Genomic DNA, 57671 nt, shown 5'->3' with positions numbered 1-57671 from the left:
GCGCGCGCTGGGTGAGGAACACACCGAAGGTCGCCGCCCATGGAACGGCTCCGACGGACGCCATCCCTGCGGCCACGCCGACGAGATTCTGCTCGGCGATGCCCATCTGGAAGAACTGGTCCGGGTGGGTCGCGGCAAAGCCGTCGGCCTTGGTCGACGTGCCCAGGTCGCCGTCGAGAACCACGACACGGTCGTCCCGAGCGGCCAGCTCCGTCAGCTCGGCCGCCCATGCCTCACGTTGCGAGCTCATCGCGCCGTGGCCCCCTCCTCGATGCCCAGGTCCCGTGCCGCCCGGGCAAGCTGCTCGGCGGTCGGAACCCCGTTGTGCCACGTGAACCGTCCCTCGGTGAAAGACACGCCCCGCCCCTTGGTCGTCGTCGCGACGACCACCGTCGGGCGACCTGTGCGGCGGTCCCGGGCGTGTACGAACGTCTCCCGCAGGGCGGAGACGTCGTGCCCGTCCACCTCGATGACCTCCCAGCCGAAGCCTCGATAGACGGCGGGAAGGTCCACGCCGGCCCAGGGATCCAGCCGGTCGAAGCGGGAGTCCGGCCCGCCGTCGTGCGGCCACCCGTACTGCTGGAGGCCGTTGCGGTCGATGATCGCAACGAGGTTGTCCAGCCGGTAGCGGCTTGCGCATGCCACGGACTCCCAGACCATGCCCTCCTGGTGCTCACCGTCACCCAGCATCACGAACGTCGTGAAGCCGTTGCCGCGCCGGCGCGCCTCGAGTGCCATGCCGGCTCCGAGTGCCAGACCCTGACCGAGGGAACCGGTCGACGCGTCGAGGCCGGGCAGCTTGAGCATGTCTGGGTGGCCCTGCAGGCGTGAGTCGCCGGCGTCGAAGGTGTCGAGCTCCTCGACCGGCATGTACCCGCGCAGCGCCATGACGGCGTAGAGCGCGATGGCGTTGTGCCCCTTGGACAGGATGAACCGGTCACGGCCGGGGTCCGCGGGCCTGGCCGGGTCCCGTCGAAGGGTGTCGAAATAGAGCGTGACGAGCATGTCCATCGCGGACAGTGGACCTCCGACGTGCCCTGCCTTCCGACGCGCCACGGTGCTCAGGGCCAGCCACCGTGCGCGCTGTGCGAGCCGCACGAGCTCCTCGTCCGTGCGGGGGTCAGATGTCGTCATGGTGCTTCTCTCCGTGGGGGCCCTGGGGGCGCTACCGAATCGCCGGCACAGGTCGGGCCCGCGCACGGCCGTGCATCACTCTCGGCCGGCCCCGACCTCCTCGTGGCTCGCCCCAGCCATGGGCGAGCGCAGGGTCAGGAAACTCTCGGACAGCGACGTCGGCACCACCAGGACGTGCACCGCCGGCTCGGTGGTGGCGCGCTGGACCGCCCCCGCGATCTCCTCGCGGGTGTGTGCCACGGTGGTGGTGCAGCCGATCGACCCGGCGATCGCAGCCAGGTCGAACTTCTCGAACGTGGACATGTACGGCCGTTCGCCCTGCCCGTGCAGCACCCACCCGAGCGCCTGGTTGTCCATGACGACGACGAGCAGGTGACGGCGCTGCTCGACAGCGGTCATCAGGCCGTGGAGGGACATCGCGTACCCGCCGTCGCCGAGCACCGCCACGGCGAGCCGGCCGGGCAGCGCGTAGGTCGCGGCGATGGCAGCGGGCACGGCGTAGCCCATACCGCCACCCCCGTTGGGCTGGATCAGGGTGCCGCCGGGCCGGACCATGTAGTCGTGGAGCATGAAGAGCCGGTTCTCGCCCGCATCGCAGGTGACGACGGCGTCGTCGGGGAGCAGCTCGGAGAGGAGCGCGGCTAGGGCTCGCGGGTTGACGCGATCGTCCTCGGCGAGCTCGGGGACCTTGAGGACGCGGGCGCCGGCCCGAATCTCCTCGGCCCAGCCGGTACGGTCGGCGGGCCGTTGCGCCACGTGGGCGGCGAGCAGCGGAAGCACATCCTGAGCACGGCCGAGCAGCGGGTGCGCGACGCGCTGGGTCCAGCCGAGGTTGAGCGGCTCGACGTCGATCTGGACGATCGTCTGGCGCGTCCCGTCGATCAGATCGGGGTGCTCCTCCATGGTGTCAGTCGCACCGATCTTCGTGCCGACGGCCACGACGACGTCGGCGGCCCCGAGCACCCGGTTGGCAGCGTCGTGCCCGAAGGAGCCGATCACCCCGAGGGCGAGGGGGTGGTCCTCGGGAAACACCCCCTTGCCACCAGGAGTCGTCACCACCGGCGCCCGCAGGTGCTCGGCGAGCGCACGGAGCTCGGCGGCGGCCGGCCGTGCCCCGTTGCCCGCCAGGATGACGGGCCGGTGCGCACCGTTGAGGCGGGCCCCGGCGGCGACAACCGCGTCGCCGTCCGGATGCGGCGGGGGTGCGGGGACACGGGGCGCGAGGCAGATCCGCCGGGCGTCGTCGTCGCTCACGGCACCGAGGAGAGCGCGGGAGTGGAAGACGACGGCGACCGGCCCGGGCTCCCCGACAGTGGCCTGGGCGATGGCGAGCTGCGTCATCTCCACGGCCTGGACCGGGTCGGTGGCGACGAAGGTGCGCTTGGTGATGGCAGCCATCGCGGCGGGCAGGTCGAAGGCGCCGTAGCCACCGAAGCCGGACTGGTACGGGCCGTGGTGGGAGTAGGTGCCGCCCTCGGTGGCGTCGAGGAGAATGACCATCGGCGACGCACCCAGGTGCGCCTCCATGACGCCGATGCCCCCGGCGCCCAGGATCCACGCACCCTGCGCCATGACGACGGCGGGACGCGTGGTGAAGCGGCCGTACGCCTCCGCCATGACGGTGGCGAGGGACTCCTCGCGCACGAGCACCGCCTCGATGTCGTCCCCCAGGTCGCGCAGCGCGTCGAAGATCTCTACGGTGTGCCCGCCGGGAAGCCCGAAGACGATCGGGTCATCCATGGCGACGACCACGCGGGCCACGCCCTGCGCTCCGGTGCTGCCTCGGGTGAGGTGGTCGGTCATGGATCCTCCTGGTGGATCGTGCTGTTCGGTGCGGATGAAGCAGCGGGTGGTCAGATGCTGGTGCCGCCATCGACAGGGATGACGGTCCCGGTGACGTAGGAGCCGAGGTCGGTGACGAGGAACTCCAGGGCGCCGGCGCAGTCGTCCGGGGTCCCGAACCTACGTAGCGCGACGGTCTCTCGCAGGTCGTCGGCACCGAGGTTCTCGAACATCACCGACATGCGCCCGGTGGCGATGTAGCCGGGTGCGAGGCAGTTGACGGTGATGCCCTCGGGCCCGAGCTCCTGCGCGAGGGACTGGGTGTACATCGCGATGCCTGCCTTGGCGGCGCCGTAGACCGCGTAGCCACCGTTACGGAAGGCGCGGCGGCCGGCCAGGGACGAAACGGTGACGATGCGACCCCAGCCGTGTCCGCGCATGTGGTGGACGACCGCGCGGCAGGTGGTGATGGTGCCGACGAGGTTGCGCTGGACGACGGCCTCGACGTGTTCCGCGGTCGCCCGGGAGGCGAGGGAGTCGGTCATCGATCCGGACCCCCCGCCGGCGTTGCACACGAGGATGTCGAGCCGGCCGAGCGCAGCGACGGCGTCGTTCACGGCGGTCTCGACGCTGCCCGGATCGGTCACGTCCGCGGTGAGGCCAACCGCGCGCCGGCCGAGCGCCGTGACGGCCGCGTCGGTGGGCCGGCCGCCGGCGGTCTGCTCCTCGGTGAACGAACGAAGGTCCCGGTCGACGACGGCGACGTCTGCCCCGAGTTCGGCGAGACGCACGGCGTAGGCGCGCCCGATCCCGCGGGCGGCCCCGGTGACGAGGGCGACCTTACCGGTCAGGGGCAGCTGTTCACGCATCGGTGGTCCCTCGGGCGACGAAATGCTCGGGCGACAGCCCTTCCAGACCCTTCGGTAGTTCCGGCGACGCCGCCTGGGTGCCACCCATCGACTGCAGACGGGTGGCGACGAGCGTCATCTCCGGGATGTGGGCACGGGGCGGCAGGCTGACGGCAGCCAGCACGGCGGCACTGACGTCCTCGGGTTTGACGCACCATCGCCGTAGCTCCGGCGGCGGCGGCGACGGGCGCCGATCCACGAGCGGGGTGTCGACCAGGCCGGGAAGGACGGAGGTCACCCGGACACCGTGCACATGTTCGTCGCGGGAGATGCCACGCCCCAGGGCGATGACGCCCGCCTTGGTGGCGGCGTAGGCCGCGCCGGCGTGGTCTGGCCACTGCGCGGAGACGGAGGAGATCAGGACGATGTCACCACCTCGGCCACGCATGGCGGGCACGGTTCGGCGCAGCAGGTGGAAGATCGAGTCGAGGTTGAGGGAACGGACCGTCTCCCACGACTCCTTCGTCAGCTGCCCGAAGCGGCGGTCGGTGACGTTGGTTCCCGCCGCGCACACCACGATGTCCGGCGGGTCGTGGTCGAGCCGGTCGCACAGGGCGTCGAGCTGCGTCAGGTCGGCCAGGTCGGCGCCGTGTGCGATGGCCCGGGTGGACGCGATCGCCTCGGCACCCAGGACCTCGGCAACGAGCTCTCCTCGCCGCGCGACCGCGTGCACCCGGGCGCCCGCGTCAAGCAGGCCGCGGGCGATTGCGGCCCCGATGCCGCTGCTGGCTCCGGTGACCAGGGCGGTGCGGTGCTGCAGGACGTCGTGCTCCATGGTGCTCCGTTCGGGTTCGGGAAGTCTCGTGCCGGGTTGGTCAGGCGCCGAGGTCGAGCAGGACCTTGCCCTGCTTCGGGGCCGTCTCGACGTGGTCGAAGGCTGCGGCGACGTCGTCGACGGGGAAGACCTTGTCGATGACCGGGCGCAGGTCGCCACCGGCGAGGTGCGGGAGCACCTCCCGCTCGAAAGCGCGGACGGCGGCGGCCTTCTCCTCGGTGGGCCGCGCGCGCAGCACCGTGGCGAGCAGGCGACCGCGCCGGCCCATCAGGGCGCGCAGGTTGATGGTCGCCTCGGCTCCGGCACCCACCCCGACGACGACGACCCGCCCCAGCGTGGCGAGCAGGCTGAGGTCGGTCGCGAGGTTGGGCGCACCCACGAGCTCGAGGACGACGTCGGCGCCGCGGCCGGCAGAGACCTCGTCGACGACGTCGGCGACCGTCTCCGTCGTCGCGGGCACACCGCCGAGCTCAGCGATGAGTCGGCGGCCCCGCTCGGTGCGGCTGGTGCCGACCACCCGGGCGCCGCAGGCGCGGGCGATCTGCACGGCGGCACTCCCCACGCCGCCGGTGGCCCCGTTGACGAGGAGTACCTCGCCCGGGCGCAGGCCAGCCTGGCTCAGGATCGCGTCATGGGCGGTGATGAACCCTTCCGGAACCGAGGCTGCCTCCGGGCCATCAAGGAGGGCTGGGACGGCGGTGACGTGACGCTCGGACACGACGACGCGGTCGGCGAGCCCGCCGCCGGCCACCAGGCCCATGACGCGGTCGCCGACCTTGAGGTGGAGGACCCGTGGGCCGAGCGCGAGGACCTCGCCGGCGACCTCGAGGCCCGGCACGTCGGCGGGCGCACCGGGCGGGGGCGGGTAGTTGCCGTCGCGCTGCTGCAGGTCGGCGGGATTGATACCCGCGTACCGGACGACGACGAGGACCTCGTCGCCCTCGGGGACCGGGTCGGGACGCTCGGCCACCGTGACGATCTCGTTGCCTCCGGCGCCGGCATATGTCACCGCTCTCATCAGATCTCCTTCGATCGACCCCCGGCTCAGGTGTGCCGGGGTCAGTGCATGTGCAGGCCACCGTTGACCTGGACGACCTCTCCCGTGATGAACCCGGCGGCCGGTGAGCAGAGGAAGTCCACGACGCCGGACACCTCCTCCGCGGTTCCGTACCGGCCCAGGGGTGTGCCTCGGAGCAGCTGCTCGGACGAGCTGCCGCGCAGTGCGGCGGTCATCGACGTCGCGATGATGCCGGGGGCCACCGCGTTGACGCGGACGCGCGGGGCCAGCTCCCACGCCATGGAGCGCACGAGCGAGAGCAGCCCGCCCTTGGAGGCGGCATAGGCGGCGTGCGCTCGGCTGCCGCGCATCCCCGCGATGGAGGTCAGTCCGACGACCGCGCCACCGTCGGAGATGTGCGGTGCGGCGGCGCGCAGGAGGTAGAACGCCGAGTCGAGATTGATGCCGATGCAGCGGTGCCACTCCTCGTCGGTGACCTCGGTGAGCAGCTTCTCCGGGTATATGCCGGCGGCGAGCACCAAGTCGTCGATCCGCCCATCCCGCTCGAGCGCAGCGGCGACGAGCCGCTCGTCGTCCGCCGACTGCGAGACGTCGACGGGAACCGCGACGACAGGGGCACCGGCCGCTTCGAGTTCGTCGACCAGGGGCGCGAGCGCCTCGGCCGTGAGGTCGGCGAGCACCAGCCTGGCGCCGCGCCGAGCGAAGGCGCGCGCGATCGCGGAGCCGATTCCGCCTGCCGCCCCGGTCAGCACCAGGGTGCGGCCGGCCACCGTGTCCGTCGTGGTCGTCACGGCACCAGCACCGCCTTGACGACTTCGCCGGCGGCGGTCGCCTCCAACGCCTCGAGCCCGCGGACCAGCGGGAAGATGGTGGACACGACCTGTTCCAAGCCCTCGGCCCCGGCCAGCTCGCGAGCCGCGAGGTCGTAGTCCTCGCGCAGCGACGCATAGGAACCGATGACCTCGACCTCGCCGCGGACCACCGAGTTGATCGCCAGCTGTGGGTCGTGTGCGAAGAGGGCGACCACCACCACCCGGGCCCCGGGGGCCACCGACGCGACCGCCTGCTGGAAACCCGGCACGCTCCCAGAGGCCTCGATCCATGCACCGACCGGCTCGTCGAGCTGGGCCTGGTCGCCGCGCACTGCCACGATGCCGAGGCGGCGGGCGGCGGGCAGCCGGATGGCCTCGTCACGCTCGGTGCCCGTCAGCACCACGTCGACTCCGCGCCGCATGAGCAACCAGGCGGCGAAGAGCCCGATCGGTCCGGGTCCTGACACGACGACCCTGGTACCCGCCGGGAGGTCACCCATGCGACGCACCGCCCTGGCGGCGACCGACATCGGCTCGGTCAGCGTCATCCGGGCCGCCGGGGCGTCCGGGTCGACCTCGACGAGGCGGACGGCCGGGACGGTCACGGACGCGGCGCACCCGCCGTCGAAGGAGAGTCCGAGCACCTGGCGGCGCGGGCAAAGGTGGGGGCTGCCGGCCGCGCAGGTGACGCACTCGTGACATCCGTCGATCCCGAGCGGAACGACGCGGCGACCGACCCAGGAGGCCTCGACGCCAGGTCCGACGGCGACCACCTCGCCGACGAGTTCGTGGCCCAGGACGACGGGGGTATGGACCCACTCGTAGCCGTCGTCGCCGCGCCAGGCGTGCACGTCGCTCCCGCACAGTCCGCACGCCTCCACCCGCAGCCGGACCTCACCCGCCGCCGGCGGCCGGGGTGCCACGTCGACGACGGACGTCGACGCCTGGGCCGCGCCGGCCTTGACCAGTGCGGGACGCGCTGTCTCAGACACCGAGGTACGCCTCCCGCACCTTGGGGTCGTTGCGGATCTCTTCCGCGGAACCGTTGTGGGTGGTCACGCCCTTCTCGATGATCGTTGCCCGGTCCGCCGCCTGGAGAGCGTGCTGGACCTGCTGCTCGACCAGGAGCACGGAGACCCCGGCCTCGGCGATCTCCTTCACGAAGGAGAACATCTGTTTGACGATGACCGGTGCCAGGCCGAGCGACATCTCGTCGATCATGAGCACCGTCGGGTCGGCCATGAGGCCACGACCGACGGCGCACATCTGCTGCTCGCCGCCGGAGAGCGAGCCCGCCTGTTGGCTGCGCCGCTCCTGAAGCTTCGGCAGCATCGTGTAGATGCGGTCCAGCCGCTGCTTGTTCTTCTTGTCCTTGCGGCGCTGGAAGGCGCCCAGCAGCAGGTTGTCCTCGACGCTCAGCGTGCCGAAGAGGCAGCGTCCCTCGGGCACCTGCACGATCCCGCGACGCACGCGCTCCTCCGCGCTGACCTTCGTGATGTCCTCGCCGTTGAATGTCACGGTGCCCCGACGGGCCGGCAGCACGCCGCTGATGACCCGCAAGGAGGTGGTCTTGCCCGCGGCGTTCGCCCCTAGCAGTGCGGTCACGCCACTGTCGGGCAACTCGAAGGTCACGTTCTCCAGCGCCTGGAAGTCGCCGTAGTAGGCGACAAGGCCTTCAACTTCCAGCATGCTGCTCCTCCCCGAGGTATGCCGTGATCACGGCAGGATCGTTGAGCACGTCCTCGGACCTGCCCTGTGCGATGAGCGTCCCGCGGTCCAGCACGATGACGCGGTCGCTCACCGACGTCAGCGCCTTGACCACGTGCTCGATCATGATGATCGAGACCCCCCGGGACCGGACGTCGGTGACGAACGGCAGAACGTCGACCACCTCGCGGCTGTTCAGGCCGGCGAGCACCTCGTCCAGCAGCAGGACCTTGGGATCCGTGGCCAGTGCGCGGGCAACCTCGATACGCTTGCGCTGTACGAGCGTCAGCTGGCTCACATCGTGGTCGGCGAGGTGCCCGATGCCCAGCTCCTCCAGAAGGGCCAGCGCCTTGGCGCGGGCCTCTGCCACTCGGTGCGTGTGCACGAGCACAGGCACCATCACGTTCTCGGCCACCGTCATGCCGGTGAACGGGCGGACCACCTGGAACGTGCGACCGATCCCGGCGCGTGCCCGCTTGGTGGGGCTCATGGTGGTGATGTCCTGACCCTCGAGGACGATCCTGCCGGTGTCGCTGCGGATCGTTCCGGTGATGAGGTTGAACAGTGACGTCTTACCGGCCCCGTTCGGTCCGATGATGCCGAGGATCTCCCCCTCGTCCAGGTGCAGCGAGGCGTGGTTGACGGCCTGGACGCCGCCGAAACGCTTCGAGACGTTCTCGATCTCGAGCAGACTCATCGCTCGACCTCCTCTCGCGTGTCTTCGGCCACCGGGTTCTCCTCCAGAGGCTTGGCGTCCGTCCGGCGGAAGCGTGCGCGGAGCTTGTTGATCCCTGAGACCAGACCACCGGGCATGACCATGACCACCACCACGAGCACGACGCCGTAGATCATGAAGTTCAGACCCTGCTGGCCTGCGAACGTGCTGCGCAGGTACTCCCCGATGGGTGTCATGAGCACGGCGCCCAGAATCGGCCCGAGCACCGTCCCAGCACCGCCGATGATGCCGTTGAGCGCCGGCTGGATGGAGTACTGGGTGAGCGAGAAGCTGGTCTGGGGGTCGACGATGAAGAAGTACTGGGCCGCGAAGGCGCCGAAGGCCCCCGTGATCGCGGCCGACACGACCAGGGCGGACACCTTCAGGGCGGCGGTGTTGACGCCCAGGGCGCGCGTGGCCTCGTCGTCGGAGCCGGAGGCGCGCAGCTGGTAGCCCATCCGCGAGTAGAAGATCCACACCGAGACCGCCACGGTCATGACGGCCATGCCGAGCACGATGTAGTAGTAGGGCTCCTGGCTCGAGAACGACATGTTCGACCAGCCCGGTGCGTAGGGGATCGTCAACCCCTCTGAGCCACCGGCGAAGTCACGGGCGTAGACCGAGAGCAGCCTGAGCACCTCGACGAACGCGAGCGACGCGAGGGTGAAGAACGGACCACGAAGCCTGAGCAGCGGGATCGACAGGAGGATGCCTCCAGCTCCGGCCACGACCATGGCGGCCAGCATGCCGACCCACGGGTTGACGCCGTGGTCGAGGAGCAGGATGGCCGCGGTGTAGGACCCCAGGCCGAAGAAGGCGGCGTGCCCGAGGGACAGCGCACCCCCGAACGCGGCGATGTTCCAGGCGACCGTCAGACCGATGAACATGACGACGAGGACGGCGTTGGTGAGCAGGTACTGGTCCTCGCTGACCAGGGGGAAGATCGCCAGGAGCGCGACGACCACCGCTCCGACGATCAGATACGAGCGCTTCACTTCAGGCCCACCTCCTCGGTGCCGGCACCCTTGCCGAACAGCCCCTGGGGCCGGACGAGGACGACGACGATAAACAGGGCGAACAACACGACCTGCTGCAGCGCCGGGGCAACATAGGTACCGGCAAGGGTCTCGATCGCGCCGAGCAGCACGCCTCCTACGAAGGACCCGACCATGCTCCCCATGCCACCGATGACCACGACGATGAACGCAATGAGCGTCATGCGAGCACCGAACAAGGGGAAGGCCGAGGTGAAGGGGACGAGCATGACGCCAGCGATGCCGGCAAGCATGACGCTGATGCCCGTGGCAATGAGGTAGAACTTCTTGACCGGGAGGCCCACCAGGCGGGCGGTCTCGCTGTCCTCGGCGATGGCGCGCAGGGCGTTGCCCGTCATGGTGCGGTTCATCACGTAGAAGAGCGCGGCGACCATGATGAGCGCCCCGACGAAGGCGATGAGCCGGCCCACCGAGATGTTGATGTCGCCGACGTTGAGCACCGCTGTCGAGTAGGCGGTACGGACGGAGCGGTGCTGGCCACCCCACAGGTACAGGGCCAGGTTCTGCAGAATGATCGAGATACCGACCGTCGCGAAGATCTTCATGTTCGCCGACGTGCCCTGCAACGGCTGGATGATGCCGCGCTGGAAGATCACGCCGATGAGGAACATCGTCGGGGCGACGATGAGCAACGAGACGTAGGGGTCCATGCCCAGCCCGGCCCACAACCAGAACGTCATGTACATGCCGATCATGACGAACTCACCGTGGGCGAAGTTGATGATGCGCTCCACCCCGAAGAGCAGGTTGAGCCCTACCGAGACCAGGGCGTACACCCCGCCCAGGAGGACCCCCGCTACGAGGGTTTGAATCAGCAGCTCCATTGATATTCCTTGTCGCCTCCGGCGACTCCGGCCGGGTGCCCGGCCGGAGTCGCGTGGTCGGTATGGTCAGCCGGCCTGGGTGGCGAGCTCGGGCTCCACGGTGGCCACCCTCTCGGGCCAGACTGTCTCGAGCGTGCCGTCGCGCCACTGCATGACGTACGGTGCAGCCTCGGTGTTCTGCCCGGTCTCGTCGAACTTGACGCCCCAGCCGGTCGCCGTGGTGCCCGCCTCGATGGTGTAGGCGGTGGCTGCCTCACCGAACGCCCCGGCGGAGGTGTCCCCGCCCGTCTCCGCCAGGATGTCGAAGACGACACGGGCTCCCATGTAGTTGGCCAGCGAGTGACCGGAGGCGGGGTCCTCGCCGTACTCCTTCTGATACCGGGCCAGGAAGTCCTCCAGGCCGGGGGTGGCCTCGGGGTTGACCGCGTACTGGGTGAAGTCGACGTCGAAAATGTGGTCCGCTGCCGCGCCGACCGTCTCACCGAAGCCGCTGAGCGTGTGCCCACCGCCGGTGCCGATGAAGGCCGGGACGACGACGCCGTTCTCCTGCATCTGCCGGGCGAGCAGGATGGCGTCGGACGCGTAGGAGACCGCGATGACGACATCGGGGTCTGCCTGCTGGATGCCGAGCACGGTGGACGAGAGATCGCTCGACTCGGCGCTGTACGGCGCGTAGGAGATGTTCGTGATTCCGGCTTCCGCGGCTGAAGTCTCCGCCGCCCGGGCGACCGAGGACCCGTAGGAGGAGTCCTCGTGGACCAGCAGGACCTTGATCTCGTCGAGGCCGATACCGAGCTCGGGGGCGACGAACTCCGAGATGAAGTCCACCTGCACCTGCGCGAAGCTGTCGGCCCGGGGGTTGGTGCGCCAGACGTTCTCGTACCCGCGCTCGTTGTACTCCACCGAGATGGCACCGAGCTCTACGTAGGTGCCCCCGCCGCGGGCGTAGACCTCCGAGGCGGCCAGCGCCAGCGACGAGGAGTAGGTGCCGATGGCCAGGTCCAGCCCCTCGCTGTCCAGCATCCGGCGAGCCTCCGAGCTCGCCGCGTTGACGTCGGGGACGTCCCCCTGGACGAGCTTGACCTCACGCCCGTCGATGCCCCCGTTCTCGTTGAGCTCCTTCGCGGCGAGGAATGCGCCGCGCCAGGACTCCTCACCGAGCTGGGCCAATGACCCGCTGATCGGGTAGAGGGCCGCGATCTCGATCGGGCCGGCTCCCTCCCCCTCCCCTGCCCCGCCGCCGCCGCCGCACGCGGCGACGACCATCATGGCGGCCAGTGCCGTAGCAACACCGACGACGCGGCGCCGGGCTGGGGAAACGCGATTCCTGCTGGTGTCCATCTCTGACTCCTTCGTCCCTGAGGTGGGAGATTGTTAGGCGGCGGTCCAGCCGCCGTCGATCATCAACAACTGTCCGGTGACGTACGCCGAAGCGTTCGACGCCAGGTAGATGAGCGCGCCGGACAGGTCGTCCGGGTTGCCGAAACGCTTCTGGGGGATGCGCTTCATCAGCCCTTCACGGGCCTCGTCGTTCTTGAAGAGCTCCTCGGTCAGCGCTGTCCGGAAGTAGCCCGGACCGATGGCGTTGACCCTGATGCCCTGCGGGGCCCACTCCACGGCCAACGAGCGGACCACACCCATGACGCCCGATTTCGTGGCGGCATAGGCGGCGATGTTGGGCAGGCCCAGCACCGAGGTGAGGGAGGCGATGAAGACGTGACTGCCCGGGATGCCCTTCGTGATCTGACGGCGTGCGACCTCCTGGCTGAGTAGGAACGGCGCGGTCAGGTTGACCTTGACGAGGCGCTCCCACTCCTCGGCCGGGAAGTCGAGCGCCGAGGCGCGATACTGCACGCCCGCCGCGTGCACCACGCTGTCCACCGTGCCGCCGAGGACCTCCTCGGCGCGGTCGACGGTGGTGGTGAGGCTCGCACTGTCGGCGACGTCGCCGGTGAGGTGGCGCACCGGGTCGCCGGGCTCGTCCACCACTGCGGTGCGTGCCACGGACACCACCTGTGCGCCAGCCTCGCTCAGGCCGCGGGCCATGGCCTGGCCGAGTCCGCGGCTGGCGCCGGTGACCAGTACGCGCCGTCCGTCGAGCGAGAACCTCTCGATGATGCCCGTCACAGGCTCCGCACCGCCACGGTCTTGGTGCGCGTGTAGAACTGCAGCGCGTCGAGCCCCTGCTCCTTGAACGGCGAGCCCGAGTAGCCGAATCCACCGAACGGGTGGTGCACGTCCCAGCCGGAGGTGGGGTGGTTGACCGAGACCTGGCCGGTGTTCACCTGCGCGATGAAGCGCTCGGCGGCTCCCAGGTCGTTGGTGAACACGCCGGCGGACAGCCCGTACGTCGAGTCGTTGACCGCCTCGATCGCCTGGGCCTCGTCCTCCACCTCGAGGACACCGAGCACCGGACCGAAGACCTCCTCGCGCCAGATCGCCTGGTCGCGGGTCACCTTCAACAGGGTGGGGCTGACGAACGCCCCGTGCTCCGGCGACCCCTCGGGGGCTTCAGCGCCACCCTCGAGGAGCTCGGCGGACTCGCCGATGGCCCTCCTGATGTGGTCGAAGATGTCGTCGCGCGCGGACGCGGAGACCACGGGACCGAGGTTGACTCCTTCGGTGTCGCCGGCACCGACCTTGAGTGCGCGCACCTGTTCACGGATGGCCTCGACGAGCTGGTCGGCGACCTCGCGCACGACGACGAGACGGGAGGTGGCGGTGCAGCGTTGACCGGCCTGAGCGAAAGCTCCTGCGGAGATCTCCTTGGCGGCGACCGCGATGTCGGCGTCCGCGAGCACGGCGATTGCGTTCTTGCCGCCCATCTCGGTCTGCACGCGGATCTGCCGGCCGGCCAACTGCTTCTGCAGGTCCAGGCCGACCGCCGTCGATCCGGTGAAGCTGACGGCCCTGATCGCGCCGTGCCCGAGCAGTGCTTCGCTGATGTCGCGGACGTGGCCTGTCACGGTGCCGAGCACCCCGGCCGGCAGGCCGACCTCGTTGAAGATGCGGGCGAGCTCAAGCACGATGAGCGGCGTGGCCGAGGCGGGCTTGATGACGACGGCGTTGCCGGCGAGCAGTGCCGGGCCCATCTTGCGGGCCGGGGTCAGCAGCGGGTCGTTCCACGGCGTGATGAGAAGCACCACGCCAAGGGGCTCGTGCATGACGCGCGCGTAGGTACTGGGCCGCCCATCGGCAAGGAGCTCGCCGTAGGGCAGCCGGGCGAGGCCCGCGTAGTAGTCGAAGAAGTCGGCCGACTTGGTGACCTCGACGCGAGCCTCGGCGAGCGTCTTGCCCATCTCACGCACGATCAGCGCCGCCAAGACTTCGGACTCGGCGCGGAGCCGGGCAGCGGCTGCACGCAGGACCTCGCCCCGGGCCAGCACGCCGGTCTCGCGCCACGTCCGCGCGCCGGCTACGGCGGCGGCGTAGACGCCGTGGACATCCCCGGCACTCATGGCCGGCACCCGGCCGACAACTTCCCGCAGGTCGGCGGGGTTGGTGACGTCGATGTTGGCGTCGCCGGTCTGGCCGACGATCTTGCCGTCGACAAGGTTTCCGGTGATCTGCATGGTCAGGCATCCTTTCTGGCGGTGACGGCGAAAGCACGCTCGAGATCGCCGTCGCGCATGGCTGACAGGAGGGTCCGGACGCGCTCGGTGTCCATCTCCTCGGGGTTCGTCGGGCGGGGGTACAGCTCGACCGTGCGTCGTGCCATGGCGTCCTCCACGTCCGCCGGCACACCGGCCTCGTCGAGGGTGGCGGGCTGACCCACCTGACGGACGAGCGCCAGGACGTGCTCGGCGGCCACGCGCAGGTCGTCGGACTCCCCGAGCGTGAGCGCCCGGGCGAGCTTTCGGCCCTTCACCGGGTCGACGTGCTGGTCGTAGGCGATCGTGTAGGCGAGCGCGAGCCCGGTGGTCGTGCCGTGGGCCAGCGGCTTCTCGTGGTTGATCGCATAACCGAGGCTGTGCCCCAGAACCACGCCGGAGTTGAGCGCGAGCCCGGCGAGGTACGCCGCGACGAGCATCCGCCCGGTCGCGTCGGCATCGCCGTCGTAGGCTGCGGCGAGGTCTGCCATCACGATCTGGATGGCCTCGATCGCACTGTGCTCGGTCAACGCCGTACTGTTGTGCGACAGGATCGATTCGACGGCGTGCGCGAGCGCGTCCAGGCCTGTCGACGCCCTGACATGCGGCGGCAGGCTGGCGACGAGGTCCTGGTCGAGAATGACGAGCTCGGGGACGAACGACCGGCTCGAGGCGATGCGCTTCTCGCCGCCCGCGGTGATCATCGAGATGCGGGTGACCTCGGCGCCGGTGCCGATGGTGGTGGGTACGAGGACGAGGACGGGGCGTGCGACCGTCGGCTCGACAAGACCGAACCAGTCCGCGCTCGTCCCCTCGTTCGTGGCCAGCAGGGCGATCATCTTGGCGGCATCGAGCACGGAGCCGCCCCCGATGCCGACGACGGCGACAGCACCGATCTCGCGAGCGGTCCTGGCCGCACCGTCGACCTGTTCTGCGGTCAGCTCGGGGCCGAAGGCCGAGAGCACGGTGGGCTCGAAGCCGGCGCCGCGCAGGGCGTCGAGCGAGCCGGTGAGCGCATCGCTCGCGGCGAGGGCCACATCGGCCGCAACAAGCACCGGGCCGCCGTCGGGACTGCCGGCGGCAACGAGACCGTTCGGCAGGTAGGTGAGCACTCCTCTACCGGTCCAGGTACATGCAGGAGCGAGAAAGGATACGGGTGCCGCGGGGGCACCACCAGAGTTCATCATTGAGTCCGGTCCTTCAGTCGGGTGCCACGTTGGATCCAACAGAGCCCCACTGTGCCATCCGCCACACTCCGACGTCAAGCATGTCGTGCTGCGCAAAACGAGGGACGTAGGCCCCTCATTCTCGCACTGGCAAGCCGGAGAAGGGCGGCCGAACTAGCCACTCCACCGGTTGCAGGCATCGATCCCGCCACCACAGTGGGTCGCTACTATGGATCCAAAGTATGGAAATCTAGGATCCACTTGCGACCCAGCTCGTCGCGGCGCCCCGATGAAGGAGCGCTGCTGCAAACGATCAACACCCGGAGGTAAGTCATGGAGGACCTTGTCGTCATCGGAGCCGGCATCGTCGGCCTCGCGACCGCCCGGGAGGTGCTTCGGCGCCGGCCCGGCTCATCGGTGCTCGTGCTCGAGAAGGGGGACGACGTCGCGACCGCCCAGACCGGCCACAACTCCGGTGTCATCCATGCGGGCCTGTACTACGCTCCAGGATCGCTGAAGGCACGCCTCTGCCGGGCAGGCGAACGCGCGACCAAGGACTTCTGCGACGAGCACGGCATCCGCTACGAGACGATCGGCAAGCTGGTCGTCGCCACCGACGACATTGAGGTCGAGCGGATGGGACACCTGGCCGAGCGCGCCGCACAGAACGGGATCAAGCTCGAACCAATCGACGCGGTCCGCTTGGGCGAGATCGAGCCGAACGTGCGTGGCCGCGCGGCGTTGCTCTCCCCAGCCACCGGGGTGGTCAACTTTCGTGAGGTCGCTGCGGCGATGGCGGATGAGGTCGTCAGGCTCGGCGGACGCGTGGTCACGCGCTCGGAGGTGCACTCGATCCGAGAGATCGAGGGCCCCGCGGACGAGGTCGTCGTGGGCAGCGACACCGGCGAGTACCGGTCGCGCCGCGTCGTCGCCTGCGCCGGCCTTCAGGCTGACCGGGTGGCCGCGATGGGCGGACTCGTCGTCGACTTCCGGATCATCCCGTTCCGCGGGGAGTACTACCAACTGCCTCACGAGCGCTCCGACATCGTCCGGCGGCTCATCTACCCCGTCCCCGACCCAGACCTTCCGTTCCTCGGCGTCCACCTGAGCCCGACCATCGACGGCCGGGTGACGGTGGGCCCGAACGCAGTTCTCGGACTCTCCCGCGAACGCTACCCCCGCGGATCGATCAGCCCACACGACGTCGCCAACTTCCTCGCCTTCCCCGGGCTGTGGCGCTTCGCCCGGCAAAACATCCGCACCGGCATAGACGAGATGCGCAGCTCGGCCTTCCCCCGCGGCTACCTCCAACTCGTCCGCAAGTACTGCCCGTCGCTCACGCTCGAGGACCTGCGCCCGTACCCCGCGGGGATCCGTGCACAGGCGATCATGCGTGACGGCACCTCGGTGGAGGACTTCCTCCTGCGGTCGACCGAGCGGCAGCTGCACGTGTGCAACGCGCCCTCACCCGCCGCCACCTCGGCGATCCCCATCGCCGAACTCATCGCCGACAAGATCGCGCCCACCGCCTGAGCACGATCGGAAGTGAAGTCACGACCTGCCCCCCGCGAGACCGCTCGCTGGCGAACGCCGGCCACAGCCGGCGGAACCGGGGGCGCGTTCCGCAGGCCCTACGGCAGGTACCGGCCGTGCTGCTCGCCCAGGCTGAACACCCGGGGCGAGCGTCGCAGCGACACCATGGTGCGCGTGATGTGGGATGCGACGAGGGCCGAGGCGACTTCCGGATTGCGATCGGCAACAGCGCCGAGCAGCAGCCTGTGCTCGGCGTTGGTCGACTCCCCCCAGTCGGGCCCGGTCTGGGTGACGAACGCCCGGCGGTAGTGCTGGGTGGAGTTCCAGAGCCGCTCGACGATGGACGTGAGGTGACTGCTTCGGCACCCCTCATAGGTGAGCAGATGGAACTCGCGGTCGAGCACGAGGAACTCCACCATACTGACCCCGGCCTCGATCTGCGCAAGGATCTGGCCGGCTCGCACGATCCGTGCGTCCGAGAGCCTGGGCACACTGTCGATGATGACGAAGGGTTCGATTCGCAGGCGCGTGCCGTACAGCAGATCGAGCTCTGCCGGGTCGAGGGCCGTGACGCGGGCACCCTTGTTCGGCTCGAGGGTGACGAGACCTTCACCCTCCAGGGTTCGTAGCGCCTCGCGTACCGGCAGACGGCTCGCACCCAGACGCTTGGCGAGGGTCTCCTGACGGATACGCTCCCCCGCGGCGAACTCCTCGTTGAGGATGGCACGCCTGAGGTAGTCCGCGATCCGGCGGCTCGCCCCGCCGTTGAAGGACCGGCCGTTCTCCTCGAGGGACTCCTCGGCAAGACCCCCTGGCCTCATCATTGGATCCAATCTGTCGGCCCGACCCCATGGAGTCTGGACGAACTCCGCGTCACAGGGCAGCACCACTTCTGCACAATGTATCAGTTGGGATCCTCCCGATACGGCGGGACGCCTTGCGGGCCACGGCGCCGGCGCGGCCGGACGTCGTCTGAGGTTGACGGTCCGACAAGCCCTCACGCACCGAGCTCAGGAGCCACTGCGCCCCGTGGGAACGGAACCCCCGCATCAACGGCACTCACTCTGCGGGCCGACGAGGGTGCCACAGCCGCGTGCCACCACCAGCCTCGTACGCCTTGCCGTTGGGGAAACTGACGAGCTCGAGCTGCATGCCCCAGGGGCTGAGGAAGTACACCCAGCGCTGCCCAGCAGACGGGCCCGAGCTGGCCGTCGGCTCCCCGAGCACCGTCACACCCACCTGCTGGCGCAGGTACGCCGTGGCGACATCGACGTCGTCGACGTAGAACGCCAGGTGATGGCCACCGATGTCGCTGTTGCGCGGTTGGAGCGCCGGCGGCTCGGGGGGCTCGTAGCTGAAGATCTCGAAGTTCGGCCCGAAACCACACCGGAAGAAGCGAAGCTCCCGCATGACGGTACGCGGATCGACGTTCAGGTGCCGCGCCATCCAATCGTCGCCGGAGGCGAATGGGCCGAGGGTGTAGGTCCGCTCGCACCCGATCACGTCAACGAAGAACCGCTCCGCCTGATCGAGATCAGGCACCGTGAAGCCGATGTGCTCCGTTCCTGCGAGGCCTGGCAGCGCCATCGTTCTCCTCCTCATTATTGGATCCATATTGTCCACGAATCGTACAACTCAGCACGTCGCCCAGCGGAACCCTTGCGAAACTGTATCCAATAGCGGCATAGTATGCGGCATCTGACGACGGCGTCCTGAGGAGCGACGATGCCACGTACGACCAAGCTGGCCCCCCAGGCACCGTGGGTGCGACTGAGCACCACCCGGTCCGACTGGGACAAGGCTGACCCGGTGCTGCTGACCGGCATGCTCGGCCAACTGCACCTCATCCGGGCCTTCGAGGAGTCGGTGCTCGAACTTGCCGCCGAGGGCCTCGTCAACGGCCCGGCACACTCGAGCATCGGTCAGGAGGGCGGCGCGGTGGGGTCGATCATCGCGCTGCGCTCGACCGACGCCGTCAACGGCTCGCACCGCGGGCACCATCACTTCCTGGCCAAGGCGCTCGCTCACGTCGCCCCGGACCTGAACCTGGGCAACCTGGTCGACGAGCGGGTGGCCGGACTGCTGCGCCGGACGCTGGCCGAGATTCTCGGCCTCGCCGAGGGATTCTGCCACGGCCGTGGCGGCTCCATGCATCTGCAGTGGCCGGAGGCCGGGGTGCTGGGCACCAACGCCATCGTCGGCGGCGGCGTCCCGTCCGCCGTCGGCAACGCCTACGCCCAGCAGCGGGCCGGCACGGACGACGTCACGGTGACCTACTTCGGCGACGGTGCGATGAATATCGGCTCCACCCTCGAGTCGCTGAACCTCAGCACGGTCTGGGACGCCCCGGTATGCTTCTTCGTCGAGAACAACGGATACGCCGTCTCCACGCGCGTGGACGAGGCGACTCGGGAGACCCGCCTGTCCGCCCGGGGCGGCGCGTTCGCCATCCCCGCCTGGCAGGTCGACGGGATGGACCCACTCGCCGTCCACCTGGCCGTGGAGCAGGCAACGGCGCACATGCGGGCCGGCAAGGGCCCGACCTTCGTCGAGGCCGAGGTCTATCGCTATTTCCACCAGAACGGCCCCTACCCGGGCAGTGCCTTCGGCTATCGCACCAAGGACGAGGAGCAGGCCTGGAGGGCCCGTGACCCCCTCGAGCTCGTCGCCTCTCATCTGGTGCGGCGGGGCCTGCTCGATGCGCAGGGCGTGGCAGACGTCCGCTCGCAGGCCCAGGCGGCGATGAAGGCAGCCGTCTCGGCCCTGGTCGAGTCGGATCCAGACACTGACCGCGGCGCCCGCCGCATCCGGCCCGATCTGTGGCCGGACACCACTTTCGTCGACGTCGGGCTACGCGGGGACGCATCCGAGCTCCGCGGTGCACGCACCACGGAACAGGGGACGTTCGAGGGCGAGCTCGCCGACGCCAAGTTCGTCGACACCATCGCCGCCACCCTTGGACGCCGTATGGAGACCGACCAGCGAGTCGTGGTCCTCGGCGAGGACGTCCATCGCCTCGGTGGCGGGACGAACGGCGCCACGAAGGGGCTGTCCGAGCGCTTCCCCGACCGTGTGCTCGGCACGCCGATCAGCGAAAACAGTTTCGCCGGGGCGGCCCTGGGGATGGCCGTGGACGGCCGAGTGCGGCCGGTGGTCGAGTTCATGTACTCCGACTTCATGTGGGTGGCCGCCGACCAGGTCTTCAACCAGATCGGCAAGGCTCGTCATATGTTCGGCGGGGACCACGGCGTTCCCCTGGTACTGCGCTCGAAGGTCGCCATGGGCACCGGGTACGGCTCCCAGCATTCGATGGACCCTGCCGGCATCTTCGCCACCGCACCAGGCTGGCGCATCGTCGCCCCCTCCACGCCGTTCGACTACGTCGGGCTGATGAATGCCGCGCTCGCGCTGGAGGACCCGGTCGTCGTGCTCGAGCACGTCGACCTGTACGGCAGTACCGGCCTGGCACCGACCACGGACCTGGACTTCCAGCTGCCGTTCGGCAAGGCCGCCGTACGACGCGAGGGCGAGGACCTGACCATCCTCACCTACCTGTCGATGGTGTCCGAGTCGCTCGCCGCCGTCGAGCGGGTGGGAGTCGACGCCGAGGTGGTGGACCTGCGCTGGCTGGACCGTGCGAGCCTCGACTGGCCGACCATCGAAGAGTCGGTGCGCAAGACCAACGCCGTCCTGATCGTCGAGCAGGGCGCCCGCGGCACGTCCTACGGCGCGTGGCTCGCGGACGAGATCCAGCGGCGCCTGTTCGACTGGTTGGACCAGCCCGTGCAGCGTGTCACCGGGGCCGAGGCCTCGCCGAGCATCTCCAAGGTGCTCGAACGTGCGGCGATCGCCAAGACCGACGAGGTCGCGTCCGGCATCCGCAGGGTCGTCGAGGGAATGGGACGCTGATGGCGCACGTCATGACCATGCCCGAGGTGCTCGCGGGCACCGAGGAGGCGACGATTTCCAGCTGGAGCGTCGTCGAGGGAGACACTGTCGCGGTCGGCGACACGATCGCAGAGATCGAGACCGAGAAAGCGGTCATCGACCTGCCGGCACCGGTCGCCGGGACCGTCGGCCGTCTCCTGGTCGACAGTGGCCAGACGGTCCCCGTCGGGACACCGCTCATCGTGCTGCTGGCCGCCGATGAGGACATCGACGCGGTCGACGTCACGTCGACCATCGGCACACCGGCACCGGCGACGCCGGCCACGCCGGAGGCGGCTCCGGCTCCGGCGCCCGCCAGCCGGCCGCAACCGGCGCTGACGACGGCCGAGACGGACGCTGCAGCGTCATCCGAGACGGCAGCGCACCCATCCGCTCTCCCCGACGAAACGTCGGCTGCCCCGCCGTCGGGGTCGCGTCACTTCGCGAGCCCACTGGCGCGCCGGCTCGCCCGAGAGCGCGGCGTGGACGTCACCGACATCACGGGCAGCGGCCCGGGCGGCCGCGTCACCCGACGCGACGTCGAGCGGCACGGAGAGCCGGCCCCGGCCGCTCCCGTCGCCAGGACCGAGGCAACCGCCTTCGAGACCGTCGTACCGCACACCCGCATGCGCCGGACGATCGCCCGCCGGCTGACCGAGTCCAAGGCCACCGTGCCGCACTTCTACCTGCGGGCGGACTGCCGCATGGAGGCGCTGCTCGAGCTGCGCCGACAGATCAACGAGGTCGCGGACGAGCGCGTCTCGGTCAACGATCTCGTGGTCAAGGCGGTCGCTCGCGCCTTCATACGGGTCCCCGAGGCGAATGTCCGCTGGAGCGAGGAGGGCACCGTGCACCTCAGCGGTATCGACGTCGCAGTGGCGGTCGCCACCGGCGACGGCCTGCTCACCCCGGTGGTGCGAGCGGTCGGCGCGCGGTCCGTGACAGCGGTCTCGGCCGATATCAAGGACCTCGCGCGGCGCGCGCGCTCGTTGTCCCTGCGACAGCACGAGCTCGAGGGAGGGACGATGACCGTGTCGAATCTCGGCATGCACGGGGTGCGCGACTTCGGGGCCATCATCAACCCGCCGCATTGCGGGATCCTGGCGGTAGGTGCCGCCGAGCAGCGCGCGGTCGTCGTCGACGGCTCGGTCGAGGTGGCCACCGTCATGACCGTGACACTGTCCGCCGACCACCGGGTGCTGGACGGCGAGCTTGCCGCCCGTTGGCTCGCGGCCTTCGTCGAGGCGGTCGAGTCACCGGTCGCCTTGCTCCTCTGACACCGAACCGTCGTTGCGCTGCAGCACCCGGAGACGATCCGACGCAGAGACGCCCCATCCTTCGAAGGAGAACCAGTGAGCGAGACCCCCACGAGCGACCGTATCCGCGCGCTCGTCGACTCCGTCCCGACCGACCTGTATATCGACGGCCGGTGGTGCCCCGCCTCGACGGGCGAGCGCTTCGAGGTCCACGACCCCGCCACCGGCGAGGTGCTGGCGACCGTGGCCGACGCGAGCGCCGAGGACGGCCTCGCTGCCCTGGACGCGGCCGACCGCGCGCAGGGCGCCTGGGCCGCCACCGCGCCGAGGCGACGGAGCGACCTCCTGCGCGCGGCGTTCGAGACCGTGACCGCCCGGGCGGAGGACTTTGCACTGCTGATGACCCTGGAGATGGGCAAGTCGCTGGCCGAGGCCCGCGGGGAGGCCGCCTACGGGGCGGAGTTCCTGCGCTGGTTCTCCGAGGAGGCGGTCCGGATCGACGGCGGCTTCCGCAGCGCGCCGGACGGCGTCAATCGCATCCTCGTCACCCGCCGCCCGGTCGGGCCGTGCCTGCTCATCACGCCCTGGAACTTCCCCCTCGCCATGGCCACCCGAAAGGTAGGCCCAGCCATGGCGGCCGGCTGCACCTCGGTGGTCAAGCCGGCGGCCCTGACCCCGCTGACGACCCTGCTTCTCACCCAGATCCTCCACGAGGTCGGGGTGCCGGCCGGCGTCGTCAACGTCACGCCCACCCGCAGTGCGAGCCGGCTGAGTGCTCCCCTGCTCAGCGACCGACGCCTGCGCAAGCTGTCCTTCACCGGCTCCACCGAGGTCGGTCGCAAGCTCCTCGCCCAGGCGGGCGAGAACGTGCTGCGCACCTCCATGGAGCTCGGCGGCAACGCGCCCTTCATCGTCTTCGACGACGCCGACCTCGACGCCGCCGTCGACGGCGCCATGGCGGCCAAGTTCCGCAACGTCGGGGAGGCGTGCACGGCGGCTAACCGCTTCTACGTCCACGAGTCCGTGGCCGAGGAGTTCACCGCCAGCCTGACCGAGCGCGCCGCCGCGCTGCGCCCCGGCCCGGGGACCGAGGCGGACACCGACCTCGGCCCCCTCGTCGACTCCCCCTCCCGCGAGAAGGTCCACGCCCTGGTGGCCGACGCCGTCGCCCACGGTGCCCAGGTCCGTACCGGAGGCAGCCTGCCCGACGGCGCCGGCTACTTCTACCCCGCGACCGTGGTGACCGCCGCGGGGTCCGAGGCGAAGATCCACCACGAGGAGATCTTCGGGCCGGTCGTCTCGATTGTCACCTTCACCGCCGAGGACGACGTGGTCCGCCGCGCCAACGACTCCGAGTTCGGGCTCGCCGCCTACGTCTACACCCGCGACATCTCCCGCGGCCTGCGGTTGGTCGAGCGGCTCCAGTACGGCATGGTCGGTCTCAACGCCGGGGTCATCTCCACCCCGGCCGCCCCGTTCGGCGGGGTCAAGCACTCCGGGCTCGGCCGGGAGGGCTCGCACGAGGGCATCGAGGAGTACCTCGACACCGTCTACGTGGGCATCGGCGACCCCTACCGCTGAACCTCGATCCACGAGTTTCGAGGTGGCCCCGGAGGGCGGGTGCGGCTGAGCCTCGATTGCCTCTTGATGCATCCGATGGATTGGCGGCCCGGTCCCTCTGGACCCGTTGGCGATCTCTGAGACCTTCGCCGCGATCTGCGCATCCCGCCCCTGAGCGACGTGCTGGTAGCGGATCGCCGTGGCCGGGGTCGAGTGACCGAGCCGCCTCATCGGTTCCTTCAGCGTCGCGCCCGTCTGTGTACTGCCAGGACCGCCCCGGGGTGCCGCAGATCATGGAGGTGCAGGCCGGATCGACCGGCGGCGTCAGGGGCCTTGTGAAAGTGCCAAGACAAGCCCGAGTGGGTCAGCTGCTCACCGTCCTTGTGTGGGAACAGCAGCCCGTCGCGACCCCATCGCGCATACTTGTCGATGTCGTCGCGCAGCTGTTGCCGGCGATCGCCGCAAGCTCGTGGTTCCAGTCTGCGATGTCGGTGGGCGTGCTGGCGACGGCGGGCCGGTCACCGAAGAGGGGCAGGATGAACTTGTCGAGGATGCCGCGGTAGTGGACCGCGGTCGTCGCCTTGAGGTCGCGGCGCATGAGCCACGACTCGGCGTAGGCGCCGAACGTGATCGGTGACCTTCGCCGTGCGTGCGGTTTCCGCCCGAGCGTGGGGTGCCAGGCGATTCGGTGGTGATCGCCGTCTGCCTCTGTTCCTCGTGTCGTGCCACCATTTGCCAGAACACCAGGGGATCCGGTCCCCTGGTGTCCGGTCCTGTCTCCCGTCATCGTCCAGAAAACCGCAGGTCGGCGCACCGCACACCCCCGGCCGGTCGTCCACCACGAAGGACGGGACGCAGGTCGGTGCCCGCCGTGCCCGGCCTCACTCCGGGTCGAGCGAGCGCTTACGCGCCTCCAGGGCCAACAGGTCGGTGTTGATCTGGGCGTAGCCGGGGTCGTTGGGGTCGGTGCGCTGGAGCCGCCCCTTCACGTCACCGATCTGGCGCGTCAGCCCCATCCGGATCAGCGTCACGAGGACGCCGCGTGCGTAGCCGACCAGGGTGTCGGGGCGGTCCGCGGGCAGCGGCGCCACGGCGAGCTCGGTGATGACGCCGGCCACCGGCCCGGCGGCGTTCTCCCGCACCTGCTCCGCCCACCGGGCGGCGGCGTGCCCTGCCGCGTCTCCGCCGCGCTCGGCGGCGAGGCGCTCCACCATCTGCCCGTAGGCCGTCGCACCCCCGGCGGCGCGGATCGCGTCGTGCACGCCGCGGTAGGACGGCACGGTGAACGTGTCGGGGGCCAGGGTGTCGAACCCGGCGCCCAGCGCGTGCTGCGGGAGCTGGAGCACCACCTCGAGGACCTCCCGCTCGAGGCGGGCCACCGGATCCTCCCGCCCGCCACGGGACCCGCCGAAACGGGCCCGGGCGTTCCCGGGCGAGCCCCTCTCCCCGACGGCGCCGCGTCCGTACCCGCCGGCCGGTCCCCCGGGAGCGCCCGGCTCGCCCGCACCCGCGGATGCGCCACCGGGCCCCTGCCGGCCGGCGGCCCGCTCGGCAGCCTGCACGGCCCGGCGCACGGCCGTCTCGTCCATGCCCAGCCACCCGGCGAGCTCGCGGGCGTACTCCCAGCGCAGCGCGCGGTCCCGGATGCCGGCCACCACCGGGGCGCCGGCGCGCAGGGCAGCGACCCGGCCCTCCGCCGTCGCGAGGTCGACCTGGGCGAGCACGGAGCGGATGGCGAAGGCGAAGAGCGGCTGGCGCGCGGCCACCAGCTCGCGCACGGCGGCGTCGCCGCGCTGCAGGCGCAGGTCGCAGGGGTCCAGCCCGTCCGGGCCGACCGCCACGAACGTCTGGGACGCGAACCGCTGGTCCTCGTCGAAGGCACGCAGCGCCGCCTTCTGCCCGGCGGCGTCGCCGTCGAACGTGAAGATCACCTCGCCGCCGCGGGTGGCGCCCGAGGAGAACATGATCCCGGTGGCGGCGTCGGCGGAGTCGCCCAGCAGCCGGCGCACGATCCGGATGTGGTCGGTACCGAACGCGGTGCCGCAGGTCGCCACCGCGGTGCCGACCCCGGCGAGGTGGGCAGCCATGACATCGGTGTACCCCTCGACGACGACGACCTTGCGCTCCTTCGCGATGGTCTTCTTCGCGAGGTCCAGGCCGTAGAGCACCTGGGACTTCTTGTAGATCGCGGTCTCGGGCGTGTTCAGGTACTTGGGACCCTGGTCCTCCTCGTACAGGCGCCGCGCCCCGAACCCGATCGTCTCCCCCGTGATGTCCCGGATGGGCCACACGAGACGGCCGCGGAACCGGTCGTACACGCCCCGGTTGCCCTGCGAGACCAGCCCCGACGCCGAGAGCTCGGCCTCGGTGAAGCCGCGCCCGCGCAGGTGGCGCATGAGGTGGTCCCATCCCTTGGGGGCGTACCCGACGCCGAACGTCGCGGTCGCCTGGCGGTCGAAGCCGCGCTCGGCGAGGAACCGGCGCGGCGCCTCGGCCTCGGGGCCGTCGAGCTGCGCGGCGTAGAACTCCTCCGCCACCCGGTGGGCCTCGACGAGGCGCTGGCGCCGCCCGGGCTCCTCCCGGGGCCGGGTGGTCCCGCCGTCCTCGTAGCGGAGCTGGATGCCGACCTTGTCGGCCAACCGCTCGACCGCCTCCGTGAAGGGCAGGTGGTCGATCTTCTGCACGAAGGAGATGACGTCGCCGCCCTCGTCACACCCGAAGCAGTGCCACAGTCCGAGCTGGGGGCGGACGTGGAAGGACGCCGTCCGCTCGTCGTGGAACGGGCACAGGCCCTTCATCGACCCGACACCGGCGGGCTTGAGGGTGACGTAGGTACCGACGACCTCCTCGATGCGGGCCCGTTCGCGGACGGTGGCGATGTCCTCGCGTCGGATCAGGCCTGCCATGGCGCCAGTCTAGGTCGGCGCACCGGTACGCGGTGCCGCCGTCCCCACCCGTGCCGAGGCCCGTCCCCCCGGCCCGACGACGGGCGCGCACCAGGAGCTCAGTACACCTCGGAGAGCATCCCGCACAGCCGGGCGTGCCACTGCTGCGCGGACGTGTCCGTCAGCGAGGCAACCTGGTCGATGATCGTGCGCAGGCGCCCGGCGTCGTCCTCGGCCGCGCGGTAGTCGTCCGCGAACGGGGGTTCGAGCTGCTTGGCGCCGGACTCCACGAGCGCGTCGACGAGGTCGAAGAGGATGGTGCGCTGGGCCAGGTACAGGGGCTCGTGCTCGCGCGGGGCCATCACGTAGAGCGCTGCCACCCCCTTGAGCACGAGGATCTCGGCCGCGGTACCGGCCGGCACCACCAGGTCCGCCGCGTACCGGGTCAGGCGTCCGGCACCCGACGTCGCCCGGGTCGCCTCCTCGGCCGCCCCGCAGAAGTGCCCGATGAGCTGGCTGGTCATGTCCTTCAGTGCGGCCAGGTCACGGCGGGAACCGTCGTGGCTGCGCACCCAGATCGGCATGGCCACGAGCCGCTCGAGGGCCGCGCCGAGCTCGTCGTCGGAGACCGCAGGCTCGTACCACTGCCGCACCTGGGCGACGACGCGCTCCTGCTCGGCACCGGTGCGCAGCCGCTCCAGGTCGACCTTGCCGCCCACGATCGCGTCCTCGACGTCGTGCACCGAGTAGGCGACGTCGTCGGCGAGGTCCATCACCTGCGCCTCGAGGCAGCGCCGCGCGACCGGGGCACCGTCGCGCAGCCACGCGAAGACCTCGAGGTCCTCGCGGTAGACCCCGAACTTCCTGGTCGGAGCGCCGTCGGGGCGCCGCGGCCCATCGCCGGACAGCCACGGGTACTTCGTCGCGGCGTCGAGTGTCGACCGTGTCAGGTTCAGCCCGGCCGAGGTGCCGTCGTCCGCGAAGGTCTTGGCCTCGAGCCGGGACAGCAGGCGCAGCGTCTGGGCGTTGCCCTCGAAGCCACCGATCTCGGCGGCGACCACCTGGAGCGCCCGCTCGCCGTTGTGCCCGAACGGCGGGTGTCCGAGATCGTGGGCGAGGCACGCGGTGTCGACGACGTCGGGGTCGCAGCCCAGCGCCTTGCCCAGCTCGCGGCCCACCTGCGCGACCTCGAGCGAGTGGGTCAGGCGGGTGCGGGAGAAGTCGTCGCTGGCGGGACCGAGCACCTGGGTCTTCGCGCCGAGGCGCCGCAGTGCGGAGGAGTGCACCACGCGCGCCCGGTCGCGCTCGAAGGACGTGCGGCGCGGGTTCTTGCCCTCCTCGGGCACCCAGCGTTCGCGGTCGCGCCCGGTGTACGCCCCGTCCCGCACGGGCGGTGGGGACGGCGCCGGGGCGTGGCGATCCGGCGTCATGAAGTCCTGGGGCACGCTCGGAGCCTACGCCGTGTGCCCCCCGCCCAGCATGGGCCACAATGGCGGGGTGACCGACCACAGCGCGACACCGCCCGCGGCTGCGCCCCCGGCCACCTCCCTCCCCGCCGTCACGACCACGACCGTGGTGCACCGGCGCACCAAGAACCCGGCGTGGTGGCACGAGGCCGTCGTGTACCAGGTGCCCGGCGTCGTCGACGTCGATGCGCTGGACGTGCTCTCCGACGAGATCTCCAACGTGGCCCGGCTCGGCGCGGACGCGCTCCTTCTCCACGCTCCCGAGGTGGGCGCGGACCGCGCCGCCGAACCGGTGGACCGCCTCGTCCACCGCGCACACCGGCGCGGCATCCGGGTCCTCGCCGCGGTCGGCGGCACGGACGCCCCCGCGGCGACGGCGGACCCCACGGCCTGGCACCGGGAGCGGTGCGCCTGGTGGCTCGCCCGCGGCGTCGACGGCATCGACCTCCGCACCGCCACGGCGGTCGCGAGCGGCCCGCACCAGCACGCCGGCGTCGACCTCGGCGCCGTGCACGCCCTCGTCGCCGACCGTCCTGAGGAGGCCGTCCTGACGGCGGCCGCCTCCGCTGCCGACCCCGACAGCCTCGCCGCGCACATCGAGGAGGACTGGCTGCACGTCCTGCGGGACGACCGGCTCGTCTCGACGCCGTGGCACGCCCGGTCGCTGCGGGACGCCATCACCCGGGCCTACCCGCACCGGGACGCCGTCGGGGCGGCGGCCGGCTGGACGCTCGCGGTGGCCGAGGGCGGCACGGCGGCCGGCCCGCTCGCCCCCGCCTGGGCGGACCTCGCGCCGGACACCCGCCGCGCACGCCAGGCCGCCGTCACCCTCCTCATGCTCGCGCTGCCGGGCGTGGCGCACATCCACCTGGGCGACACCGTGGGCCTCGACACCGGGGGGACGACCGTGCAGCGCCTCCGTGCCGTCAGCCGCGCCGCGGCGGAGCAGCGCGGCACGCCCGGCTCGACGTTCGAGCGGTACCGGCAGGCGCTGCGCCTGCGCCGCGAGCTGCGCCTGGGGTCCGGCCCGCTGGCGTGGATGGACGACGCACCCGCCGCGGAGGCGCTGGTGCTGGTGAACCGCGAGGTGCTGGTGCTGGTCAACCTCGGGGCCGCGCCGGTGCGCATCCCGGCGCACCGGGAGATCCTGCACGCCAGCCGCGATCTCCCGGCCCCCCAGGACGACGCCGTGCTCGTCCCGCAGGACACCACGGTCTGGCTCTCGCTCGCCTGACGCGCGGTCTGACTCTCGCTCGCCTGACGCGTGGTGCGCCGTCGGCCCGTCTGCCGCGCGGTGCGCCGTCGGCCCGTCTGCTAGCCCTTCACCGACCCGGCGGTCGCACCGCCCACGATGTACCGCTGCAGGAACTGGAACAGCACGAGCACCGGCAGCGCCGAGATCACCGCACCGGCCGCGAACAGGCCCCAGTTGGCCTCGAGCAGCTCGGAGACCCAGCCGTACAGGCCGACCGCGAGGGTCCAGTTCTCCTCGGACTGGAGCACGATGCGGGCGATGATGAACTCGTTGAACGTGGAGATGAAGGAGAGCAGGCCGACCACGGCCAGCATCGGGGCCACCAGCCGCAGGATGATCGTCCAGTAGGTCTGCGCGTGCGAGGCGCCGTCGATCTTCGCCGCCTCGTCGAGCTCCTTGGGGATGGTGTTGAAGAAGCCGTAGAGCAGGAAGGTGTTCACCCCGAGCGCGCCACCGAGGTAGACGCAGATCAGGGCGATCTTGCTGTTGAGTCCGAGGACCGGCACCACGTTCCCCAGCGCGATGAGGAGCAGGAAGATCGCCACGAAGGCGAGCATCTGCGGGAACATCTGGATGATCAGCAGCGCGGTGAGGCCGACGCGACGGCCGGTGAAACGGAAGCGGGAGAAGGCGTACGCGGCGGCCGCGCCCATCAGCACGGTGCCGATGGCGGTGATGCCGCCGATGATGAGCGTGTTGCCCATCCACGTCCAGAACTTCGTGCTGGTGAGGTCGGCGTAGTTGGTGGTGGCGACGTCGGCGAACAGCTCGTTGGAGCCGGTCAGCGTCCCGCCCTGGCTCAGTGAGGACGAGACGACGAAGACGATCGGGAAGGCCGCATAGACGACGGCGATGAAGCCCACGAGGTGGCGCCAGCCGACCTCGGAGAGCCAGCGGCGCCGGCTCATCCGGTTCTGCTGGACCGGGGCCGGCTGCCCGGCGGTGCGCGTGGTGGCCATGTCAGTTGTACTCCTCGAGCTTGCGCGTCTGCCGGAACGCGAGGGCCGAGATCGTGCCCACGATCAGGAAGATGACGATCGAGAGGGCGCTCGCCAGGCCGTAGTTCTTCGGTGCCAGCCCGCTCACGCCGGATACCGCGTACACCATCGAGATGAGGATGTCGGTGTGCCCCAGCGGCACCGAGGCGTCGGCGAATCGTGGACCACCACCGGTGAGCATGTAGACGAGGTTGAAGTTGTTGAAGTTGAAGGCGAAGGAGGAGATCAGCAGCGGGGCCGTCGAGACGAGGAGGAGGGGCAGGGTGATGCGCCGCCACAGCTGCATGCGGCCGGCACCGTCGATGGACGCCGCCTCCATCACGTCCTTCGGGATCGACTGCAGCGCGCCCGTGCAGATGAGGAACATGTACGGGAAGCCGACCCACAGGTTGACCGCGATCACCGCGACCTTGGCCAGCCACGGGTCGGTGAGCCAGGGGACGTCGGCGCCGCCGAGCAGCACGTCGTTCACGAACCCGAACCGCTCGTTGAGCATGCCCCGGAAGACGAGGAACGACAGGAACGCGGGGAAGGCGTAGGGCAGGAGCAGCAGCGTCCGGTACAGGCGCCGGCCGTGGACCCGTTCGTCGTTGAACACGATCGCCAGGAAGAGGCCGAGGACGAACGTCGTGAGCACGGACAGCACCGCGAGGGCGATGTTCCACACCAGGATCTTGACGAACGGCTCGGAGTAGCGGGAGTCACCGAACGCGGTGACGAAGTTGTCGAAACCGACGGTCACCCGCCAGCCCACCGGCAGCAAGGAGTCGTCTGCGGCCTGGAACTGGCCTTCGCCGTTGGGTGTGTAGACGGTCCCGGTGAGGGTGTCCGTCATGGTGTCCGCGGCCTCGTCGTACCGCAGGGTGGAGATCGAGACGTAGCCGGTACGGGCGTCCTGCGTGCGGACGGAGCCGTCCTCGGGTGCGTCGGAGACGGGAACCCGCAGGCTCGTCACCTCCGCCTGTCGCTGGAGGATCTCCTGGCGTGACAGGAGCTCGTAGCCGGGCACCTGGGTGACGGCGCCGTCGGTGACGGTCGCGCCCTCGACGGTCTCCAGGGGCTGCTCGGCCCGGCCGACGCGCACGACGTCGTCGTCGACGAGGATGCCGAAGGCGAGATCGCCGCCGTCGGACAGGACCGTCAGCGGGTAGCTGGCCGAGCCCTCGACGCGCCGCTCGTTCTGGATCAACAGGGCGGCGACCGCGTCGGCCTTCGTGGAGTTGTGGCCGTCGCCGTAGTTCGTGAAGGCGACGTACGCCGTGTAGAAGACCACGAAGATCTGGAACACCAGCAGGAAGACCAGACCCGGGAGCAGGTACTTCGACGGTAGGGTCCGGCGGCTGAAGTAGACGTAGTTGGTCACGAGCAGCAGGGCGACCATCGCCCACAGGATGACCGTGGCGCCCTGCTGCCAGGCGGCGAGGACCACGTAGACCCCGAGGGCGTTCACGAGACCCATCAGGATCAGCTTGACGATGAAGCCGGGCGCGAAGTTCCGGGCGTGAGACATCTTCGGCTCGTCAGGGGGGCGCACCTTCGTGGTGGGCTGCGCGCTCATGGGGTCCTCCCGGGCACCGGGGTGCTGCGGTCGTGCGGCTGGGGTGTGGGGCCCGGCCGGGGCCGGCCGCACACCGGGGTCAGACGGCGCGGCCACGGCCGGCCGCGAGAGGTCAGGCCGCGCCGAGCGCACCCTGGATGTCGGAGGTCATCTTCTCCCAGGCGGCCACGGGCTCCTGGGCGCCGCTGACGATCGCGGCCTCGGTCACGCCCCAGAACGCCCAGACGGAGCCCATCTCCGGGATCGAGGGCATCGGCACGGCGTCCGTGCCGACCTCGCGGAACCCGGCCGTGATCTCGTCCGCGGACGCGACATCGGCGGCGGCGGTCAGTGCCGGCGGGCGGTCACCGGCCTCGTACAGTGCGAGCTGGGCCTCCTCGGTGGCCATGTAGTTCACCAGGAAGTCGTTGGCGAGGAGCGTGTTCTTGCTCTGCGCGCTCACGTAGAAGCCCTGCACGCCGGCGAAGGGCTGTGCGGGCTGTCCGCCGGCCGAGGGGATCGGGTCGATCGCGAGGTCGAGGCCCTCGAAGGAGGCCAGCATCCAGGGGCCGCCGACGATGAACGGGGACTCGCCGTTCTTGAACGCCTCGACGGCGATGTCGTAGGTGATCGCGGTGTCGAGCACGCCCGCGGCGCCCTGGGCGGCGAGCCACTCGGCGAAGGCGTTCCCGGGCTCCCCGCCGAGCGCGAGCTCGGCGGTGTAGGAGCCGTCCGCGTTCTGCGCGAAGACCGGCGCCCCGAAGGACGTCTGCAGCGGGTACATCGTGTAGGGGTCACCCTCCTCGCCCATCTGGATGAGGATCGGGTACGTCGTCCCGGCGGCCTGCCCGGCGGCGACGGCGTCGTCCCACGTGGCGGGGGCCTGTGCGGCGAGCGCGGTGTTGCGGATGAGGCCGATGTTCTCCACCGCGTAGGGCAGGCCGTAGACCTGGCCGTCCTGGGTGAAGGCCTCGACGGCCACGCTCTCGAACTCGGCGGCCTTGTCACCGAGCTCGATCGGGGCGACGACACCGTTGGCGGTGAGCTCGCCGAGCCAGTCGTGGCCACCGACGGTGATGTCGGGACCCTCCCCCGTGGGGACCTGGGCGTTGAAGTCCGGCCGGATGTCGTCGTAGTTCTTCAGGACGGTCTCGACGGTGGCGCCGGTCTCCGCCTCGAAGGCCGCGGCGGCCGCCTCGACGGCGGGCTGGCGGGTCTCGTCGACCCAGATGGTGAGCGTGCCGCCGTCCCCGGTGGGGCTCTCCCCCCCCGCCGACGTCTGTTCGGCGGGGGTTGTCCCGCCGTCGGTGCTGCCGCTGGAGCAGGCAGCCAGGGTGAGCGCCAGGCCGGTCGCAACCAGCGCGGTGATGCTCCGTCGCATCTTGATCTCCTGAGATGAGTGGCCGATGTGTCTGCCGACCGAGGCCCGGCACCCGTGCCCAGCCCTGCTCGGATGTGTCGACGATAGACAGGAAAGTGGCGCCCTGCAACTTCTTGCAGTAACTTTCAGGGAGCAGTTTTCACCGTCGGGCACGGCGACGTCGCCCGCACTGCCACCATGGCGACAACATCGCGGCACCATGGCCGCACGAGGACGAAGAGGGTCAGGTTTTCCGCGATGCAAGGGCGCACCAGGCTGACCGACGTTGCCGAGCAGGCCGGCGTCAGCACCGCAACCGTCTCCCGCGTGCTCAACGGCAAGGTGGGGGTCGCCGACGAGACGCGGCGCGCGGTGCTCGCCGCCTTGGACCTGCTCGGGTACGAGCGGCCCTCGACCCTGCGCCTCCGCTCCGCCGGCCTGGTCGGCCTCATCGTGCCGGAGCTGTCGAACCCCGTGTTCCCGGCCTTCGCCCAGGCCATCGAGTCGATGCTCGCCACGGCGGGCTTCACCCCGCTGCTGTGCACGCAGTCCCCCGGTGGCACCACCGAGGACGCGTACGTCGAGATGCTCCTGGAGCACGGCGTGGACGGCATCGTCTTCGTCTCCGGGCTGCACGCCGACACCCAGGCGGACGTCTCGCGCTACCAGCGGCTGCGCGAGCGTGGCCTGCCCTTCGTACTGATCAACGGTCACAACGACCGGATCGACGCGCCGTCGTTCTCCACCGACGACCGGGTCAGCATGGACCTCGCGGTGCGGCACCTCGCCTCGCAGGGCCACCAGCGGATCGGTCTGGCGCTCGGCCCGGACCGGTTCGTCCCCGCGCGGGTCAAGCGCGCCGGGTTCGAGCAGGCGATGGCCACCTATCTCGGCGACGCCGAGCCGCTCGTGGTCGCCACGCTGTTCACGGTCGAGGGCGGGGTGAGCGCCGGGACGACCCTGATCGAGCAGGGTCGCACCGCCATCGTCTGCGGCTCGGACCTCATGGCGCTCGGCGTCGTGCGCGCCGCGCGCTCGCGGGGCCTGCGCATCCCCGAGGACGTCTCGGTGCTCGGCTACGACGACTCCGCCCTGATCGCCTTCACCGACCCACCGTTGAGCACCGTGCGCCAGCCCGTCGCCGCGATCTCCCAGGCGGCCGTCACCACCCTGATCGGGGATATCTCCGGTGCCCCCGTGCCGCGCGGGGAGCTGCTCTTCGTGCCAGAGCTCATCGTGCGTGGTTCCACCGGGGCGGCGGTGGGCTCCGCCGGTGCGGCGGTGCTCTCCGGCTTCTGACCGGGCGGCCCCGAGGCGCCGACCGGACCGCCGCACGACCTCGCCCCCGGCTGTCCGGAACCGCTGTGCCTCTTACGCTTGCCGTACGAATCTTGCGCTTGCCATACGACCGGAACGACCCAGGAGCACCGTGACCGCAGATCTCACCTACCCCGCAACGAGCGAGACCACGATCGGCACCGAATGGTGGCGCCACGCGGTGATCTACCAGATCTACCCGCGCTCGTTCGCGGACAGCGACGGCGACGGCACGGGTGACCTGCCCGGCATCACGGCGCGCCTCGATCACCTGGCCGACCTGGGCGTGGACGCCGTCTGGATCTCCCCGTTCTACCTCTCCCCCCAGGCGGACGGCGGCTACGACGTGGCCGACTACCGGGCGGTGGATCCGCGCTTCGGGACCCTGGCGGACGCGGACGCGCTGCTGGCGCGGGCGCACACGCTCGGTCTGCGGGTCATCGTCGACCTGGTGCCCAACCACACCTCGGACCAGCACGAGTGGTTCACCCGGGCGCTGCGGGCCGGCCCCGGCAGCCCGGCCCGAGCGCGGTACCTCTTCCGCGAGGGCGATGGCGAGACCGGCGAGGAGGCGCCGAACAACTGGGAGTCGATGTTCGGCGGGCCGGCCTGGACGCGGGTGCGCGACCGCGCCGACGCCCCGGGCAGCCCGTGGGAGCACGACGGTCAGTGGTACCTGCATCTCTTCGACACCGCCCAGCCGGACCTGAACTGGGAGAACCCCGAGGTCCGCGCCGAGTTCGAGGACATCCTGCGCTTCTGGCTCGACCGCGGCGTGGACGGCTTCCGGGTGGACGTCGCGCACGGCCTGGTCAAGGCGGCCGGCCTGCCCGACTGGACCGGCCACGTGACGATGGTCGAGGGGGCCTCGGGCATCCCCGCCGTCGACGACCCGGCGGCGGGTGCCCAGCCGGCGCCGCAGCGCCCGCCGATGTTCGACCAGGACGGCGTGCACGAGATCTACCGGGACTGGCGACGCGTGCTGGACGGGTACGCGGGCGAGCGGGTGCTCGTGGCCGAGGCGTGGGTGGACCCGCTGGAGCGGCTGGCCCGCTACGTCCGCTCGGACGAGATGCATCAGGCGTTCAACTTCGCCTTCCTCGTCACCACCTGGGACGCCTCCGCCCTGCGCGACGTCGTCCTCGCCTCCTACGCGGCGAACGACACCCACGGCGCACCGACCACCTGGGTGCTGTCCAACCACGATGTCGTCCGGCACGCCTCCCGCCTCGGCCTGACCGAGACCGGCAAGGGCCCGAACGGCATCGGTGCGCAGGACCCCCAGCCCGACGCCGCTCTCGGGTTGCGCCGCGCCCGCGCCGCCACGCTCCTCATGCTGGGCCTGCCCGGCTCGGCCTACCTGTACCAGGGCGAGGAGCTCGGGCTGCCCGAGCACACCGGCCTGCCCGACGAGTACCGGCAGGATCCGGCCTTCTTCCGCACCGAGGGGGCCGAGAAGGGCCGCGACGGCTGCCGCGTGCCGCTCCCGTGGGAGCGGGATGCCCCCGCCGCGGGCTTCTCCCCCACCGGGGCGACATGGCTCCCGCAGCCGGCCGGCTGGGCCGCCCACGCCGCCGACGCCCAGCGCGGCGTGCCCGGCTCCACGCTCGAGCTCTACCGGGCGGCGCTCGCCACCCGGGCCGCGCTGGGCCTCGGGCTCGGCACGCTGACGTGGCAGGACGCGCACGCCGGCAGCGCCGACGTCGTCGCGTTCGTCAGCTCCGCACCCGGGCGCGACGACCTGCTCGTCCTCACCAACCTCGGCGCTGCCCCGGTCGAGGTGCCGGCGTCATGGGAGGTGCTCGTCGCGTCGGAGCCGCTCGAGGCACGCCTCGTCCCCCGTGACGTCACGGTCTGGGCGCGGCGCACCTCGAACTGAACCCGCCCCGACCGGGCGCGACGTGCGGCGCGCTCAGCCCCCGGAGACGGAGAGCTCGGCCTCGTTGATCATGGCGCGCAGCGCCTCGTCCATGTCACGGCTGCTCAGCCAACCGTCGGGCAGGTGGGGTCGCTTCGGGGAGCCGGCCCGGCCGCGCGGCCCCTCGGCGCCCGCACCGGGGTAGGGCTGGCCCAGGTCGAGGGCGGCGAGCCGCTCGTCGAGGTCGGCGAACGTGGCGACGAGGCCGAGGTCGTGGCGGGCCGCACCGCCGACGACGTAGCCCTTGAGGTACCAGGACAGGTGCTTGCGCATCTCCCGCAGTCCCCGCAGCTCCGAGCCGAAGTGTTCGACCATGAGCTCGGCATGCCGGCGGATCACGGCAGCGACGTCGCTCAGCCCGGGGGTGACCCGGTGGCCCGATCCGCTGGTGGCGGCGACGAGGTCGGTGAACAGCCACGGCCGGCCCTGGCAGCCGCGGCCGACGACGACGCCGTCGCACCCGGTGCGCGCCATCATGTCCAGGGCGTCCTCCGCGGCCCAGATGTCCCCGTTGCCCAGCACCGGTACGGACGTCATCGCCTCCTTGAGACGGGTGATCGCCTCCCACTGCGCCTGGCCGGAGTAGTGCTGCGCGGCCGTGCGGGCGTGCAGCGCGACGGCGGCGATACCGGCCCGTTCGGCGAGGCGGCCCGCGTCCAGGTAGGTGAGGTGGTCGGCGTCGATGCCCATCCGCATCTTCACGGTGACCGGGACCTCGTGGTCGCGCCCGGCGGAGGCGTCCCGGGCGGCGGCGACGGCGTCGGTCACGATGGTGTCGAAGAGGTCGCGCTTCCACGGCAGGGCGGCGCCGCCGCCCTTGCGGGTGACCTTGGGCACCGGGCAGCCGAAGTTGAGGTCGATATGGTCGGCCCGGTCCTCGGCGACGAGGATCCGCACCGCGGCAGCGATGGTGGCGGGGTCGACGCCGTAGAGCTGGACCGAGCGGACGGGCTCCTCCGGGTCCGGAGTGATCATGCGCATCGTCTCCGGTGTGCGCTCGACGAGGGCGCGGGAGGTGATCATCTCGGTGACGTAGAGGCCGGCTGGCGCGTACGTGCCACGCGGCCCCGCCCCCGGGGCCGCCGCCGCCGTGGACGAGACCGCCGCCGCCGAGGCCGCCGACGCGGACGCACCCCCCGGCGGGGCGTCCTCGCCCGGCGTGAGGCCGGCCAGCCCCGCCTCCCGGCACAGGCGCCGGAACGGCGAGTTCGTCACCCCGGCCATGGGAGCCAGGACGACGGGGCTGCCCAGGGTCACGGATCCGATCCGCAGCGCGTTCACCGGGTCATTGTCCCCGACGCCGCGCGCGGGTGCGTGCGATCAGCTGTGCGATGCGCCGGCCTCCGCCGGGCCCGTGCGCGCTGCGGTACCGCGCGCCGCCGCGATCACGTAAGCGGTGTCGGTGCGCTCCGCGGTTCCGGCGCGCTGCGCGGTGCCGCCCCGTACGGCCGCCCGCCGCACGAGCAGCGCGGCGATACCGGTGGTCGCCGGGATCGCGAGCACCAGCCCGATGGAGGAGACGAGCGTGCGCACGATCTCCTCCGCGATCTCCCCCGCCATCAGCGTGTCGAGCACGGGCCGGTCCATCATCGAGGCCACGAGCAGTACCGGCAGCGCCGTGCCGACATAGGCGAACGCGAGCGTGTACACGGTGGAGGCGATGTGGTCCCGGCCGATACGCATGCCCTGCGCGAAGAGCCGCGTCCGGGACAGCGACGCGTTGGCGCCGTGGAGCTCCCAGACGGCGGACGCCTGGGTGATCGTCACGTCGTTGAGGGCGCCGAGCCCGGCGATGACGATCCCGCACAGCAGCAGGTCCGAGAGCGAGAGGCCGGGGAACATCGTCGAGAGCACGAGCGCCTGGTCCGAGCTCGTGCCGGTGAGGTTGGCGGCGCGGGTGCCCCACGTCGCGAGCGCCACGGTGATCCCCAGCCCGATGAACGTGCCCAGCAGCGCCGTCGTCGTCCGGATCGAGATGCCGTGCGCGAGGTAGAGGGAGAGGAAGAGCATCGCCCCGGAACCGACCAGCGCCACCGCGAGGGGCGGCGAACCGAGCATGAGCGCGGGCAGGACGAAGACGACGATGACGGCGAGGGAGGTGCCGAGGCCGAGCATCGCCGTCAGGCCGCGCCACCGGGCGACGGCGAGGACGACGACGGCGTAGACCAGCGCGAGGGCCCCCACCGGCGTCGAGCGCTCGAAGTCCCAGAACACGTACGGGCTGCCCGTGCCCATGGCCTGCGGCGTGAACATCAGCCGCAGCTCGTCACCCACGCCCATGCCGTTCGCCATGATCTCCGGCGGGACCTGGACCGGTATGACCTGCCCCGCCCCCGCGCCGGAGGCGAGCTCGACACGGATCTGGCCGTCGGGGGCGTCGGCCGCGAGGACCTCGACGACGGTGCCCGTCTCGACCGTCATGCCGGTGCCGGCCAGCGGCATCGAACCGACGGGCGACTCGCCACGCGGCCACAGCGCCACCAGCCCCACGACCGTGGCGACCAGCAGCGGCACGACGAGCGCGGTGAGGATCCACCGCACCTGGCGGGACTCCGCGGGGGCGAGGGCCTCGCCGCTGTGGGCGTGTGAGTGGGCCATCCGGTCAGGCCCCGAGGAGCCGCTCGGCGAGGTAGCCGCGGACCTTGTCCAGACCGATGCGCTCCTGGGCCATCGTGTCCCGCTCGCGCACGGTGACGGCCTGGTCCTCGAGGGAGTCGAAGTCCACCGTGATGCAGAACGGTGTGCCGATCTCGTCCTGGCGGCGGTAGCGGCGGCCGACGGCGCCTGCGTCGTCGAACTCCACGTTCCAGTGCCGGCGCAGCTCGGCGGCGAGGTCCTTCGCCACGGGCGAGAGCTGCTCGTTGCGGGAGAGCGGCAGCACCGCGGCCTTGACCGGGGACAGGCGCGGGTCGAGCTTGAGCACGGTGCGCTTGTCGACGCCGCCCTTGGTGTTGGGGGCCTCGTCCTCCGTGTAGGCCTCGACGAGGAACGCCATGAGCGAACGGGTCAGACCGGCGGCCGGCTCGATCACGTACGGCACCCACCGCTCGTTCTTGGCCTGGTCGAAGTAGCTGAGGTCCTGGCCCGAGTGCTCGGCGTGGGTCGTGAGGTCGAAGTCCGTGCGGTTCGCGACGCCCTCGAGCTCGCCCCACTCGCTGCCCTGGAAACCGAACCGGTACTCGATGTCCACCGTGCGCGTGGAGTAGTGGGAGAGCTTCTCCTGCGGGTGCTCGTAGTGGCGCAGGTTGGCGGCGTCGATGCCCAGGTCGGTGTACCACTGCGTCCGGGCGTCGATCCAGTACTGGTGCCACCGCTCGTCCGTGCCGGGCTCGACGAAGAACTCCATCTCCATCTGCTCGAACTCGCGCGTGCGGAAGATGAAGTTGCCGGGGGTGATCTCGTTGCGGAAGGACTTGCCGATCTGGCCGATGCCGAACGGCGGCTTCTTCCGCGCCGAGGTCATGACGTTGGCGAAGTTGACGAAGATGCCCTGCGCCGTCTCGGGCCGGAGGTAGTGCAGGCCGGACTCGTCCTCGACCGGGCCGAGGTACGTCTTGAGCATCATGTTGAAGTCGCGCGGCTCGGTCCACTGCCCGCGGGTGCCGCAGTTGGGGCAGGCGATGTCCGCGAGCCCGTTCTCGGGGGCGCGGCCCTTCTTCTCCTCGTACTCCTCGGCCATCGTGTCGGCGCGGAAACGCCGGTGACAGCTCAGGCACTCGGTGAGCGGGTCGGTGAAGACGCCGACGTGGCCCGAGGCCACCCAGACCTGCCGCGGGAGGATCACGGAGGAGTCGAGGCCGACGACGTCGTCGCGGGAGGTGACCATGTTCCGCCACCACTGGCGCTTGATGTTCTCCTTCAGCTCGACACCCAGGGGCCCGTAGTCCCACGCGGAGCGGGTGCCGCCGTAGATCTCTCCCGAGGGGAAGACGAAGCCGCGCCGCTTGGCGAGGTTGATGACGTTGTCCAGGCGCGAGGGTGCGGCCACGGTAGATCACTCCGGTTGCTGGTGCGGACCCGCACCTGGCTGGCACGGGAGTTCACGTGGGCCGACGTGCGCCGGTCCGTTCCACTGGCCCAACCTACCGACGCCGGGCACGATCACCATGCGCCGGACCGCCCGCCGGACGGTGGTGCGGCGCACGTCACACCCACGAGTTTGACACCCATTCTCGGTTCAGTTGAGAATGATCATCATGAAGCATCGAGCTGCGGCGACCGTCGCGACCCTCCTGGCCACGACCGTGACCCTCGCCGCGTGCGGCGGCGGGCAGACGGGCTCCTCGGACGACGACGGCGGCGTCACGGCGCTGGCGTCGTTCTACCCGTTGCAGTACGTCACGGAGCAGGTCGGCGGTGACCGGGTCGACGTCACCTCGCTCACCCCCCCGGGCGCCGAGCCGCACGACCTCGAGCTCTCCCCCCGTGCCGTCGCGCAGCTCGGGGCCGCGGACCTCGTCGTCTATCTCTCCGGGTTCCAGCCCGCCGTCGACGACGGTGTCGAGCAGACCTCGCCCCAGCACGTGGTCGACGCCGCCACGCGTGCCGACCTCGAGACGGCTGAACCGCACCTGTGGCTCGACCCCGTACGCCTGGGGGCGGTCGCCGGGGACGTCGCCGACGCCCTCTCCGTCGTCGACCCCGACGGAGCCGCCGGGTACGCCGCGAACGCCGCGCGGCTGCGCGACGAGCTCGCCGCGCTCGACACCGAGTTCCGGGACGGCCTCGCCTCGTGCGAGCGCCGGACGATCGTCGTCTCGCACGAGGCCTTCGGCTACCTCGCCGAGACCTACGACCTCGAGCAGATCGGCATCGCCGGCCTCGACCCGGAGACCGAGCCCTCACCCGCCCGGCTGGCCGAGATCGCCGCTGTCGTGCGGGCCAAGGGGGTGACCACGGTGTTCACCGAGTCGCTGGTCAGCTCCCAGGTCGCCGAGACGCTCGCCGCCGACCTCGGCGTGGCGGCCGCCGTGCTCGACCCCGTCGAGGGTCTGGTCGACGACACGAAGGACTACCAGCAGGTCATGCGCGAGAACCTCGCCGCGCTGCGCGAGGCGCTGACATGCGCATGAGCACCCTGCCCGCCGCCGGGTCACGGTCCACCCCCGGCGTGGAAGCATGGACGCCCGTGGACCACCCGATCATCACCCGCGACCTCAGCGTCGTGCTCGGCTCCGCCCCCATCCTCCGGGACGTCGCCCTCACCGTGGGGCTGGGCGAGATGGTGGCCCTGCTGGGGGCCAACGGCTCCGGCAAGTCCACCCTCGTGAAGGCGCTCGTCGGCGTGGTGCCGATCCACGGCTCCGTTCGCCTCTTCGGCCACGATCTGGCCGGGCCGCGCCGGGAGCTGCCGTGGCACCGCATCGGCTACGCGCCCCAGCGCGTCACGGCCACCGCGGGCGTCCCGGCAACGGCCCTCGAGGTCGTGACCACCGGGCTCCTGGACAACCGCCGCCTGCGCCCCCCACGCGATGCCCGCCGTCGGGCGCTCGAGGCGCTGGACGAGGTGGGCCTGGCCCACCGGGCGCGGGAGAGCGTGCAGACGTTCTCCGGCGGCCAGCAGCAGCGGGTGCTCATCGCGCGCGCCCTGGTGCGACGCCCCGACCTCCTCATCCTCGACGAGCCGCTCGCCGGCATCGACCGGACCTCGAAGGAGGCGCTCGCCGGCACGCTCACCGGCCTGCGCGAGCGCGGCGTGACCCTCCTCGTCGTGCTGCACGAGCTGGGCGAGCTGGCCGGGCTGGTGCAGCGGGCCGTCGTGCTCAGGCACGGCCGCGTCGTCCACGACGGCGCCCCACCGCAGCCCGCCGCGGGCCACGACGACCCGGCGCACGACCACGACCACGAGCACGGCAACGACCTCCCGTCGGCCCCCACGGCCCCCGATCTCTCCTCGGAGTGGTGATGACCGCCCTCGACACCCTCACGACCATGCTCGCCAGCCCGCTCATGCAGCGCGGGCTGATCGTGGCGCTGCTGGTGGGCCTCGCCGCCCCGGTGGTGGGCACCTACCTCGTGCAGCGGCGCCTCGCCCTGCTCGGCGACGGCATCGGTCACATGGCGCTGACCGGCGTCGCCGCCGGCTGGCTCGTGGGCAACGTGGCCGGGCTCACCCAGCGCGACGCCCTGGCTGTGCCCGGTGCCGTCGCCGCGGCGATCGTCGGTGCGGTGCTCGTGGAGGTGGTGCGCGAGCGCGGCAAGACGAGCGGCGACGTCGCCCTCGCGCTCCTCTTCTACGGCGGCATCGCCGGTGGCGTGCTGCTCATGGGGCTCGCCGGTGGCACCGCCGCCACGCTCACCGGGTACCTCTTCGGCTCGATCTCGACGGTGACCACGCTCGACCTGTGGACCACCGTGGCGCTCGCGGCGCTCATCCTCGGCATCGGCGTCGGGCTGCGCCCCGCGCTGTTCTCGCTGTCCCACGACGAGGAGTTCGCCCGGGCGTCCGGGCTCCCCGTGCGCGTGCTCAACCTCACGGTGGCCGTCCTGGCGGCGCTCACCGTCTCGGTGGCGATGCGCGTGGTCGGGGTGCTGCTGGTGTCGGCACTCATGATCGTGCCCGTCGCGATCGCGCAGCTGGTGGTCTCCTCGTTCCGGCGCACGATGGCGGTGGCGATGGGCGTCGGCGTGGTGGTGACGGTGACCGGTCTGTCGATCACATACTTCTACCCGCTCTCGCCCGGTGCGACGATCGTCATCCTCGCCATCGGCGTCTACGCCGTAGTATCGGTGGTGCGTCCGCTGCTGGGGCGTCGGCCCTCGGCCACGGATCCGCACCTGGACGTCGAGGATGACGTCCAGGTCAGGGAGGCGGTGTGATGTTGCGGATGACGAAGCAGCGCTCCGCCGTCAGCGGGCTGCTGGAGCAGACCGAGGACTTCAGAAGCGCGCAGCAGCTCCACGAGATGCTCCGCGCCGCGGGCGAATCCGTGGGCCTGGCCACCGTGTACCGGACGCTGCAGTCGCTCGCCGAGGCGGGCGAGGTCGACGTCCTGCGCATCGACGACGGCGAGAGCCTGTACCGGCGCTGCGTCAAGCAGCAGCACCACCACCACCTGGTGTGCCGCGAGTGCGGCCGTACCGTCGAGGTGGAGGGGGCACCGGTGGAGCGCTGGGCGAGCCAGGTGGCGCAGCAGCACGGCTTCGTCGACGTCGACCACCACGCCGAGCTGTTCGGCACGTGCGGCGAGTGCGCCACCGAGCAGTACCCGTCCTGACCCTGCGACCCGCGCGGAGCGCCCATGCTCGACTTCCTCGCCAGCCTGCCCTTCTGGCTGCTCTTCGCCTTCCTCTACCTCGGGGCGACGGTGCGCGGCCAGGCCACCTACTGGGCCGGCCGGGTCGTCACGGAGCAGACCCTGAGCCGCGTCCACCCGACGTACGGGTGGCGCCTGCGGGCGCACCGGTGGTTGCAGGGTGAGGGGGCGGAGCGTGGCATCGAGGCGATCCGCCGGTGGGGGCTGGTCGTGGTGCCCTTCGCCTATCTGACGGTGGGCTTCCAGACCATGGTGATGGCCGGGGCGGGCGTGCTGCGGATCAGCTGGCCCCGGTTCTCCCTCGCCCAGATCCCGGGGGCGCTGGCGTGGGCCGCGATCTACTCCACCATCGGCTTCGCCGTCTGGGAGGCCGCGCTGGCCGCGGCCGCCGGTTCCCCCTGGGGCCTGGCCGGCCTGGCCGCCGCCGCGATCGTCATCGTGGCGACCGTGGCCGTGCGGCGGCGCCACACCCGGGCCCACGAGGTCGCCGTCCTGGTGAACCCGACGGCGACCGATCGCGACGCACCCCACCCCACGCCCGGCCGGATGTCGCAGGACTGACCCGCGACGCCGCAGCGCCGAGGACGCCTCAGCGCCGAGCCAGGCGCGTCGACGTCGAGCCGTGCCGGCGCCGGTCAGCCCTCGTCGCTGGGCTGCCTGGCGAGCTTCTCCTGGATGAGGTCCATCACCGAGGAGTCGGCCAGCGTGGTGGCGTCACCCGGCTCCCGGTTCTCCGCCACGTCCTTGAGCAGGCGGCGCATGATCTTGCCGGAACGCGTCTTGGGCAGGTCGGGCACCACCATGATCGAACGCGGCTTGGCGATCACGCCGATCTGCTTGGCCACGTGGTCGCGCAGCTCGGCGACCACGTCGTCGCCCCCGCCGTGGGCACTCTCGCGCAGGATGACGAACGCCTCGATCGACTGACCGGTCGTCGCCTCGGCAGCACCGACCACGGCCGCCTCGGCGACCATCGGGTGCGACACCAGCGCCGACTCGATCTCGGTGGTGGACATCCGGTGGCCGGACACGTTCATCACGTCGTCGACCCGGCCCATCAGCCAGTAGTCGCCGTCCTCATCGAGCTTGGCGCCGTCACCGCTGAAGTAGACACCCGGGAACCGCGACCAGTAGGTCTCCTGGTAGCGCTCGTCGTCACCCCACAGGGTGCGCAGCATCGCGGGCCACGGCTCGGTGATCACCAGGTAGCCGGCGCCACCCTTGTCGACGGGCTTGCCCGCCTCATTGTAGATCGCCGCGGTCACGCCCGGCAGCGGCGTCATCGCCGACCCCGGCTTGCCCGCCGTCACGCCCGGCAGCGGGCTGATCAGGATCATGCCGTTCTCGGTCTGCCACCAGGTGTCGACGACCGGGCAGTTGTTGCCACCGATGACCTCGCGGTACCACATGTAGGCCTCGGGGTTGATCGGCTCGCCGACCGACCCGATGAGGCGCAGCGAGGACAGGTCGAACTTCTCCGGGATCTGCCGGCCCCACTTCATGAAGGTGCGGATCGCCGTCGGCGCGCAGTACAGGATGCTGACCTCGTACTTCTGGATGATCTCCCACCAGCGGCCCTGGTGCGGGGTGTCCGGGGTGCCCTCGTAGAGCACCGAGGTCGTGGCGTTGGCCAGCGGGCCGTAGACGATGTAGGAGTGGCCGGTGACCCAGCCGACGTCGGCCGCGGTCCAAAACACGTCCTTGTCCGCCTTGAGGTCGAACACCGCCCAGTGCGTGTAGGACACCCCGACCATGTAGCCACCCGTGGTGTGGAGCACGCCCTTGGGCTTACCGGTGGTGCCGCTGGAGTAGATGATGTACAACGGGTGCTCGGCATCGAAGAACTCGCACTGGTGCTCGGTGCTCTGGTGCTCGACCACGTCGCTCCACCACACGTCCACGTCGTCGTTCCAGGCGACGTCCTGACCGGTGCGCTTGACCACCAGGACCTTGCGCACGCCCGGGCACTTGGCCACGGCCTCGTCCACCGTCGACTTGAGAGCCGACGCCTTGCCGCGGCGGTTCGCTCCGTCCGCCGTGATCACGACCTCGACACCGCAGTCCTTGACCCGGTCCTCGATTGACTTTGCGGAGAAGCCCGCGAAGATCACCGTGTGCGGGGCGCCGAGACGCGCGCAGGCCAGCATCGCGACCACCGTCTCGGGGATCATCGGCATGTAGATGGCCACCCGGTCGCCGGCCTTGACCCCCAGCTCGATCAGCCCGTTGGCCGCCTGACAGACCTGCGCGAGCAACTCGGCGTACGTGATGTCCCGCTGGTCACCGTTCTCCGCCTCGAAGTGGTAGGCGACCCGGTCGCCGAGCCCGTTCTCCACATGCCGGTCCAGGCAGTTGTACGCCGCGTTCAACTTGCCTCCGGTGTACCACTTCGCGTGCGGCGCGTCGCTCCAGTCCAGGACCTCGGTGAACGGCTCCGCCCAGGTGATCCGCTCGGCCTGCTTGCCCCAGAAGGCCAGCCGGTCCTCCTGGGCCTCCGCGTAGGCCTCCGCCGTCACGTTCGCGTGCGCCACCAGCTCGGCAGGTGGTTCGAAGCTCCGGGTCTCATGGAGCAGGTTCGACAACTCGGCGTTGCTCATTTTTCTCCTCCTAGGGTGCGGCGGGCGCACGGGCCTCGGATCGTTCCGACCGGTCTCAGCTGTCAACACACGGGCTGGGCAAGGGTCATCGGCCCACCCCGAGCGGGCCGATGGGCAGGATCTGCTTCTTGAACGTGAAGGCGGTGACGACCGCGAACGACGCGTACCAGGCCACGATGGCGGTCAGGATCCCCACATAGCCGCCGGCCTTGCCCAGCCCGGCAGACCCGCTGAACTCTCCGATGGCAAGGAGGAAGAAGGTGATGGTCAGCAGCACGAACACCACGAGCACCGCCACGTTGGTCCGGAGCGCCGCCACGGTCATGTAGAGCGTGAAGATCCCCCAGGCCAGCAGGTAGAGGCCGACACCCTTGGCCGCGTCCTCGCCGGCCCCGCTGAGGTCGGTGTGCCCGGTCAGCCACCAGAACGAGATCCAGAACGCGCCGAACGAACTGAACGCCGTCGCGCCGAAGGTGTTGCCCTTGGCGAACTCCCACATCCCGGCGGTCAGCTGGGCCAGCCCACCGTAGGCCAGCGCGAGGCCGAACACCGTCGGCTCGACGGTGGCCGGCACGATGCCCGCGTTCACGACGCTCAGCACGAAGGTCGTCAGGGCGAATGCACCCAGCCCGAGGGCCGACGGATCGGCGATGTGCGCCCCCGGCGTGAAGAGCGGGGCTGGGGCTTGCTGCCCTTCGGTCGTCGACATGTCTGCTCCCTGGGACGAGGTCGACCGGTTGGGTCGTCGGGCCGTGTGGCGACCCGCACCCTGGAGGTGACCCGTCACCACCAGAGCACCCTCCCGTCACGAGGTGACCCTGTCAAGGCCTCATGATCGGGGGTATCGCACTCCGCGGAGTGGTCACCGCGCGGGATCGGACGTCGGCCGGTCCACGGCGCCGCCGTAGCGGCGGTCGCGGCGGGCGTAGGTCTCCACCGCCCGCCACAGGGTCCGTCGGTCCACGTCCGGCCAGGCGTCCTCGATGAAGACCATCTCGGCGTAGGCCGACTGCCAGAGCAGGAAGTTGCTCATCCGCCGCTCGCCGCCGGTGCGCAGGAACATGTCGACGTCGGGCAGGTCGGCCTCGTCGAGGTGCCGGGCCACGGTGCGCTCGGTGACCCGCTCCGGGTCCAGCCGGCCGGCCGCGACCTCGCGGGCGATCTCGCGGGCGGCGTCGGCGATCTCGGCCCGGCCTCCGTAGTTGACGCACATGGTCAGCGTGCACACCGTGTTGTGCCTGGTCTGCTCCTCGGCGCGTTCGAGCTCGCCGATCACCGAGCGCCACAGCCGGGGCCGGCGCCCGGCCCAGCGCACCCGCACGCCCCAGGCGTCCATCTGGTCGCGGCGGCGGTGCAGCACGTCACGGTTGAACCCCATGAGGAAGCGCACCTCCTCCGGGGACCGCTTCCAGTTCTCGGTGGAGAAGGCGTAGGCGGAGACGTGGGTGACACCGACCTCGATGGCCCCCGCGACGACCTCGAGCAGCGCTGCCTCGCCGGCCTTGTGACCCTCGACCCGTGGTAGACCGCGGGCGTTCGCCCATCGGCCGTTGCCGTCCATGACGACGGCGACGTGCCGGGGCACGAATCGGCGGTCGATCGTCGGCGCCCGCTCGCCCGAGGGGTGTGGCGGCGGCGGGACGGGACTGGTCATCGGACCGGCCCGCTCATGCGCGCTCGACCAGCCGCAGGGACCGGAGCTGCCGTTCCAGGTGCCACTGCAGGTAGGCGGCCACCAGTCCGGAGGCCTCCCGACGGCCGCGGCCGTCGCAGGCGTCGGCCACGGCCCAGTCGCCGGAGAGCAGCGCCCCGAGGAGCGCGATCGTCGCGCGCGCGGGCGAGGCGGAGCCGGGGGTGCGGCAGATGTCGCAGAGCGCCCCGCCGAGCGAAGGGTTGAAGCTGCGGTGCGGGCCTGCGGCCCCGCACTGGGCGCAGTCGTAGCAGCTCGGGGACCAGCCGGCCACCGCGAGGGAGCGCAGCAGGTAGGAGTCGAGCACGAGCGAGGGTGCGTGGCGCCGGGTGGAGAGAGCGTGCAGCGCACCGATGAGCAGCAGGTACTGCTGCGGGGCGGGCTCACGCTCGATCTCGGTGAGCCGCTGGGCCGTCTCGACCATCACGGTGCCCGTCGTGTAGAGCGAGTAGTCGACGGCGATCTGGCGCCCGTAGGGCGCGATCGTCTCCACCTGGGTGATGGTGTCGAGATTGCGCCCACGGTGGAGCTGGACGTCGATGACGCCGAAGGGCTCGAGCCGGGCACCGAACTTGCTCGAGGTGCGCCGCACCCCCTTGGCGACGGCCCGGACCTGCCCGTGCTCACGGGTGAGCAGCGTGATGATGCGGTCGGCCTCACCGAGCTTGTGGCCGCGCAGCACCACAGCCTCGTCCCGGTAGAGCTTCACCGCGCCATCATCCCAGGTCCCGGCGCGCGGGCCCGGCAGCCGCGCCGGGGGCTCGCCCGGCGCGGCACGCGCACCCCACGCACCGGCCGTGCCGCCCGGGCGGTACCCCCACCCTCAGCGGCGGGCCCGGTTGACGGCCGACACGATCGCCTTGAAGGAGGCGGTCATGGTCGATGGGTCGATGCCCACGCCCCACAGCACCTGGCCGTCCACCTCGCACTCGACGTAGGCGGCCGCCGTCGCGTCCCCACCCTCGGAGAGCGCGTGCTCGGCGTAGTCGAGCACGCCGACCTCCACCCCGACGTCGCCGAACGCGTTGACGAACGCGTCGATCGGTCCGTTGCCGGTGGCGGCGACGACCTTCTCCTCGCCGTCCTCGACGAGCGTGACGGTCAGGACCGCGTCGGTGCCCTCCCCCGCCGTCGTCACCGTGGTGCCCTTGAGCGCGTACCGGCCCCAGGGCTCCAGCCCCATCGCGGCCGTGTGCGGGAGGTACTCGTCGGCGAAGATCGACCACAGCTGCTCGGCGTCGATCTCACCGCCGTAGGCGTCGGTGTGCTTCTGCACGATGCCGGAGAGCTCGATCTGCAGGCGCCGCGGCAGGTCGAGGTGCCGGGTGGAGGACAGCAGGTACGCGACGCCGCCCTTGCCGGACTGGGAGTTCACGCGCACCACGGCCTCGTAGCTGCGCCCGACGTCCTTGGGGTCGATCGGCAGGTACGGCAGCGTCCAGACGACGGCGCGCTCGTCGCCGTGCGCGGCCGAGACCTGCTCGGCACGGACCTCGAAGCCCTTCTTGATGGCGTCCTGGTGGGAGCCCGAGAACGAGGTGTAGACGAGGTCCCCGCCGTAGGGGTGGCGCGGGTGAACGTCCATCTGGGTGCAGGACTCGACCGTCCGGCGCACCTCGTCGATGTCGGAGAAGTCGATCATCGGGTCGATGCCTTGGCTGTACAGGTTCAGCCCCAGGGTGACGAGGTCGACGTTGCCGGTGCGCTCCCCCTGGCCGAACAGGCACCCCTCGACACGGTCGGCGCCGGCGAGCATCGCCAGCTCGGCGGCGGCGACGCCGGTGCCACGGTCGTTGTGCGGGTGGACGGACACGGCGATGTGCTCGCGGCGGGTGAAATTGCGGCTCATCCACTCGATCTGGTCCGCGTACACGTTGGGGGTGGCGCGCTCGACCGTGGCCGGCAGGTTGAGGATGATCTCGCGGCCGGGCTCGGGCTGCCACACGTCCATGACGGCCTCGCAGACCTCCAGGGCGTAGTCGATCTCGGTGTCGACGAAGATCTCCGGGGAGTATTGGTAGCCGAAGACCGTGTCGTCTCCGAGCACCTTCTCGGCGTGGGCGAGCACCTCGCGGGTGCCGGAGACGGCGAGCTCCCTGGTGGCCTCGCGGTCGTTGCGGAAGACGATGTCGCGGAAGACGGGCGCCGTGGCGTTGTACAGGTGCACGGTGGCACGGTGGAACCCGACGATGGAGTCGATCGTGCGGTGGATGAGCTCGGGGCGGGACTGCGTCAGGACCGAGACCGTGACGTCCTCGGGCACCGCACCGTCCTCGACGAGCGAGCGGACGAAGTCGAAGTCGGTCTGTGAGGCCGCCGGGAAGCCGATCTCGATCTCCTTGTAGCCGATGGAGACGAGCAGGTCGAACATGCGGCGCTTGCGCGCGGCGTCCATGGGCTCGATGAGCGCCTGGTTGCCGTCGCGCAGGTCGGTCGAGAGCCACCGCGGCGCCGCGGTGGTGCGTCGGGTGGGCCACCGCCGGTCGGACAGGTCGACGGGGTTGGTCTCCTGGAAGGGCCGGTACTTGGTGATCGGCATACCGGAGGGGGTCTGTGCGGAGATGTGGTGCTGGGTCTTCATCGGTCTTCCTCGTCCCTGGTGCGTGCGATGGGCCAGGCACGACGAGCGCCGCGACGAGGAGCCGGCCTCAGTTGGCCTCGTCGCGGCACGGAAGGAGCAGCCCCTGCTGCTCGGGGCGAGCCATGCGCACGGAAGGAGGTTAGCGCGCGAGGACGGTGCGCGTCACGCTGCCCAGGGATCGGACGGCGTCGCCGACGCGTCGGTCAGCGCTGCCCGGGCGTGAGGACCGGGAGGATGACGTCGCGCCCCCTGCAAGCGACGTCATCCTCCCGGTCGTGGCCACACCCGGCCGAACGCCCGGGGGTTCTCCCGCCGGTCACCCGGCGGATCCCTCGGTGTCATTTCTACCTGGGTGGGCCGCAGATGTCGCCCTCCTCGGACGGGGAGAACTCCCCATCCGTGCGCTGACCCGCGTAGCTGCCCGATCGTCGGGTGCCTTGGTCGGTGCATCGCCGGGCGCCCGGGCCTTCTGCACCGTGCCGCGGCGCGGTGGGGAGCGGTCCGGTCACCGGCGCCGCAGCGAGCGGACGGAGAGCCGGGAGCGCCACCAGCGCCGGCGGCCGACCCGGCGTCGTAGCCCGCCGAGCGCGGCGCCGACCTCGGCCCAGAAGTCGCCGATCGTCGCCTCGTCGGGCTCGTCGGGCCCGAATGTGCCGGCATCGACACGCTCCGCCAGGACGAGGGCACCGGACGCGGGTCGCCCAGGGTCGCCGAGGGTCGCGGCCATCTGCCCGGCCGCCTGGCGCCGGGTGGCGGTCGGGCTCGGCGGCACCCCGAGATCCGTCACGGCGTCCACGAGTTCGTCCCAGCCGCCGGCGATCTGGTCCGCCGGGCCACCCCGCGTGCGGCGCCGTGCGCGCCGGCGCCCCTTGAGCGCCAGCACCCCCAGCAGCGGGGAGAGCAGGAGGAGGAGCACACCACCGCCGGCGACGGCGGCGACGGCGCCCGGTCCCCACCCGGTCTGCGGGTCGGGCTCGTCCGCCTCCGGTGTGCCGCGCTCACGAGCGGTGCGCGGCGCGTCGGGCGGGTCGGGCACCGGTGGTGGGGGCTGCAGCACCTGGGGCTGGGCCTGGTCCTGGGGCTCGGTCGTCTCCGACTGCCAGATGCGGTCCGCGTCGGGCGTGGGGTGGAACGGGACCCAGCCGTGCCCCACGAAGGGCACCTCGACCCAGGCGGTGAGGTCCGCCCCGGTCAGCGTGACGCTCTCCCCCGCCTGCGGCGCCTCGAAGCCGAGCACCACGCGCGAGGGGATGTCCATGGTCCGGAGCATGAGGGCCATCGCCGCGGCGTACTGCTCGGCGTCGCCGACCATCGCCTCACCGGTGAGCAGGGCGTCGATGCGTGCCGCGCCGTGCCCGGCGAGAGACGGGGTGTCGCCCTCGAGGCCGTGCGAGAAGTACCCCTGCTGCAGCCCCGCCTCGAGGGCCTGGATCCGTGCGAGCGGGGTGGTGGCACCGGAGGTCAGCCGCCCCGCCGCCGTCGCGGCCGAGTCCGGGTACCCGGCGGGTGGGAGCTCGACCCGCGCGATCGGGGCACCCGTGAGCGCGGACGTCGACGGGGTGGCCGCCAGTGCGACGCGGAGGCGGTAGGTGTCGCCCGTCGACAGCCCGGCCGGCACGACCCCGGTCCCCGTCTCCCGGTTGACGAAGAGCCGGCCGTTCAGCCGCTCGGCGCCGCCGGTGAAGTCGAGGTCGAAGGGCCGGCCGACCATGGGGACCCAGACGTCGGCGTAGTCCCCCACGGCGACGTCGATCTCGCGGACGCCCCCGACCGGGTCGGGCTCGATCCGCTCGCCGACGCGGCGGAACTCCCCGGAGCCGGTCGCGGCGCCGTCGGAGACGGCCCACACCGTCCCGTCGTAGGTGTCCAGCACGGCGAGACGCACGGGTGCACCGGCGGGCAGACCCTCGACGGTGAGCAGCGCGTCGTCCCCGTGGTCCTTGACGAAGCTCCGGTAGCCGGCGAGCGGGCTCGGGTACCGGTGGACGTCCGCGGGTGGTGTCAGGTGGTCGCGCAGCACCAGGCGGGCACCGCCGGTGAGCGTGCCCGAGGCGCCGGAGGCGAGGCCGGCGCCGGTCCCGAGGAGCACACCCACCAGCATCATCGCGCCGAGGGGGACCCACCGGTCGGGACGGGCGTGGCCGGTGCGCCAGCTGCCCCACACCACCGCGGTCAGGGCGGCGACGACACCGGTGACGGCGGCGGAGCCGGTTTCGGAGGTGGCCAGCAGGACCGCCGCCACCAGGGCGAAAGCAGGAGCGATCAGTGCCGGCACCGACCGCGCGGTCCGCAGCGCCACCGTCACCGCCACCAGCGTGGTGACGAACGCCAGGAGGTAGGGCACCGCCAGGACGCCCCCGCGGATCCCTACCGGCGGGGTCAGCGCGAGCACGTCGCCCCAGGCGGTCAGCACGCCCTGGGCCACGCCCGCCAACGTCGAGGCGGTGGGCAGGACCCCGCCCACCGCCGTGTCCGGTGCGACGAGGGCGGACCCCGCGGCCAGGACGACGACGCCCACGGCCGACACGGTGAGCCCGGACCAGTGGCGCCACGCCCCGGCGACGCCGACCGCGGCGGCGAGCACCACGCCGCCGACCGTCGCCACCAGGGCGCGGCCGGAACCGAACACGGGGGCGAAGGGGGCGAGCGCGAGGAGCACGAGCGTGCCGAGGACGGCCACGTCCACCCAGGCGAGCGCCGGGGACCGGCGAGCAGGTGCCACGGGGCGCAGCGTGCGCACGGCGCCCACGGCCGGCGAGCTCGCGGTCGGTGGGGTCATGCTCGGATCCTCATCGCAGGGCACCCCGCAGCGTGCGGGGCAGCTCCTCCAGGGAGGGCACGGTCACCACGCGCACGGCGCCGACCACGCTGGTCCCGGCCTCGGCGGCGGGATCCACGCGCAGAGCCAGCGCCCGCACCCCGAGCGGGAGGACGGCGCCCGCTGCCCGCAGGGCGTGGGCGGTCACCGGTGAGCCGCACACCAGGACGGCCACCGAGGCGTGCGGCACGTCGCGCGCGACCGTGCGCGCCATCGACACCACACCGCCGGGGCCCGACCCCGGTACGAGGCGGGTCAGGGCGTCCATGAGCCGGCGCCGGGACGTGGTCGGCAGGAGCTCGTGGCTCGTCAGCACGGTGAGGTCCTTCTCCTCCGCCAGCGCCTCGAGGCCGAGCGAGGCGGCGGCCGACACCGCGGTCTCGAGCTCGTCGCTCGTGGCGTAGTCGGCGCCGTTGCGGCTCAGCGCGACCACGACGTGCGAGCGGCGGGTCTCCTCGAACTGGCGGACCATGAGGGTTCCGGCCTTCGCCGTGCTGCGCCAGTGCACGTAGCGGCGGTCGTCACCGCGCTGGTACTCGCGCAGGGCATGGAAGGACAGGTCCGAGCTGGTGAGGGCGCGGGACGGGCGGCCCTCGAGGTCGTGGAGGTACCCGGCGGCGGTCGACGTCAGCCGCACGGTGCGCGGGTGGACGAACAGCTTCCGCACATCGGTCCAGGCGACGGTGCGGCGCAGCAGGCCGAGCGGGTCGCCGCGGACCGAGCTCACCGGGCCGACCGCGATCACTCCCCGGCGGTCGGTCGGCACGGCGAAGACCTCCTCGTGGGAGGCGTGCTCCGTCCCGGCGGCGCCGAGCGCGGGGCTGACGAAGGTCACCTCGCCCGCACCCACCGGTGTCTCGATGCGCGCCGCACCGGCCCGGGTGCCCCGCAGATTGCGGACCACGACGGCGCCCAGCGCGCGGTCCCCCGCGACGACCCGGGCCTGAGCCAGGCGGAGCTCGACGGCGAACCGTTGCCGGCCCACGAGGAAGAGGACGGCCGACAGGAGCAGCCCCAGCAGCGCACCCGCCGCGCTCACCAGCTCGGCCCAGCCCAGGAGCCACCCGGCGGTCCCGGCGACGACGACGCCGACCAGCCCGGCCCACCCCACCGGGGTGAGGGCGCGGACGGTCACCCGGGCGCCCCCGCGGACCCGCTCGGCCCGGCGTCCCCAGCCGGCGGGGACCGGCGGCAGCCTCACCGCGAGCCGGCCCCCTCGCGCCGGCCCGCGGGCGGCGGCACGCTCGCGAGCACGCCGTCGAGCACGCCGTCGGTCGTGACGCCCTCGAACTCCGCCTCGGCCTCCAGCACCAGCCGGTGCGCGAGGACGGGGACGACCAGCGCCTGGACGTCGTCGGGAACGACGTAGTTCCGCCCGCTCGCGGCGGCCCACGTCTTGGCGGCGCGCACGAGGGACAGCGCGCCGCGCACGCTCGCCCCCAGGACCACGGCGGGCGCCCGCCGGCTCTCCGCCACCAGGCGTGCGACGTAGTCGAGGACCGATACGTCCACGTGCACGTTGTCCGCCTGGGCGACCATCTCCGCCACCTGCGCCCCGGTGATCACCGGGGCGAGCGTGCCGGCCCGGTCGCGCTGGGCGGCGCCCGCGAGGATCTGCACGGTCGCGGCGTGGTCCGGGTAGCCGACCGACGTGCGGATGAGGAACCGGTCGAGCTGGGCCTCGGGCAGCCGGTAGGTCCCCGCCTGCTCGATGGGGTTCTGGGTGGCGAGCAGGATGAACGGCCGGGGCACGGCGTGCGGGACGCCGTCGACGGTGACGCGCCGCTCCTCCATGACCTCCAGGAGCGCCGACTGCGTCTTGGGCGAGGCGCGGTTGATCTCGTCCGCGAGCACCACGGAGGCGAACACCGGCCCGGGGTGGAAGTCGAACGTCTGTGCGCGCGGGTCGAAGATCGACACGCCGGTGACGTCCGAGGGCAGCAGGTCGGGGGTGAACTGGATCCGGCTGCTGGTCGTGTCGAGGGACTGCCCCAACGCCCGGGCGAGCTGGGTCTTGCCCGTGCCGGGATAGTCCTCGAGCAGCACATGACCACCCGAGAACAACGCCACCACCACCAGCCGCACCACCGCCTCCTTGCCGACGACGGCGCGTGAGACGTTCTCGACGACGTCGCCGAAGACCGCCGCGAACCTGGCGGCGTCCTCCCGTGACAGCGCCGCGGGCGCGGGCGCGGCCCGCTGCCGCACATCCAGCTCCTCGGACGTCGTCCGCGACTCAGTCGACATAGACAGAGTGCTCCAACCTTCCGCTCGGTCCATCCACGATCACCTGGAGCGTTCCGCTCCGCCACGGGTAGGGCACCTGGGGATCGTACGTGCCCGAGCCGCCGAGCCGGACGTCCCGCTCGATCCGGAAGTGGCTGCCGGACACCGACGTGACCGTGTACTCCCCCGGCTCGAGGTCCCGGTAGTCGACGTCGATGTAACGGCAGTCGTTCGGCGACTGGTGGCACGGCGTCCAGAGCGGGGGGTCGGCGGGGCGCTCGACCCGGACCGTGATACCGGGGGCGCGCGGGGCCGCCGAGGTCGACGCCCACGCGTCCTCGCCGTCCCCTCGGGTGACCCGCAGCGTGGCCTCCCAGACCGTCCCGGGCCTGGCGGCGAACGTCCGGGTCCCCTGGGGGGCCGTGCCGAGGTTCTGCCAGGCGCCCCAGTCCTCGCCCGCGACACGTACGTGGAGCTCGACCGAGGTGAGCGCGAGACCGTTGGGGTCGACGGACCAGCCGAGGGTCACGGACCGCTCGTCCCTGGTCGCCGTCAGGGTGGGCTTCCCGAGCGGTCCGAAGGGAACGACGGACGCCGACGCCGGGGACGGCTGGGACACGTAGGTGTTCCACGCCCGCACCCGGAAGGAGTAGCTCTGGCCGTCCGTGAGACCGCCGACCTTGCGGTTCGGCGAGAGCTCGGTCCAGGTGCCGCCGTTGACGCTGACCTCGTAGTGGTCGACCCGCTCGCCGTTGTCGGCGGGGTCGGCGTACTGGAGCCGTACCTCGCCGTCCGTGCCCGTCGCGCTCGCCACGGGCGTGCCCGGCGCCGACGGCGCGATGCCCGCCCGCACGCTCCGGGACGGCACGGAGTCCGGCCCCCAGCCGGCCTTGTTCTGGGCCGCGACCGTCACCGAGTAGTCGGCACCGACCGGGGCATCCGCCACGAACGAGCGCTCGGCCGTGGTGAACTGCCGGACCGGCTGACCGTCGCGCAGGATCGAGACCCGGTACCGGGCGACCGCGTCGCCGTTGGCGAACGGGGCGGACCAGGTACCGCGGATCTGGGAGGCGACGGGGTTGTCGACGCGGTCGACGGACGGCTGCGCGGGCCGGCCCGGCACCCCGGCCGGCACCGCGCCGGCCGACCACGCCGACCAGTCCGACGGCTCGGGCGCGCCGTTGTGGGCCCGCACCCGGACCTGGTACTCCTGCCCGTTGGTCAGGCCCGCCCAGGTGTGGCTCGTGCCGGTCACGCCGACCTGCCCGGAGCCGGCCGCCGGGGAGATCTGGACGTCGTAGCGCGTCACCGGCGAGCCGACGTTCTCCGGGCGCGCCCACCGCACGTCGAGGGCGCCGTCGCCGGCGACCACCGTCGGCGCCGCCGGCGCCGCGGGCCGCACGTCGGGGCGGGCGGGGGCCGAGGGCGCGGAGGGCTCGGAGCTGCCGACGGCGTTGGTCGCCGCCACCGTGAAGGTGTACTCGGTCCCGTTGGTCAGCCCCGGGACGGTGCACGTGGTGGTGGCGCACTGCGCGCTGCCCGCGCTGGACGTCACGGTGTAGCCGGTGATGGGCGAGCCGGGGCTGGCCGGGGCCGACCAGGACAGCACGACGGCGCGGTCCCGGACCTCCGCCACGCGCGGCGGTGCGGGGCGGTCGGGCGCCCCGGCCACCTCCATCCGCACGCGGGCCTCGACGTTCCGCGCCGGGTCCAGGGTGGCGTCCTGCACGGTCGTCCGCACGACGACGCTGCCGGTGTAGCCGGCGCCGGAGGTCACCACGACCCGGCCGCCGACGATCTCGGCCTGGGCCTGTCCGCTCTCGGGCGTCACGGCGAGCAGGGTCAGCGGCGTCTCGGGGAACGGGTTGACGGCGCCGGCCAGCACGTCGACGGTGACGGCCTCGCCCTGGTCGACCACGCCGAGGTCGACGTCGCCGACGGCGGCGAGCGGCCGGGTCGAGGTGACCACCTCGGCGCGCACCGTGCCGAGCACCGGATCGGCACG

The 57671-nt window shown here is 71.6% G+C and carries 48 protein-coding genes (1 of these 48 running past the window's edge); 12 read left to right on the top strand and 36 right to left on the bottom strand.

From position 1 onward, the window contains the following. The 16 genes from ACYC1Z_RS00570 to ACYC1Z_RS00495 form a co-directional block, all read right to left on the bottom strand. A protein-coding gene (locus ACYC1Z_RS00570; RefSeq protein ID WP_461407612.1) for a transketolase family protein crosses the window boundary here: on the bottom strand, nt 1–250 show its 5' end (the start). 689 nt of this gene lie to the left of the window's left edge; the window shows 250 of its 939 coding nt (coding positions 1–250); the start codon lies at nt 248–250; its stop codon lies beyond the left edge, outside the window. Further along, a complete protein-coding gene (locus ACYC1Z_RS00565) occupies nt 247–1134 on the bottom strand; it encodes a transketolase (protein WP_461407611.1) in 888 nt (295 codons plus the stop codon). The genes ACYC1Z_RS00570 and ACYC1Z_RS00565 overlap by 4 nt, the downstream gene beginning before the upstream one ends. 75 nt (nt 1135–1209) lie before the next feature. After that, nucleotides 1210–2937: a thiamine pyrophosphate-binding protein gene (locus ACYC1Z_RS00560; RefSeq protein WP_461407610.1), complete on the bottom strand. Its 1728-nt coding sequence runs from the start codon at nt 2935–2937 to the stop codon at nt 1210–1212. A 50-nt stretch (nt 2938–2987) separates the two neighbouring features. Beyond that, nucleotides 2988–3785 (bottom strand): SDR family NAD(P)-dependent oxidoreductase, encoded by a 798-nt coding sequence (locus ACYC1Z_RS00555; protein ID WP_461407609.1) that lies wholly within the window; start codon nt 3783–3785, stop codon nt 2988–2990. Next, nucleotides 3778–4599: an SDR family oxidoreductase gene (locus ACYC1Z_RS00550; RefSeq protein WP_461407608.1), complete on the bottom strand. Its 822-nt coding sequence runs from the start codon at nt 4597–4599 to the stop codon at nt 3778–3780. The genes ACYC1Z_RS00555 and ACYC1Z_RS00550 overlap by 8 nt, the downstream gene beginning before the upstream one ends. A gap of 40 nt (nt 4600–4639) precedes the next feature. Beyond that, nucleotides 4640–5617 carry a zinc-binding dehydrogenase gene (locus tag ACYC1Z_RS00545; protein ID WP_461407607.1) on the bottom strand — a complete coding sequence of 326 codons (978 nt, stop codon included), beginning with the start codon at nt 5615–5617 and terminating at the stop codon, nt 4640–4642. A 41-nt stretch (nt 5618–5658) separates the two neighbouring features. Then, entirely contained in the window at nt 5659–6408 is a 750-nt protein-coding gene (locus ACYC1Z_RS00540) for an SDR family NAD(P)-dependent oxidoreductase (RefSeq protein ID WP_461407606.1), read from the bottom strand. Further along, nucleotides 6405–7421: a zinc-dependent alcohol dehydrogenase gene (locus ACYC1Z_RS00535; RefSeq protein WP_461407605.1), complete on the bottom strand. Its 1017-nt coding sequence runs from the start codon at nt 7419–7421 to the stop codon at nt 6405–6407. Before ACYC1Z_RS00535 ends, ACYC1Z_RS00540 begins: the two co-directional genes overlap by 4 nt. Beyond that, nucleotides 7414–8118, bottom strand: a complete 705-nt coding sequence (locus ACYC1Z_RS00530) for an ABC transporter ATP-binding protein (protein ID WP_461407604.1) — start codon at nt 8116–8118, stop codon at nt 7414–7416. The genes ACYC1Z_RS00535 and ACYC1Z_RS00530 overlap by 8 nt, the downstream gene beginning before the upstream one ends. Beyond that, nucleotides 8105–8833 (bottom strand): ABC transporter ATP-binding protein, encoded by a 729-nt coding sequence (locus tag ACYC1Z_RS00525; protein WP_461407603.1) that lies wholly within the window; start codon nt 8831–8833, stop codon nt 8105–8107. The genes ACYC1Z_RS00530 and ACYC1Z_RS00525 overlap by 14 nt, the downstream gene beginning before the upstream one ends. Beyond that, nucleotides 8830–9846, bottom strand: coding sequence for a branched-chain amino acid ABC transporter permease (locus ACYC1Z_RS00520; protein ID WP_461407602.1), 1017 nt, complete (start codon nt 9844–9846; stop codon nt 8830–8832). Before ACYC1Z_RS00520 ends, ACYC1Z_RS00525 begins: the two co-directional genes overlap by 4 nt. Then, on the bottom strand, nt 9843–10730 hold the full coding sequence (locus ACYC1Z_RS00515) for a branched-chain amino acid ABC transporter permease (RefSeq protein ID WP_461407601.1): 888 nt from the start codon (nt 10728–10730) through the stop codon (nt 9843–9845). The genes ACYC1Z_RS00520 and ACYC1Z_RS00515 overlap by 4 nt, the downstream gene beginning before the upstream one ends. A gap of 66 nt (nt 10731–10796) precedes the next feature. Then, nucleotides 10797–12071, bottom strand: coding sequence for an ABC transporter substrate-binding protein (locus tag ACYC1Z_RS00510; RefSeq protein WP_461407600.1), 1275 nt, complete (start codon nt 12069–12071; stop codon nt 10797–10799). Nucleotides 12072–12104: 33 nt separating this feature from the next. Next, entirely contained in the window at nt 12105–12857 is a 753-nt protein-coding gene (locus ACYC1Z_RS00505; protein WP_461407599.1) for an SDR family oxidoreductase, read from the bottom strand. Further along, nucleotides 12854–14302 carry an aldehyde dehydrogenase family protein gene (locus ACYC1Z_RS00500; protein ID WP_461407598.1) on the bottom strand — a complete coding sequence of 483 codons (1449 nt, stop codon included), beginning with the start codon at nt 14300–14302 and terminating at the stop codon, nt 12854–12856. Before ACYC1Z_RS00500 ends, ACYC1Z_RS00505 begins: the two co-directional genes overlap by 4 nt. Before the next feature lie 2 nt (nt 14303–14304). Beyond that, on the bottom strand, nt 14305–15504 hold the full coding sequence (locus tag ACYC1Z_RS00495) for an iron-containing alcohol dehydrogenase family protein (RefSeq protein ID WP_461407624.1): 1200 nt from the start codon (nt 15502–15504) through the stop codon (nt 14305–14307). Between the two features lie 315 nt (nt 15505–15819). Between ACYC1Z_RS00495 and lhgO the strand changes: the two genes are divergently transcribed. After that, the gene (gene lhgO / locus ACYC1Z_RS00490; protein ID WP_461407597.1) at nt 15820–17019 is read left to right on the top strand and encodes an L-2-hydroxyglutarate oxidase; all 1200 of its coding nucleotides are present in this window, start codon (nt 15820–15822) and stop codon (nt 17017–17019) included. Nucleotides 17020–17117: 98 nt separating this feature from the next. On the opposite strand, the gene ACYC1Z_RS00485 is transcribed toward lhgO, so the two are convergent. Next, nucleotides 17118–17840 carry a GntR family transcriptional regulator gene (locus tag ACYC1Z_RS00485; protein WP_461407596.1) on the bottom strand — a complete coding sequence of 241 codons (723 nt, stop codon included), beginning with the start codon at nt 17838–17840 and terminating at the stop codon, nt 17118–17120. 238 nt (nt 17841–18078) lie between these two features. Beyond that, nucleotides 18079–18606: a VOC family protein gene (locus ACYC1Z_RS00480; protein ID WP_461407595.1), complete on the bottom strand. Its 528-nt coding sequence runs from the start codon at nt 18604–18606 to the stop codon at nt 18079–18081. A gap of 138 nt (nt 18607–18744) precedes the next feature. Between ACYC1Z_RS00480 and ACYC1Z_RS00475 the strand changes: the two genes are divergently transcribed. From ACYC1Z_RS00475 to ACYC1Z_RS00465, 3 genes are all read left to right on the top strand, one after another. After that, complete coding sequence (locus ACYC1Z_RS00475) at nt 18745–20928, top strand: alpha-ketoacid dehydrogenase subunit alpha/beta (RefSeq protein WP_461407594.1); 2184 nt, start codon at nt 18745–18747, stop codon at nt 20926–20928. Then, nucleotides 20928–22223: a dihydrolipoamide acetyltransferase family protein gene (locus tag ACYC1Z_RS00470; RefSeq protein ID WP_461407593.1), complete on the top strand. Its 1296-nt coding sequence runs from the start codon at nt 20928–20930 to the stop codon at nt 22221–22223. Before ACYC1Z_RS00475 ends, ACYC1Z_RS00470 begins: the two co-directional genes overlap by 1 nt. Before the next feature lie 75 nt (nt 22224–22298). Continuing rightward, the gene (locus ACYC1Z_RS00465) at nt 22299–23783 is read left to right on the top strand and encodes an NAD-dependent succinate-semialdehyde dehydrogenase (protein ID WP_461407592.1); all 1485 of its coding nucleotides are present in this window, start codon (nt 22299–22301) and stop codon (nt 23781–23783) included. Between the two features lie 343 nt (nt 23784–24126). Here the strand turns inward: ACYC1Z_RS00465 and ACYC1Z_RS00460 are convergent, their stop codons facing one another. The 3 genes from ACYC1Z_RS00460 to ACYC1Z_RS00450 all read right to left on the bottom strand — a co-directional run bounded on the left by ACYC1Z_RS00460 (nt 24127) and on the right by ACYC1Z_RS00450 (nt 28077). Continuing rightward, nucleotides 24127–24360, bottom strand: a complete 234-nt coding sequence (locus tag ACYC1Z_RS00460; RefSeq protein ID WP_461407591.1) for a hypothetical protein — start codon at nt 24358–24360, stop codon at nt 24127–24129. Nucleotides 24361–24643: 283 nt separating this feature from the next. Then, nucleotides 24644–26668: a DNA primase gene (gene dnaG / locus ACYC1Z_RS00455; protein WP_461407590.1), complete on the bottom strand. Its 2025-nt coding sequence runs from the start codon at nt 26666–26668 to the stop codon at nt 24644–24646. A 98-nt stretch (nt 26669–26766) separates the two neighbouring features. Next, nucleotides 26767–28077 carry a deoxyguanosinetriphosphate triphosphohydrolase gene (locus ACYC1Z_RS00450; protein WP_461407623.1) on the bottom strand — a complete coding sequence of 437 codons (1311 nt, stop codon included), beginning with the start codon at nt 28075–28077 and terminating at the stop codon, nt 26767–26769. 67 nt (nt 28078–28144) lie between these two features. On the opposite strand from ACYC1Z_RS00450, the gene ACYC1Z_RS00445 reads away from it, so the two are divergent. Next, nucleotides 28145–29347 (top strand): alpha-amylase family protein, encoded by a 1203-nt coding sequence (locus ACYC1Z_RS00445; RefSeq protein WP_461407589.1) that lies wholly within the window; start codon nt 28145–28147, stop codon nt 29345–29347. 80 nt (nt 29348–29427) lie between these two features. Here the strand turns inward: ACYC1Z_RS00445 and ACYC1Z_RS00440 are convergent, their stop codons facing one another. From ACYC1Z_RS00440 to ACYC1Z_RS00430, 3 genes are all read right to left on the bottom strand, one after another. Then, nucleotides 29428–30327: a sugar ABC transporter permease gene (locus tag ACYC1Z_RS00440; protein WP_461407588.1), complete on the bottom strand. Its 900-nt coding sequence runs from the start codon at nt 30325–30327 to the stop codon at nt 29428–29430. Nucleotide 30328: 1 nt separating this feature from the next. Continuing rightward, entirely contained in the window at nt 30329–31924 is a 1596-nt protein-coding gene (locus ACYC1Z_RS00435) for an ABC transporter permease subunit (RefSeq protein WP_461407587.1), read from the bottom strand. Nucleotides 31925–32036: 112 nt separating this feature from the next. Beyond that, on the bottom strand, nt 32037–33284 hold the full coding sequence (locus ACYC1Z_RS00430) for a sugar ABC transporter substrate-binding protein (protein WP_461407586.1): 1248 nt from the start codon (nt 33282–33284) through the stop codon (nt 32037–32039). A gap of 237 nt (nt 33285–33521) precedes the next feature. Between ACYC1Z_RS00430 and ACYC1Z_RS00425 the strand changes: the two genes are divergently transcribed. Continuing rightward, nucleotides 33522–34562 carry a LacI family DNA-binding transcriptional regulator gene (locus tag ACYC1Z_RS00425; protein WP_461407585.1) on the top strand — a complete coding sequence of 347 codons (1041 nt, stop codon included), beginning with the start codon at nt 33522–33524 and terminating at the stop codon, nt 34560–34562. A 130-nt stretch (nt 34563–34692) separates the two neighbouring features. Next, the gene (locus ACYC1Z_RS00420; protein ID WP_461407584.1) at nt 34693–36459 is read left to right on the top strand and encodes a glycoside hydrolase family 13 protein; all 1767 of its coding nucleotides are present in this window, start codon (nt 34693–34695) and stop codon (nt 36457–36459) included. Between the two features lie 33 nt (nt 36460–36492). On the opposite strand, the gene dusB is transcribed toward ACYC1Z_RS00420, so the two are convergent. Genes dusB through ACYC1Z_RS00405 form a run of 3 tightly spaced genes read right to left on the bottom strand, consistent with a single transcriptional unit; the run spans nt 36493 to nt 40486 of the window. Further along, on the bottom strand, nt 36493–37779 hold the full coding sequence (gene dusB, locus ACYC1Z_RS00415) for a tRNA dihydrouridine synthase DusB (RefSeq protein ID WP_461407583.1): 1287 nt from the start codon (nt 37777–37779) through the stop codon (nt 36493–36495). A gap of 39 nt (nt 37780–37818) precedes the next feature. After that, nucleotides 37819–39096 (bottom strand): YibE/F family protein, encoded by a 1278-nt coding sequence (locus ACYC1Z_RS00410; RefSeq protein ID WP_461407582.1) that lies wholly within the window; start codon nt 39094–39096, stop codon nt 37819–37821. A 4-nt stretch (nt 39097–39100) separates the two neighbouring features. Further along, nucleotides 39101–40486, bottom strand: a complete 1386-nt coding sequence (locus ACYC1Z_RS00405) for a glycine--tRNA ligase (protein ID WP_461407581.1) — start codon at nt 40484–40486, stop codon at nt 39101–39103. A gap of 208 nt (nt 40487–40694) precedes the next feature. On the opposite strand from ACYC1Z_RS00405, the gene ACYC1Z_RS00400 reads away from it, so the two are divergent. The 5 genes from ACYC1Z_RS00400 to ACYC1Z_RS00380 are packed head-to-tail and all read left to right on the top strand — an operon-like array spanning nt 40695 to nt 44315. Beyond that, complete coding sequence (locus ACYC1Z_RS00400; protein WP_461407580.1) at nt 40695–41570, top strand: metal ABC transporter substrate-binding protein; 876 nt, start codon at nt 40695–40697, stop codon at nt 41568–41570. After that, nucleotides 41561–42403 carry a metal ABC transporter ATP-binding protein gene (locus ACYC1Z_RS00395; RefSeq protein ID WP_461407579.1) on the top strand — a complete coding sequence of 281 codons (843 nt, stop codon included), beginning with the start codon at nt 41561–41563 and terminating at the stop codon, nt 42401–42403. Before ACYC1Z_RS00400 ends, ACYC1Z_RS00395 begins: the two co-directional genes overlap by 10 nt. Further along, nucleotides 42403–43317, top strand: a complete 915-nt coding sequence (locus ACYC1Z_RS00390; RefSeq protein WP_461407578.1) for a metal ABC transporter permease — start codon at nt 42403–42405, stop codon at nt 43315–43317. Before ACYC1Z_RS00395 ends, ACYC1Z_RS00390 begins: the two co-directional genes overlap by 1 nt. After that, the gene (locus ACYC1Z_RS00385; protein WP_461407577.1) at nt 43317–43715 is read left to right on the top strand and encodes a Fur family transcriptional regulator; all 399 of its coding nucleotides are present in this window, start codon (nt 43317–43319) and stop codon (nt 43713–43715) included. Before ACYC1Z_RS00390 ends, ACYC1Z_RS00385 begins: the two co-directional genes overlap by 1 nt. 24 nt (nt 43716–43739) lie before the next feature. Beyond that, on the top strand, nt 43740–44315 hold the full coding sequence (locus ACYC1Z_RS00380) for a DedA family protein (RefSeq protein WP_461407576.1): 576 nt from the start codon (nt 43740–43742) through the stop codon (nt 44313–44315). Between the two features lie 74 nt (nt 44316–44389). On the opposite strand, the gene acs is transcribed toward ACYC1Z_RS00380, so the two are convergent. The 9 genes from acs to ACYC1Z_RS00335 all read right to left on the bottom strand — a co-directional run. Continuing rightward, nucleotides 44390–46351, bottom strand: coding sequence for an acetate--CoA ligase (acs, locus tag ACYC1Z_RS00375; protein WP_461407575.1), 1962 nt, complete (start codon nt 46349–46351; stop codon nt 44390–44392). Nucleotides 46352–46436: 85 nt separating this feature from the next. Beyond that, nucleotides 46437–47060, bottom strand: coding sequence for an acetate uptake transporter (locus ACYC1Z_RS00370; RefSeq protein WP_461407574.1), 624 nt, complete (start codon nt 47058–47060; stop codon nt 46437–46439). Between the two features lie 153 nt (nt 47061–47213). Then, complete coding sequence (locus ACYC1Z_RS00365) at nt 47214–48005, bottom strand: isoprenyl transferase (protein WP_461407573.1); 792 nt, start codon at nt 48003–48005, stop codon at nt 47214–47216. 13 nt (nt 48006–48018) lie between these two features. Next, nucleotides 48019–48750: a DNA repair protein RecO gene (gene recO / locus ACYC1Z_RS00360; protein WP_461407572.1), complete on the bottom strand. Its 732-nt coding sequence runs from the start codon at nt 48748–48750 to the stop codon at nt 48019–48021. Nucleotides 48751–48864: 114 nt separating this feature from the next. Further along, entirely contained in the window at nt 48865–50622 is a 1758-nt protein-coding gene (gene leuA, locus ACYC1Z_RS00355) for a 2-isopropylmalate synthase (RefSeq protein ID WP_461407571.1), read from the bottom strand. Between the two features lie 505 nt (nt 50623–51127). After that, entirely contained in the window at nt 51128–53401 is a 2274-nt protein-coding gene (locus ACYC1Z_RS00350) for a transglutaminase family protein (protein WP_461407570.1), read from the bottom strand. A 10-nt stretch (nt 53402–53411) separates the two neighbouring features. Next, nucleotides 53412–54641: a DUF58 domain-containing protein gene (locus ACYC1Z_RS00345; protein WP_461407569.1), complete on the bottom strand. Its 1230-nt coding sequence runs from the start codon at nt 54639–54641 to the stop codon at nt 53412–53414. Then, the gene (locus tag ACYC1Z_RS00340; RefSeq protein WP_461407568.1) at nt 54638–55687 is read right to left on the bottom strand and encodes an AAA family ATPase; all 1050 of its coding nucleotides are present in this window, start codon (nt 55685–55687) and stop codon (nt 54638–54640) included. The genes ACYC1Z_RS00345 and ACYC1Z_RS00340 overlap by 4 nt, the downstream gene beginning before the upstream one ends. Next, nucleotides 55677–57671: fibronectin type III domain-containing protein (locus ACYC1Z_RS00335; RefSeq protein WP_461407567.1), on the bottom strand; the 1995-nt coding region annotated here is incomplete at its 5' end. The genes ACYC1Z_RS00340 and ACYC1Z_RS00335, both read right to left, overlap by 11 nt.

It is taken from the genome of Georgenia sp., from assembly GCF_054605595.1.
This window is presented reverse-complemented; position numbering and strand designations above follow the sequence as displayed.

What these genes read in the sequence shown, in the direction of transcription:
- ACYC1Z_RS00565 (WP_461407611.1), bottom strand. Translation starts at nt 1,134, where the DNA reads ATGACGACATCTGACCCCCGCACGGACGAGGAGCTCGTGCGGCTCGCA.
- ACYC1Z_RS00560 (WP_461407610.1), bottom strand. Translation starts at nt 2,937, where the DNA reads ATGACCGACCACCTCACCCGAGGCAGCACCGGAGCGCAGGGCGTGGCC.
- ACYC1Z_RS00555 (WP_461407609.1), bottom strand. Translation starts at nt 3,785, where the DNA reads ATGCGTGAACAGCTGCCCCTGACCGGTAAGGTCGCCCTCGTCACCGGG.
- ACYC1Z_RS00550 (WP_461407608.1), bottom strand. Translation starts at nt 4,599, where the DNA reads ATGGAGCACGACGTCCTGCAGCACCGCACCGCCCTGGTCACCGGAGCC.
- ACYC1Z_RS00545 (WP_461407607.1), bottom strand. Translation starts at nt 5,617, where the DNA reads ATGAGAGCGGTGACATATGCCGGCGCCGGAGGCAACGAGATCGTCACG.
- ACYC1Z_RS00530 (WP_461407604.1), bottom strand. Translation starts at nt 8,118, where the DNA reads ATGCTGGAAGTTGAAGGCCTTGTCGCCTACTACGGCGACTTCCAGGCG.
- ACYC1Z_RS00525 (WP_461407603.1), bottom strand. Translation starts at nt 8,833, where the DNA reads ATGAGTCTGCTCGAGATCGAGAACGTCTCGAAGCGTTTCGGCGGCGTC.
- ACYC1Z_RS00515 (WP_461407601.1), bottom strand. Translation starts at nt 10,730, where the DNA reads ATGGAGCTGCTGATTCAAACCCTCGTAGCGGGGGTCCTCCTGGGCGGG.
- ACYC1Z_RS00510 (WP_461407600.1), bottom strand. Translation starts at nt 12,071, where the DNA reads ATGGACACCAGCAGGAATCGCGTTTCCCCAGCCCGGCGCCGCGTCGTC.
- ACYC1Z_RS00500 (WP_461407598.1), bottom strand. Translation starts at nt 14,302, where the DNA reads ATGCAGATCACCGGAAACCTTGTCGACGGCAAGATCGTCGGCCAGACC.
- ACYC1Z_RS00495 (WP_461407624.1), bottom strand. Translation starts at nt 15,504, where the DNA reads ATGAACTCTGGTGGTGCCCCCGCGGCACCCGTATCCTTTCTCGCTCCT.
- lhgO (WP_461407597.1), top strand. Translation starts at nt 15,820, where the DNA reads ATGGAGGACCTTGTCGTCATCGGAGCCGGCATCGTCGGCCTCGCGACC.
- ACYC1Z_RS00485 (WP_461407596.1), bottom strand. Translation starts at nt 17,840, where the DNA reads ATGAGGCCAGGGGGTCTTGCCGAGGAGTCCCTCGAGGAGAACGGCCGG.
- ACYC1Z_RS00480 (WP_461407595.1), bottom strand. Translation starts at nt 18,606, where the DNA reads ATGGCGCTGCCAGGCCTCGCAGGAACGGAGCACATCGGCTTCACGGTG.
- ACYC1Z_RS00475 (WP_461407594.1), top strand. Translation starts at nt 18,745, where the DNA reads ATGCCACGTACGACCAAGCTGGCCCCCCAGGCACCGTGGGTGCGACTG.
- ACYC1Z_RS00470 (WP_461407593.1), top strand. Translation starts at nt 20,928, where the DNA reads ATGGCGCACGTCATGACCATGCCCGAGGTGCTCGCGGGCACCGAGGAG.
- ACYC1Z_RS00460 (WP_461407591.1), bottom strand. Translation starts at nt 24,360, where the DNA reads ATGCGCCGCGACCTCAAGGCGACGACCGCGGTCCACTACCGCGGCATC.
- dnaG (WP_461407590.1), bottom strand. Translation starts at nt 26,668, where the DNA reads ATGGCAGGCCTGATCCGACGCGAGGACATCGCCACCGTCCGCGAACGG.
- ACYC1Z_RS00450 (WP_461407623.1), bottom strand. Translation starts at nt 28,077, where the DNA reads ATGACGCCGGATCGCCACGCCCCGGCGCCGTCCCCACCGCCCGTGCGG.
- ACYC1Z_RS00440 (WP_461407588.1), bottom strand. Translation starts at nt 30,327, where the DNA reads ATGGCCACCACGCGCACCGCCGGGCAGCCGGCCCCGGTCCAGCAGAAC.
- ACYC1Z_RS00435 (WP_461407587.1), bottom strand. Translation starts at nt 31,924, where the DNA reads ATGAGCGCGCAGCCCACCACGAAGGTGCGCCCCCCTGACGAGCCGAAG.
- ACYC1Z_RS00430 (WP_461407586.1), bottom strand. Translation starts at nt 33,284, where the DNA reads ATGCGACGGAGCATCACCGCGCTGGTTGCGACCGGCCTGGCGCTCACC.
- ACYC1Z_RS00425 (WP_461407585.1), top strand. Translation starts at nt 33,522, where the DNA reads ATGCAAGGGCGCACCAGGCTGACCGACGTTGCCGAGCAGGCCGGCGTC.
- ACYC1Z_RS00410 (WP_461407582.1), bottom strand. Translation starts at nt 39,096, where the DNA reads ATGGCCCACTCACACGCCCACAGCGGCGAGGCCCTCGCCCCCGCGGAG.
- ACYC1Z_RS00400 (WP_461407580.1), top strand. Translation starts at nt 40,695, where the DNA reads ATGAAGCATCGAGCTGCGGCGACCGTCGCGACCCTCCTGGCCACGACC.
- ACYC1Z_RS00395 (WP_461407579.1), top strand. Translation starts at nt 41,561, where the DNA reads ATGCGCATGAGCACCCTGCCCGCCGCCGGGTCACGGTCCACCCCCGGC.
- ACYC1Z_RS00390 (WP_461407578.1), top strand. Translation starts at nt 42,403, where the DNA reads ATGACCGCCCTCGACACCCTCACGACCATGCTCGCCAGCCCGCTCATG.
- ACYC1Z_RS00385 (WP_461407577.1), top strand. Translation starts at nt 43,317, where the DNA reads ATGTTGCGGATGACGAAGCAGCGCTCCGCCGTCAGCGGGCTGCTGGAG.
- ACYC1Z_RS00380 (WP_461407576.1), top strand. Translation starts at nt 43,740, where the DNA reads ATGCTCGACTTCCTCGCCAGCCTGCCCTTCTGGCTGCTCTTCGCCTTC.
- acs (WP_461407575.1), bottom strand. Translation starts at nt 46,351, where the DNA reads ATGAGCAACGCCGAGTTGTCGAACCTGCTCCATGAGACCCGGAGCTTC.
- ACYC1Z_RS00370 (WP_461407574.1), bottom strand. Translation starts at nt 47,060, where the DNA reads ATGTCGACGACCGAAGGGCAGCAAGCCCCAGCCCCGCTCTTCACGCCG.
- ACYC1Z_RS00365 (WP_461407573.1), bottom strand. Translation starts at nt 48,005, where the DNA reads ATGACCAGTCCCGTCCCGCCGCCGCCACACCCCTCGGGCGAGCGGGCG.
- leuA (WP_461407571.1), bottom strand. Translation starts at nt 50,622, where the DNA reads ATGAAGACCCAGCACCACATCTCCGCACAGACCCCCTCCGGTATGCCG.
- ACYC1Z_RS00350 (WP_461407570.1), bottom strand. Translation starts at nt 53,401, where the DNA reads ATGACCCCACCGACCGCGAGCTCGCCGGCCGTGGGCGCCGTGCGCACG.
- ACYC1Z_RS00340 (WP_461407568.1), bottom strand. Translation starts at nt 55,687, where the DNA reads ATGTCGACTGAGTCGCGGACGACGTCCGAGGAGCTGGATGTGCGGCAG.